The sequence below is a fragment of the Thermoanaerobacter sp. X514 genome (genome assembly GCF_000019065.1).
Lineage (GTDB): Bacteria > Bacillota > Thermoanaerobacteria > Thermoanaerobacterales > Thermoanaerobacteraceae > Thermoanaerobacter > Thermoanaerobacter pseudethanolicus.
Genome location: NC_010320.1, coordinates 1,665,638 through 1,723,308 on the forward strand (window position 1 = coordinate 1,665,638; position 57,671 = coordinate 1,723,308).

Genomic DNA, 57,671 nt, shown 5'->3' on the forward strand with positions numbered 1-57,671 from the left:
CTTCTTTATCTATATAGACTCTCAAATACCAGTGGCTTCCTTCCTTTTTGTATTCTACATCTACCAGTTCAAAATTATTTTTTTCTAAAATAGGCATTACTAAATCCTTTGCAATCTGTTCTATTTTGGACATATCCTTCTCCTCCTAAAACTTTCTATTTTTTCATTATATAAACTAAAGAGTGGGAAAACCCACTCTTTCTGCAAAAAATCTATGTTGACATAACAATTATAGCATACACCTTTTACCAACGCAACACTAAAATAAACTTAATTGATTAGATTCTGGCAAATCAATTAAACAGCCATGTTGTTTTAATATTTCTATAACCGTTTTACTGACCTTTGTCCTGTTTCTAAAATCTTCAACAGATAGAAATTTGCCATTTTCTCTTTCTTGCGCAATTGTTTTGGCTGCTTGTATTCCTACTCCTTCTAACGAATTAAGAGGTGGTAGCAATCCTTCTTCAGTAATCAAAAATTTGACAGCATCAGATTTATATAAGTCTACATTTATAAACTTAAATCCTCTTAAGTACATCTCTAAAGCTACTTCTAATACTGTTAAAAGGCTTTTTTCTTTAGGACTAGCATTATTTCCTTTCGCTTCTATCTCTTTTATAGCATTTTTTATGCTGTCTTTCCCTTTTAATACAATATCCAAATTAAAGTCATCTGCTCTAACGGTAAAGTAAGTAGCATAAAAGGCTTCTGGATAATGAACTTTAAAATAAGCAATTCGAAATGCCATTATTACGTATGCCACAGCATGAGCCTTCGGAAACATATATTTTATTTTTTGGCAAGACTCAATAAACCAATTTGGAACACCGTGTTTTCTCATTTCTTCTATTTCTTCTTGTGTTACACCTTTGCCTTTCCTCACATTTTCCATTATTTTAAAAGACAATTTTTTGTCCATACCTTTGCTTATCAAATAAAGCATTATGTCATCTCTTGTAGATATTACTTCTTTTAATGTAGCTATTCCTTCTCTTATTATATCCTGAGCATTGTTAAGCCATACATCAGTGCCGTGAGAAAGTCCACTTATGCGTACTAGTTCTGCAAAAGTAGTAGGACGAGTGTCAATAAGCATTTGTCTTACAAACTTCGTACCAAACTCAGGTAATCCTAAAGTACCCACAGGAGTATTTAGCTCTTCAGGGTCTATTCCCAATGCTTCTACACTGGTAAATAAACTCATAGTTTTTTTATCATCTAAAGGAATTTCTCTTGCATTAATGCCGGTTAAATCCTCCAGCATTCTTATAACTGTAGGGTCATCATGCCCTAAAATATCCAGTTTTAAAAGCCTTCCGCTTATTGAATGGTAGTCAAAATGAGTTGTTATAACATCGGTGTCTTCTGCATCAGCAGGATGCTGTATTGGAGTAAAGTCATAAATACTCTTGTCCTTTGGAACTACCATTATTCCACCTGGATGTTGCCCTGTGGTTCTTTTCACTCCTGTACAACCAACAGTAAGTCTTTTGATTTCTGATTTATGAACTATTAAATTGCGTTCTTCAAAATATTTTTTGACATATCCATAAGCAGTTTTATCTGCTAAAGTTCCAATAGTACCTGCTCTAAAAACATGGCCTTTTCCGAAAAGTTCTTCTGTATACTTATGAGCAATAGGTTGGTATTCCCCAGAAAAATTAAGGTCTATATCTGGTTCTTTATCCCCTTCAAAACCTAAAAACACTTCAAAGGGTATATCAAAACCATCTTTCCTCATCAAAGTTCCACAGTGAGGACAAGTCTTATCCGGCATGTCCACACCACAACCATAGCTTCCATCAGTTATAAACTCGGAATACTTACAATTTGGACAAACATAATGAGGCGGCAGCGGGTTAACTTCTGTTATTCCGCTCATAGTGGCTACTAAAGAAGAGCCTACAGAACCTCTAGAACCAACCAAATACCCATCTTTTAAAGACTTAGACACTAATTTTTGAGCTATAATATACATAACTGCATATCCATTGTTAATTATAGAATTTAATTCTCTATCTAAGCGATTTTGTACTATTTCTGGTAAAGGGTCACCGTATATTTCATGGGCTTTATCTAAAGTAAGCCTTCTTAATTCTTCTTCAGCTCCCTCTATCACAGGAGGGAATGTTCCATCTGGTATAGGTTTTACTTCTTCTACAAGGTCAGCAATTTTATTAGGATTATCAATTACAATCTCTTTCGCTACTTCTTCTCCTAAATATTCGAATTCTTTTAGCATCTCATCAGTTGTTTTAAAATACAAAGGCGGCTGCCTATCTGCATCCTTATATCCTTTTCCTGCCATTAAAATTTTTCTGTATATATCATCCCATGGATCTAAAAAGTGCACATCTCCTGTTGCCACTATTAATTTGTTGTATTTTTTACCTAAAAGGTAAATTTTTCGATTGATTTCTCTTAATTCTTCTACGCTTTTTACTTCTCCTTTTCCAATTAAAAACTCATTATTTCCAACAGGCTGTACTTCTAAATAATCGTAAAAAGAAATAATATTCTCTAGTTTCTTTTCTTCTAAGTTAGATACAATCGCCCTAAAAACTTCCCCTTGTTCGCAAGCAGAACCAATGATAAGACCTTCTCTCCTACTAATAAGTAAACTTTTGGGAATACGAGGTGTTCTATGAAAATATTCCAAATTGGATTTAGAGATTATTTCGTATAAATTTCTCAATCCTTTTTGGTCTTTTACCAAAATCGTGACATGATAGACAGGAAGTTTCCGTATGTCAACTTCACTTTCTTTTAATATAGCATTTATATCTTTTACTTTTTCTACTCCTAATTCTTTTAACCTATCAATAGTTTTTATAAATATTTCAGCTGTAGCCATAGCATCGTCTACTGCTCTGTGGTGGTGTTCCAATTTTACTTGTAAATGCTCAGCCAGTGTGTCTAGCTTGTAATTTTTCAAGTCCTTATATAAATGTCTACTTAGTTCTAAGGTATCTAAAACTGCATTGTTTACATTTAAATTAAATTTTTTAGCTTTAGATTTTATAAAAGACACATCAAAATTTGCATTATGAGCTACTAAAACACTATTAGAAGCAAACTCCAAGAATTTAGGTAATATTTCTTCTATAGAAGGAGCATCTTTAACCATAGATTCATCAATTCCAGTAAGTTTTGTTATAAAAGAAGAAATAGGGATTTTGGGATTAACAAAGGTTTCAAAAGTATCTATTATTTTGCCTTCTTTTATTTTTACTGCACCAATTTCAATTATTTCATCATTTATATTGGAAAGACCCGTCGTCTCTATATCAAAAACAGTAAATTCATCTTCTAAAGTGGCTTCTGTATCTCCTGTTACAATAGGTACACCATCATCCACTAAATAACCTTCTACACCGTATATGACTTTTACACCGTATTTAGAAGATGCTTCCATCGCTTCAGGAAATGCCTGTACAACTGCATGGTCTGTTATAGCAATGGCTTTATGTCCCCATTTTGCTGCTCTTTTAATCACTTCTGTTGCAGAGGCTACTGCATCCATACTGCTCATTTGAGTGTGTAAGTGAAGTTCCACTCTTTTTTCTTCACTTAAATCTTTTCTTTCTTTCGGAGATATCAACTGCAGGTCTTTTAAACTTATTACTAAGTCTCCTTCATATTTGTCGTAGAAAACTTTCCCTCTTAATTTTACAAAACCGCCTACTTGAATATTTTCTTTTAAAGAATTATACTTTTCCTCAGTTAAAAAGGCTTTTACAAGTATCGATGAAGTATAATCAGTTATATCAAAAGTCATTAAAATTTTAGACTTTAATTCCTTAAATTCGAGAGAAAAGATTTCACCTTCAATTATCGCTTCTTCTGTTTCTGCAGTAATATCTTTGATAGATATTGCTTCAGCTTTTATTTCCTTTCCTAAAAGTACTTGGGAATCTTCTTTATCCTCCATTTTTTCTGTTGTTTTGCCGGTTTCTTGCTTCTGCCCGCTTTTAGTGATTTCTTCAATAACTTTTATATCTTCCTCCATTATCATTCTTTCCATTGTATCTTCAAACTCTTCTAAAAGGACTACATCTATTTCTGTTTTAAGCCCATATTCTTTCTGTAAAAATTCCTTAAGAATAAAGTCCATTTTATTGCTTTTTATAAATTCATATATTACTTCATTTGGAGCTTTAATTATTATCTTTTGATTTTCTGTTACTATATCACAGGTTTTTAAAAAACTAAGAGAAGCAGGGTATTCCTCGCTTAGTTTTAAGATTATTTCCTCAAAATTGTCTATTATGTCTTGAAGACTATTAAATTTTTTCTCCTGTTCTACTACGACTTCTACTTCTTTAATTAAAGGAAATTTATTAAGCAAAAAATCCTGGAATTTTCTTATCTGAGAATTTACGTTATTATTGGAAGATACGCTTACAATTAATTTTCTATCTTTTTTTAACAGTTTTACTTTTTTTATTTCAAATTCCTGCGGAAAAGATGCTGGAATCATCAAATCCCTCTTTCTAAATCCACATTTTTAAAATATCAAAATACATTCTTAATCGCGCATAAAATCCTCTCATTAATCCCAGCTTTTCTTCTTTCATGACATGGCTCAAATTCTCAAGAGGCACATTTACCACCCTTAACTTATTCTTTTTAGCATGTCTATTTAAAGCAATCTCCACTCCGAATCTACTGATTTCCATCTCTTCAATGTTTTCTAAAAATTGCCTTTTTATTGCCCTTTGGCCTGACAAAAAAGGTGCAATTTTTTGTGCAAAATCTGTAGATTTTCTTCCACCAGAAAAAATTCCAATTGTCATATCTGCTTCATTCTTTAATACAGGAGATACGAGATTTACAAAATGTTTTTCAGTAAGTCCAATTAAATCGGCATCTAACATAACGATAATATCACCTTTAGAATTATCTATTCCTGCTTTTAACGCTTTTCCTTTCCCTTGATTTTTTTCTAAATTGATAAGTTTCACATTGTATTTTAGAGCTTGTTCTTTTGTATCATCTGTAGAACCATCATTTACAACTATGATTTCATCAATCAGGTCTATTGTTTCTAAGACTGACAAAACTCTCCCAATATTTTTTCCTTCATTAAAAGCTGGGATTACAACAGAAATCATTAAGAATCCTCCTCAAGTAATTTTTCAATTTCTTTCATCAATTCTTCTACTAACTCTTCTTCTTTAACTTTTTTATAAACTTTTCCTTTTTTAAAAATAACTCCTTCTCCATCTCCTCCTGCTATTCCTATATCTGCTTCTTTTGCTTCCCCTGGTCCATTTACAGCACATCCCATAACAGCAACTTTTAAGGGCTTTTTAATATTCCTCGTCCTTTTTTCTACTTCTTCTGCTAACCTTATCAAGTCAATTTTTGTTCTGCCGCAGGTAGGGCAGGAAATGATTTCGACTCCTTCTTTTAAAAGACCTAAAGAACGTAAAATCTGTCTTCCTACTCTCACCTCATGGACTGGATCACCCGTTAAAGAAACTCGTATTGTGTCTCCTATTCCTAAATAAAGTAATGTTCCTATTCCTATAGCAGATTTTATAGTACCGGCTTCAATAGTACCCGCTTCCGTTATACCCACGTGCAATGGATAATCCACTTTTGAAGAAGCGAGTTTATAAGCCTCTATAGTAAGGGGTACATTTGTAGTTTTAAGCGAAATAACTATATCATAAAAGCCTAACTTTTCTAAAATTAAAACATTTTTTAAAGCGCTTTCCACAACTGCTTCGGCAGTTACTCCCTTGTATTTATGTAATATTTCTTTTTCTAAAGAACCAGAATTTACACCTATTCTAATAGGAATACCTTTTTCTTTTGCTATTTCTACCACTTTTTTGATATTTTCTTCTCTTCCTATGTTTCCGGGATTAATTCTTATCTTGTCTGCTCCATTTTCAATTGATTTTATAGCTAATCGATAATCAAAATGAATATCTGCTACCAAAGGAATATTTATATTTTTCTTTATTTCTTTTATTGCTTCAGCTGCTTCCATATCTGGAACAGCAACTCTTATAATATCACAGCCTTCAGCTTCTAGTCTTTTTATCTGCTCTATTGTTTTTTCAATATCGTGGGTATCCGTGTTAGTCATAGACTGAACTAAAATTGGATTATTTCCTCCAATTTTTTTATTGCCTATTTTGACTTCGCGAGTAATTTTTCTCATTTTTATCACCTTTTAAAAAATGCGTAGAATATCCCTATAGGTTGCAAAAATCAACAAAGCAATCAACAGTAAAAAACCTAAATAATGAATATAGCCTTCTTTTTCAGGTGGCAATGGTTTACCTCTTACTGCCTCTGCTAACACAAACAAAATCCTTCCACCGTCTAAAGCCGGTAGTGGCAATAGATTAAAAAGGCCTAAATTTACGCTTATAAGAGCGGAAAAAGCTAGTAAATTTATAACACCTGTTTTAGCGACTGTTCCAACAGCTTGAACAATTCCCACAGGTCCCATAATATCATTGACAGAGACTTTTCCGGTTACTAACATTACAAGAGACAAAATAATAAGTTTCGAAAAATATATTGTCTGATTGATGGCAGTTTTAAAGGCAAGAGAGATAGAACGCTCATAGTCTGGAACAATTCCTATCATTACCTTTGAAGCGTTTTTATCAAAAATTGGTTTTACTTGTTTTTGTAAAATTTGATTTCCCCTTTGAATTTCAATTGTCAATACTCGCTCTCCATTAGAACTTATGGCTTTCTCTAACTCCTCCCATGTATTTATCTTTGTATTATTTACCATTACAATTTTGTCCCCCGGCACAATTCCTGCTTTTTCAGCGGGATAGCCTTCCATTACGGATTTTACCTGTGGTATCGGACTTCCTATATTAAAAAATACAATAAAAAGCAATAAAAAAGCTAATAATATATTCATTAAAGGACCTGCAGCAAAGACAGCCAACCTTACAGGCCAAGGCTTATTTACTATAGCCCGCGGGTCACTAGATTTTTCATCTTCACCTTCTAAAGCAACATAACCACCGAATAGCAATGCTCTAAAAGAATACTCTGTTTCTCCGTATTTCTTTTTAAAAAGTCGTGGACCAAAGCCAATAGAAAATTCATTTACTCTAGCTCCAGAAAGTTTTGCAACGATAAAATGTCCAAATTCGTGAAACATTACTAAAACGCTTAAAACAATTATACTTATCAAAATTGTCAAAATGTATCACCTCATATATTTTTTTGCTATTTTTTCCTTAACCTCTTCATCCACATTTATTATATCATCTAAAGTTGGATTTTGTATATTATTATGTTCTTTCATGCTCTCCTCTATGATTTCAGCTATTTGCAAAAATTCTATTTTTTTATTTAAAAACAAAGATACAGCTATTTCATCAGCTGCATTTAATACGGTAGTCATAGTTCCTCCAATTTTTAAAGCCTCATATGCTAACGACAAACATCTAAAAGTTTCTAAATCGGGTTTTTCAAAAGTTAGTTGAGTTGTAAGAGAAAAATCTAAAAAATTCATTCCATTTATGTAATTGCGAGTAGGATAATTTAATGCATAGTGAATAGGTATCCTCATATCGGCAGTAGCCAATTGTGCAATTACACTACCATCTATATATTCTACCATTGAGTGAATTATACTCTGGGGATGCACAATCACATCAATTTTATCTTCAGAAATGTCAAAGAGCCATTTTGCTTCTATTACTTCAAACCCTTTATTCATCAAAGTGGCAGAATCTATCGTGATTTTTTTACCCATTTTCCAATTAGGATGATTTAGAGCCTCATTTACAGTTACTTTTCTCAAATCTTCTTTTTTTTTCCCTCTAAAAGGACCTCCAGAGGCTGTTAAAATCAATCGAGATACTTCTTTTTTGTCATTTCCTCTTAAACATTGGAGTATAGCAGAGTGTTCACTATCTACAGGTAAAAGACTTATATCCTTCTTTTTTACCAAATCCATTACAATTTGTCCAGCTGTTACAAGTACTTCTTTATTCGCTAAAGCAATATCTTTTCCCATCTGGATAGCTGTAACTGTTGGAATAAGGCCAGCAATCCCTTCTACAGCTACCACCACTAAATCGGCATCGTACTTTACAATTTCTTGAAGCCCTTTACTGCCAGTTAGAATTTCGACATTTTTCTTTAGATTCTCTCTTAATTGGTTAGCTTTATCTTCATCTTTTACTGCTACAACTTTAGGATTAAATTCTCTAATTTGTTTCGATAAAAGTTCTACATTGTTATAAGCTGTAAGTCCTACTATTTCAAAATTTTCTCTAAAATTTTTTATTACGTCTAATGTTTGTGTACCTATAGAACCAGTTGAGCCGAGAATTATTACCTTTTTCATGAAGTACATCCCTTTCTAAATTAAGTACTGAAAAATAAAGTATATGAAAGGAGAAACAAATAAAATACTATCAAATCTATCTAAAATTCCTCCATGGCCAGGAATTGTATTTCCAAAATCTTTAATGTAACAATTTCTTTTTATAAAGGAAGCAATTAAATCTCCACATTGAGCGATTATACTTCCCAATAAGCCTATAATTACAGAAAGATATATACTGACATTCGATTGAGGAAATAGCCAAGCAAATACAGCACAGCTGATGGTAGAGCCTATGATTCCTCCAATCCCTCCTTCTATCGTCTTTTTGGGACTGATTGTAGGAGCAAGTTTGTGCTTTCCAAAAAATCTACCGGTAAAATAGGCAAAAGTATCCGTCATCCAAGAGACTATAAAAACAAACCATACTATGTACATTCCTTCAGGCATTTCTCTAAGTTTTTGTATGTACAAAAAGAAAAGAGGTATATAAATGATTCCCATCAAAGTCAAAGCGTAATCTTTGAGATTATATTTTTTATTAGTTAAAAACAGCAAAAAAAGCATCATTGCGATTATAACTAATACATCTACTTTTGCGATTTTACTTTCTAAAAAATATAAAAGGATTGCTGACAAATATCCAAAAATTTTTACAGGCCGTACCCCAATATTTTTTATAGCATTATAAAATTCATTAAGTCCTAATATGCTTACTAAAACTAATGCAATTTTAAGCATATTCCCCCCTTTTATTAAAATGAAAAATAAAATTGGCAAGCCTACTATCGCACTTATAACTCTTGTTTTTAGCATATTTATTTACCACTCCTTACTATACTCCCCCAAATCTTCTTTGGCGAGTTTGGTAATACAATATTGCTTCAATAAGATGTTCTTTGCCAAAATCCGGCCACAGTACCTCTGTAAACCAAAGCTCAGAATAAGCAGATTGCCATAATAAGAAATTGCTCAATCTTTTTTCTCCACTTGTTCTTATTATAAGATCTGGATCTGGCTGGTTTTTAGTATACAAATTTTCACTTATAGTTTGTTCTGTAATTTCCTCAATGGACAATTCTTTATTTAAAATCTTTGTGCAAATTTTTTTCACAGCCTTTACTATTTCATCTCTTCCGCCATAATTTAACGCTATATTAAGTACAAGTCCAGAGTTGTTTTTTGTTACATTTTGCGCCCTCTCTATTTCAATTTTACACTTCTGTGGTAAAACGGAAATATCCCCTATAAAGTTAATCAATACATTATTTTTGTTCAATTCGTCTATTTCTTTAGAAAGAAATTCAACGAGTAAATCCATTAAAAAATTTACTTCTTCTTTAGGTCTTTTCCAGTTTTCGGTTGAAAAAGCGTACAAAGTTAAATATTTTATCCCTAATTCTCTAGAGGCTTTTACAACCTCTCTTACAGCATTAACACCAGCTTTATGGCCATAAAATCTCATCATCCCTCTTTTTTGAGCCCATCTTCCATTTCCGTCCATGATAATCCCTATGTGAATAGGCAATTTATTTTTATCAATCTTGTCACTCAAATCTCTATTTTTTTGTCTAAAAAACACCATTTATTTTCCTCCTCATTTTATAAGGGCGCCCCCTCGTCAGAGGGGGATTAAATTCTAATAACAGTAATTTCAAGAATGTTATTTTGTTCTTTTATCCTGGCAACTTTTAAACGAGAACCCTCATATTTAAAAATAGATTTTGTCTCTACAACGTTAAATTTTAAGTCCTTAGGTAATTTTTCTATTATTTTATGTAAATCCATCCCTATAAAATTATTATAATAATCTGTCAAATTTCCATTATCTCCTTTTCTTTAGCTTCCACCACTTTGTCTATCTCTTTAATATATTTGTCAGTTAATTTTTGAATTTCTTCTTCTCTCTTTTTTCTTTCATCTTCCGAAATTTCGCCGTTTTTTTCCATTTTTTTTACAGCATCATTAGCATCTCTTCTTATTTGCCTTACTGCTACTTTTGCCTCTTCTGCTTTTTTATGAACTAACTTTACCAATTCTTTTCTTCTTTCTTCAGTCAATTCAGGAAAAACTAATCTTAACACTTTACCGTCAGAAACTGGATTAATTCCTAAATCTGATTTCTGTATTGCTTTTTCAATATCGCTTATTTTTGAAACATCCCACGGTTGTACAACTAGTACTCTTGGCTCCGGAGCTGTAATGGTGGCTAATCTGTTAAGAGGAGTTGGAGTACCATAATAATCTACCATAATTCGGTCAAGTAGTGCAGGATTTGCTCTACCTGCTCTTATAGCAGCTAATTCGTTTTTTAAAACGCTCAAAGATTTTTGCATTTTTTCTTCGCTAGCTTTTAAATAATCACTCATACTTAAACCTCCTTCACTATTGTACCAATATCTTTTCCTGTTACTACTTTCTTTATATTTCCGTAGGTAGTAAGGTCAAAAACTATGATTGGTATTTTATTGTCCATGCATAAAGAAGTTGCTGTTGAATCCATTACTCCTAAACCTTTGTTTAAAACATCTAAATAAGATAATTCTTTAAATTTTACAGCGTCTTTGTATTTATTTGGGTCTTTGTCATAGACTCCATCTACTTTTTTAGCTAATAGTATGACCTCTGCATCTATTTCCGCTGCTCTTAATGAAGCAGCAGTATCAGTTGAAAAGAAGGGATTCCCTGTCCCAGCAGCAAATATAACAACTCGTCCTTTTTCTAAGTGTCTTATTGCTCTTCTGCGTATATAGGGTTCTGCAATTGCTCTCATCTCAATAGCAGTCTGAACTCTTGTAGGAACTCCCCGTTGCTCTAAAGCATCTTGCAGTGCAAGAGCATTAATTACAGTCGCAAGCATTCCCATGTGGTCTGCAGTAGTTCTGTCCATCCCAATACCTTCTCTTCCACGCCATATATTTCCTCCGCCAACTACAAGACCAATTTGAACTCCCATTTCTTTCACTTCTTTTATTTCGTCTGCTATTCGATTAACTGTGTCAAAATCGATTCCAAATCCTTTATTTCCTGCCAAAGCTTCTCCTGAGATTTTCAGAACTACTCGCTTGTAAACAACTGACGACACAATAACACCCCATTCTTATAAGTTCTATAAAAATTTTGAAAATCCTTCTTAATCTTTTAAGTAATTTATAAAAATGGGACACAACCGTGTCCCTATGTGGTTGCCTATTTAATTTTATTACTCATTTGAGGAAGTTTCAATACCTTCTCCTCTTTCAAATCTAACAAATCTTCTTATTACAATATTTTCTCCTAATTTTGCAATCGTCTCATTTAGCAAATCTTTCACTGTTTTTTCTGGGTCTCTAATGTATTCTTGTTCTAACAAGCAATTCTCTTTGTAAAATTTTTCAATACGTCCTTCAACTATTCTATCTACGACATTTTGGGGTTTCCCTTCATTTAACGCCTGTGCTTTTAAAATTTCTCTTTCTTTTTCCAAAACAGCTTGTGGCACATCTTCACGAGAAATATATTTTGGATTTGCGGCAGCAATTTGCATGCATATTTCTTTAACAAAATTTTTAAATTCATCAGTATTTGCAACAAAATCTGTCTCACAATTTACTTCTACTAAAACCCCTATTCTTCCACCACTGTGTATGTAGGCATCAACTAAGCCTTCATTAGCAACTCTACCTGCTTTTTTAGCAGCAGCAGCCAATCCTTTCTCTCTTAAAATATCTATGGCCTTTTCCATATCTCCATTTGCTTCCATTAAAGCTTTTTTACAATCCATCATTCCAGCGCCAGTTCGTTCTCTTAATTCTTTAACAGCTTGTGCTGATATCATTAGAAAAACCTCCTTAGATAATGATAAATGATATACAATAGTGGTAAGGAGCTTTGCCTTTTTCCTTACCACTAGACAAAAATTTTCACTCTTCTGAAGCAGCAAATTGTTCACCTTGATTGCCTTCAATCACTGCATCTGCAATCTTGGAAGTAATAAGCTTGACAGCTCTTATAGCATCATCATTTCCTGGAATAGGATAATCGATTAGCTCAGGATCGCAATTGGTATCTACAATAGCTACAATTGGTATTTCCAAGCTTCGAGCTTCTGCCACTGCGATAGCTTCTTTTTTGGGGTCAACTATGAATAAAGCGGAAGGCAGAGACTGCATATTCTCTATTCCGCCCAAAAATTTCTGCAATCTTTCCTTTTCTTTCCTAAGTTTTATTACCTCTTTTTTAGGAAGAACATCAAAAGTTCCATCTTCCTCCATTTTTTTGAGTTCTTTTAATCGTTGAATCCTTCCTCTAATTGTTTTAAAATTAGTTAGGGTTCCACCTAACCACCTTTGATTTACATAAAACATACCACATCTTTCTGCTTCTTCCTTAATAGAATCCTGAGCCTGTTTCTTGGTCCCAACAAAAAGAATAGTGCCCCCTTCCATGGCCAACTTTTTGACAAATTCATAAGCTTGTTCCAATTTTTCTACCGTTTGTTGTAAATCAATGATGTAAATTCCATTTCTTTCTGTAAAAATATAAGGAGCCATTTTAGGGTTCCATCTTCTTGTTTGATGACCAAAATGTACCCCTGCCTCTAATAACTGCTTCATTGAAATTACCGACATACATACACCTCCTATGGTTATTCCTCCGCCTAAATCCTCTTGCAAAAAGACCTTTTCAGGCACCCTTTTTGCAATCATTAGGCGTGTGTTATTGACTGACAATGAATACTATATTATATATTTTGCTAAATGTCAATATATTATCACACTTTTATGTCTATATGGCCTATAGTTTTTTTGCTTTTTTTACCTTTATCTTTTTCCTGCTTATTTTTTTGTTCAGAGTTTTGGCGATCTTTTATAAGAGTTTTTTCTGTTTTTTCGAGTTCATTAGGCTTTGTCTTCTTTATTTCATTTTCTCTATTAGAAATGGTTATTATTTGCTGAGAATAAATGACAGGCTTTTGAAGGTCAATTTGTTTCAAATTTCCTGCCTCTACAGTACGAGGTAGAATAGATTTTAAATCAATAGGGGAATTGGAAGACATAAAATTCATCTCCTTATTTTAGAGGAAAAAATTTTATTTCTTCCTCATTTTTTATAAACATAGCATATTTAATAGGTTCTTGTATCTTTAAAGTAACGTCATCAATGACGAGTTTAGTTCCTGGAAATATTGTATCAAAAACTTTTATAATTCCAATACTAGAACTTTTTATTTCCTCCTTTAAAGAATTTAATTCCTCACTTAGACGATGATTTAGAGAAATTAAATCTTGGAAAGATTTTTTAGCTTTATGATAAATCTCCTCTTTATCAGGAGGTAATTTTTCGATTTTTTCTATGTACTTAAGAATTTTTCCTATTTTTTCTAACTGGGCATTGTTTTGTTCTATTTGAGAAGTTAATTCCGCTATTTTCAGCCTCTTTTGAGGCAGTATACCTACTTGTAATTCTGTATACGTTCCTATTTTTGAACCAATATTTGCCGCTGAAATTTCTCTTGCAGCTACAATTTTACTGCCAATAATTTGGCTTTTATTTCCTAAAAGTTTTACACTTCCTCCTGCTTTTACATCGCAATAAATTATCGCTTCACTGTATATATCTTCTCCGGCTTCTACACTGCAGTTTTGTAAATACTTTGCTGTAATATTTCCTTCTGCGATAATTTTTGCCCTTCCAGCGCCCTGTACTCCTTTATGAATACTGATATTTCCTTTTGCTATTATAGTGGCTGCTTCCACTACTCCAAAAATTTCTATATTACCTTCACTTTCAACAGTAAAACCTGATTTAACATTCCCAGTAATTTTTACACTTGCTACCGTTTTTATATTTCCTACAGAAGTGTCGACTTCTTTTACTTCCAAAAGGGTATGCACTTCTATTTTGTTGTTTAAAACCACAATATGACCATCTACAGCAGCTACAAGTTTATCCTCATCAATATAAGTATTTTTCCCAAGAGGAAGTCTCACATCTTTGCCGCCTAAAGCATCAACTTTTTGTCCAAAAACATTAATTCCTGGTTGCCCTTCGGTAGGATTTATTTTTCGAGCTATTATTTGGCCCTTTTTAACGTTTTTAAACAAGTCTAAATTTTTATAGTCTACACTTCCGTCCTCCAAAATTTTTGGGGTTGCAGCCTTTTCTACGTCTATCTCAAAAATTATCTTTCCATCTTCTCCATTTATAGGCTTTTTCCCTTCTGCAATTAATACACCTTTTACCTTTTTCAAATCTTTACAAATATTATCTATAACATCGAATTTTATTCCATATACTATATTATGTTTTGCGATTTCTTGTAATAAAACTTCTTTATTAATACTAATGCCATCGGGGTCTTCAATTAAAGTCAAATAGGCCTGTTGTTTATCTCTCGATACGTCAATAAGTACTTTATACTTTTTTTCATCCATTTTTAAAGCCCCCATTTTAAAAGTATTCACCTAATATCTCCCTTATCCTTTTGATAGCTTTTGTATGAATTTGTGATATTCTAGACTCTGTTAAATTTAAAATTTTGCTTATGTCTTTGTAGTTTAAATCTTCATAATAATACAAGGTTATTACTAATCTTTCTTTATCTGGTAAATTTTCAATAGCATTTGCTAGCTTTCTTTTTAGTTCTTTGTACAATACTTCCTCTTCTGGGTTTTTTAGTTCGACATCTGAAATAGCATGTAATTTAAAGTTATTTTCAATAGCTTCCTCTAAAGAGTTAATGTTAGAAACATTGATATAGCTTAAAGTTTTTAAAACATCTGTTTCATTTAAGCCACAAGCTTCTGTTATTTCTTCAACTGTAGGTTCCCTATTATATTTTTGTTGAAGTGTTTCTACGGTTTCTTCTATTTTTCTGTACTTTTTTTTGAGACTTCGAGGCATCCAATCTTTTTTCCGCAAATAGTCTATTATTTCTCCTCTTATTCTTAAAGTAGCGTAAGTTTCAAATTTTACACCTTTACTAGGCTGATATTTTTCAATTGCATCGATAAGGCCAATTACTCCTTGATTTATCAAGTCTTCATACTCAGATTGAGTAATATCAGAAATGATGAGTTTTTTGACAATATGTTTGACAAGCGGCATATACTTGATTATTATTTCATTTCGTAGATTTGGGTCTTTATTAGAATTATAAGTTTTCCATATATCCTCCTCCACTAATGCCATACAAAATTCCCCCAATTTTTAAATATATTTTATTCCATAACCAATAGTTTTAACTAATAGTCTTCCATCCTCAGAATAAAACTCAATAGTTCTTCCATAATTTCCACCTATATCTTCCGCAACGATTGGTATGCCAAGTTTTCCTAGCACTTCTTTAGTAGCAATAGCGTTTCTTTCTCCTATGTTCATAATGTCAGAATTTATTTTAGAAGAGAACATTTGCGCTCCTCCAGCAATTTTGCTAATCAACCTTTTAGAATTAGCACCTATTTTTACCATTTCTTCAATCAAAATTTGGATACCGGTATCGGCAAACTTAAGTTTGTTAGAATTATCAGATATTTTGTCACTATAAGGTAACATTATATGCACTAACCCTGCTATTTTAGTTAAAGGGTCATAAAGAACAATTCCCACACAAGACCCCAGCCCAATAGTTGTAAGAATTCCTGGGCTTTGTGTGACCTTTGCATCTGCCATTCCAACCCTGTAAATCTTATTTTCCATTCACTTCAACTCCAAGCGCTTTTAGTATTAAATCAAAAGAATTAATATCTGGTATTAAGAAGAAATCACCTTTTATAAGTTTTTCTCCCTCTATAAATTGGGTCTCAATAAACAAAATCTTATCAGAAATTTCTCCGTATTTAATAGCCGGAACACTCAAAATTGCTCCTGCCATGTCTATACTTATTGCGGGAGGTGAAATTTTTATATTTAAAGAAGTAAGAGTAGATAACGAGGCTACATAGCTACCCGCCATAATATTTCCTATTTCTTCTAAAGCGGATTTTTCTAACTCATCAAATTCTTCTTTTACTTCCAATCCCATGAGACTCCAAATAAGAGAAGCAGCGCTTTTTATATCAAGTGCAAAAAGAATATTACCCTTTACATCTCCATCTAGATCGAAATAAATGCCAACAATGATCGTATCAGCAGAGCCAAATATATCTGATACTTCTTTAAAATCTAGAATTTTTACCTTTGGCACTTGCATGTCCATTTTTTTGCCAATCATTGTTGAAAGAGCAGTTATAGCATTTCCTGATCCAATATTTCCTAATTCTTTTAAAATGTCTATGTACATTTCATTTAATCGGTTAATATCCACATTTCTCACACCCTGACATCTAATAATTTTTTTAAATCTAAAATGAGAAATACCTTATCTTTAATTCTTCCTACTTTGCTGACGAATTTTCCAAATTCGTCAGAAGCCTCATTAAAAACCAAGTTATCAATATCTTCTTCTGCAATATCAACCACTTCATTAGCATTATCTACAATCATGCCTACTAACATATCGTAAGCCTTTAAAACCACAATTCTTGTATCTTCATCATACTCTTTTTCTGCTAAACCCAATTTTACTCTTAAAGAAATCACAGGAATTATTTCTCCTCTTAAATTTATAACGCCTTTTACATGACTTTCAGTCTGAGGAACTCTTGTTATAGCCATTACTTTTTCTATAGTCTGCACTTTTTCTATGTTTATTGCATATTCTTCCTCATCAATTTTGGCGATAACATATAGGCTCAAAATTCTCCCTCCTTGTTAAAACAAATTGTTGGCATCGACAATCAAGGCTACCTGGCCATCTCCCAATATTGTAGCTCCTGCAATAACTTTGACATTAGAAAGATACTTCCCTAATGGTTTTATGACTATCTCTTGCTGGCCAATTAATTCATCTACAGTACAGCATGCTAAATTTTCGCCTTTTTTGATAATTACACACACCAAATTTCCATTATTAGAAATCTTTTTGGTTTCTAATACTTCATTTAATCTTATTATTGGAATTACCTTTCCTCTAAAAAGAACTACTTCCTTTCCTTGAACATTGTGTATTTCTTCCTCTTTTTTATGAACTATTTCTGAAATTGAATTAAGGGGAATTGCAAATTTTTCATCTCCTACTTTTACTAATAAAGCTTGTATAATTGCTAAAGTAAGAGGAAGTTTAATTATAAATTTTGTTCCCTTATTTATTTCTGATAATATTTCAATTGAGCCGTTTAAGGATTCGATTTTATTTTTTACTACATCTAATCCTACGCCTCTGCCAGAAATATCTGTAACTTTGTCAGTAGTGCTAAAACCTGGCCTAAATAAAAGGTCTAAAATTTTATCTTTAGAAAGGTCATTTACTTGCTCAGCGGTGTAAATGCCTTTCTCTACTGCTTTTGCTTTGACTTTTTCTATATCAATTCCTCTTCCATCATCACTAACTTCTATTATGACATTATTACCTTCATGATAAGCTCTCAAATTAATAGTACCTTGTTCTGGTTTCCCTTTTTGCAACCTTTCTTGTGGCATTTCGATACCATGATCAATAGAATTTCTTATGAGGTGAATTAAAGGGTCACCGATTTCATCTATAACAGTTCTATCTACTTCTGTATCTTGTCCATACATATTGAGAATAATTTTTTTGCCTAACTCGTAAGATAAATCCCTTACCATTCTTGGGAATCTATTGAATACTCTTTCAACCGGTACCATTCTTACCTTCATAACAGCATCATGTAAATTAGTAGTTATTCTTTCTAAATATTCAATAGCACTTGCAGTTTCAGAGTTCCTGTTATCTGCCTCTAATCCTTCAAGGCGGGTTTTTATGATTATAAGTTCACTTACTAAATTCATTAAATTATCCAATCTGTCGATATCTACTCTTACACTTTTTGAAGTTTTATTATTGCTTTGAGATTTTTTTATGTTCTCAAAACTTTGAGATTGTGAAAAAGATGCCTCCTTGACAAATGTTTCTCCTTCTTTATTTAAATCAATATTTATTAGTTCCACTTCCACCTTGTTGACCTCAGCGATAGACAGTAATCTTTTTTCAATACTTTCTTTATCCTCTTTTGTAATGATGTGAACAGTGAAACTCTCCTCAAATTTTTCATCTTCAATGTCTTCTACAGAGGGAAAAGAATTTATTATGTCTCCTATTTCATCTAAACTATTAAAGATTATAAAAGCACGAGCGGATTTCATAACACATCCTTTGTCAATATGTACTGTTATCTTATAGGCTTTGTAATTATCTTTTACTGCCTCTCTTATTATATCTTCTTCGTATACGTTCAATAATGTATCGCTACTGGAAACATTATTTTCTTTTTCTACAACAGGCTCTTTATTTTTAGATTTAGAACTAACGCCCGAAAGTAAAAACATCAACTCATCAATAGGTACATTATCTTCTCCTGTTTGTGATATTGAATCCAGCATCTCACTTAAGGTATCTACACACTTAAAGAGAATATCCATGATGGGATGAGAAATGTTTAATTCGCCATTTTTTACCTCTTGTAATACATCCTCCATTTTATGAGCTAATTTATTCATGTTTTCAAAGCCCATAGTAGCAGCCATACCCTTTAAAGTATGGGCAGACCTAAAAATCTCATCGATTATTTGCCTATTTTTAGGGTCATTTTCCAAAAGCAATAAATTGCTATTTAAATTTTCTATATGCTCTTGTGATTCTTCAATAAATATATCGATGTATTGATTATTTTCCATAAAATCCCCTCACCTTCTCAATTATTTCTGCTGGAATTTTATCCAAAGGAAGGATTTTATCAACAAATCCTGTTTTTATAGCGTTATAAGGCATTCCTTTTGCCAGAGAAGATTCGATATCCTGACATATAATAAAACTTCCTTTCTCTTTTAAATATTTAAGTCCTTTTGAACCATCACTTCCCATACCTGTCAAAATAACAGCTATTATGCAGGCATTTATTTGGGAAGCACTTATAAAAGTAGCATCAATGGAAGGTTTATAAACAGATTCAAAATTCGTAGAAAGTTTAATTTTTATTTTATCATTTTCTTCAATTAATAATAAATTTTTATCGCCAGGTGCAATATAAGCTACATTTTTCAAAATTACCTCTCCATCTACTGCTTCTTTTACTTTGATCTTGCAACTTTGGTCTAATCTTTCTGCCATCATTCTAGTAAATTTTTCTGGCATATGTTGTACTACAATTACTGAAGCAAAAAGGTCCTTTGGTAAATTTGTCAATATATATTGCAGTGCTTTAGGCCCCCCAGTAGAAGCCCCAATTATAACAAGACAATCATTTTTCATAAATCATTCAATCCCTTTTTGTCTACTTTTTCTCTGTTCTTCAAAGATATAGCTTATAATCTTTTCTCTCACTTTTTCAGAAATGTCCACATAACAGATACCAATTTCATATCCTTTTTCTAATAATTCTTCATATCTCACTACTTTTCCGCTTACTGTTATCTCTTGGTCTAATGTAAAAACACAATTTATGATAGTCCCTACCTCTAATTTTTTATCTACCTTACATCTTAATCCTCCACCGCTTATATCTTGAATAAGGCCTTTATAAACCTTATCTTCTTCTCCACCACTAATAGTATAAGTAAAGGGAATCACTTTTTCTAATCTAAAATACTGTCTCCTTTGCAATCTTTCTACACTGCTTATAGGCATTATTTCTAAAAGAGCAAGTTTTCCAGAAAATCTATTTAAAACCTTGGCATAAAAGGTAAATAAACCTTGTTTTGTAAAATAAATTATTTGAACTATTGAACCTATTCTCACAGGAACTAAATGTCCACTGTATACTGGAGTATCAATTAATATAGTTCCATTTTTAGAAATATCCTGTACTTGAGATGAGTACATGGTCTTGCCATTGTTTAAACCTATCCTCAATTTTTGCCCCGGTAGTAAATTTATCTCATTCATCTAAATCCTCCTCTATTTATAAGTCTAGAAAAAATACCCCACAACCCCTTGTTTTCTATAGGAGGAGGTTGATTAGCTATTTGAGCTGCAATTTGCAATATCCTTTTTGAGGTTTTACTATTTTCATATTTAAGGACAATGGGATGTTGCTCAATTATACATTCCATCATCTTTTCGTCATTTTCCAAATAACCTAAATCAATCAAAGATACACCTAAATAGTTTTTAACTACTGTTTCAAACCTGTCATAAATTTTTTTGTATTCATTAAAATTTTTTACCTTATTTATCAGCACATTAATCTTTTTATCTTCACCTACCAGTGAATACTTAATAAGAGTATATGCATCCATAATAGACGTGGGTTCAGGAGTTACTATGAGTAAAACTTCATCAGCCGCTTTCAAAAAATTGCTAACTACGTTATTGAGCCCTGCACCCGTATCTATAATAATAAAATCGGAATAATAGTCTAAAATTTTAATGTTGTTTAGAAAAAGGCTTAAATCCACTCCTTCATTGATAAGGTTGAAATCTCCACCAGAAGATATGTATTTTATGCCTAAAGGTCCTTCGCTTATAACTTCTGTTATCATTTTGTTGTTGTATAAAACATCTAATAAAGTATACTTAGAAGTAACTCCTAATTCAATTTCGACATTTGAAAATCCCAAATCTGCATCAATAATCGTAACATTATAGCCCAATTTTTTAAGCCCCAAAGAAAGATTTACTGAGATACATGTTTTGCCAATTCCGCCTTTACCACCTGTAATTGTAATAACCCTGCTTCTTTTTATCTTCTTCTTTTGGGAAACCAATTTTCTTAAACTTTCAGCCTGGTCCATCATATACTAATTCCCCTTTACTATGCTTGAGGCGATAATTTCACTTCCTGCTAAAGTTATATCATCAGGAACTATTTGTCCATTTGTAAAATAAGAAATTGGCCGCCCTGAATAATAAACAGCATTTAAAATAGAACTATAATTATCGGTTTCATCTAATTTTGTAAAAATCAATTTATAATTTCCTGCAAATTCATATCTTTTTATCACTTCCTTTAAATCTTCCGATTTAGTCGTAGCACTCAAGCATAAATAAGTTTCATCACAGTTTGCATATTTAATGAAGGTTTTTAATTCATTTATTCGCTTTTCATCTTTATGGCTTCTTCCCGCTGTATCTATCAAAACAACATCGTACTTTTCAAACTCTGGCTGAAGTTTATGAAGGTCAAAAATATTATTTACTACTTTTACTGGCACTCCTAAAATTTCTCCATAAGTTTTCAGCTGGTCTACCGCCGCTATTCTGAAAATGTCTGCTGTAACAAGCATTACATTTTTACCTTCATTCAATATCAAATTAGAAGCAATTTTTGCAATGGTAGTAGTTTTCCCCACTCCAGTAGGTCCAATGAACAAAATTTTTTTGCTTTTTTCAGTATTCAATTTTTGAGGAGGTCCCATAAAAGCATCTATTCGTTCCTTTAAAATTTTTATTCCTTTATTATCAAATTCATCAATTCCCTCCCCCAATAACTGAGACACTTCCCTTTCTATTCCATAATCTATTAATTTAGAAACTAAGGTTTTCTCCTTAGCTTCTGTAACCGTTCCATTTTTATTGGTAGCTATAGTTTTAATCAAATTTTTAAGTTCATTTATATCATTTTTTGTAATACTTTCTTTAGGGATTACCGGTGGGTAATCTTCTACCGCTGCTACTACTTCCACTTTACTCTTCTTAAAAAGTCCTATAATCCCTCTTTCTTTAATTTTGTTTTGATGAAGTATTACAGCGTTACTTCCCATTTCCGCTTTTATCATTCTTAAAGCTTCTTGATAATCGTTAGCAATATATTTTTTAACTTTCATTTAATCTCACCGTCTCCACCGATGCAACTTCAATATTTGGTAAAAGTTCGTTATATGACAAAACAGCAATATCAGGAGAAATTTGTTCTACTAACTTTCTGAGATAAAATCGAGTTACAGGCGCTGTCAGAATTACAGGTTGTCCACCCTTTAAAGTTACCTTTTTTGCTAATTCATGGATACTCTTTAAAATCCTTTGTGCCGAAGAAGGTTCCAATGCTAAATAAGAACCATGTTCTGTCTGAGTTATACTAGAGGATATTAACTGTTCAACACTCGGATCTAACGTTATAACTTCAATCTTACCATATGGAGCATATTTATTGGAAATAGTACGAGCTAAAGCCTGTCTTACATACTCTGTTAAAACATCTGTATCTCGTATAATAGGAGCATAATCAGCTAAAGTCTCTAATATTGTAACTAAATCTCTTATAGATAGCCCCTCTCTTAAAAGGTTAGAAAGCACTTTTTCTATTTCACCTATTGTTAAAAGCTTAGGAACTAATTCTTCTATTAAGGCAGGATTTGTAGTTTTTACATTGTCAATTAAACTCTGTACTTCTTGCCTTCCTAAAAGTTCATGGGCATGCTGTTTTATGACGTGAGTAAGGTGAGTAGCGATGACAGAAGGAACATCTACTACTGTATATCCCCTTGCTTCTGCTTTTGACCTTTCGTTTTCATCTACCCAAATTGCAGGCAATCCAAAAGCTGGTTCTCTTTCTCGAATCCCAGAAATATCTTCATCTATTTCTCCTGCCGTCATAGCCATATATCTATCAACGTATACCTTACCTCTGGCAATTTCATTTCCTCTAATTTTTATAATATATTCATTAGGCTTTAATTGAATATTATCTCTTAAACGAATCATTGGGACCACGATACCCAAATCAAGAGCAATTTGTCTTCTTATCATGACAATCCTATCTAACAATTCTCCACTTGCAAGAGGAATCAATTCATAACCAAATTCCAGTTCAATAGGGTCCACTTGCAATAATTCATATACTTTTTTAGGATCCCTTATATTCTCTAACTCTTTTATATTTTCTTCTTGTTCTTCTTCTTTTATTGTTACTTTTTGAGTTCCTGCAAATCCAAGATATGCAAACAACGAACCTATTAAGATAAGAGGAAGTTTAGGTAAAGAAGGCACCAATACCAGTGCAAAGAGTAACCCAGCTGCCACTTTCAAAATATGAGGCTGATTGAAAAGTTGTTTTATTACATCCCCTCCTAAATTCGACTCAGAAGCTGAACGAGTGACAATCATTCCAGTAGCAGTTGATATTAAAAGTGCTGGTATTTGACTTACCAAACCATCGCCTACTGTTAAAACAATATAAGTATTTAAAGCTCTATTTATATCCATTCCCTTCATCACCATTCCAATAATGAGACCTGCCACAATGTTTATGATGATAATAATTATAGAAGCAATTGCATCGCCCTTGACAAATTTACTAGCACCATCCATTGCTCCATAAAATTTTGCCTCTTGCTGTATTTCTTTTCTCCTCTCCCGCGCTTCTTTTTCTGTTATGAGGCCTGCATTTAAATCAGCATCTATTGCCATTTGCTTTCCCGGCATTGCATCCAAGGTAAATCTTGCTGACACTTCAGATACTCTCTCTGCTCCTCTGGTTATGACGATAAATTGTACAATTGCAATTATCAAGAAAATAATAAATCCGACAATTGGATTTCCACCTATTACAAAACTTCCGAAGGCCTGTATTACGTTACCTGCGTAGGTATTGCTTAAAATAAGTCTTGTACTCGAAATGTTAAGAGCCAGTCTCAGAAGAGTAGTTATTAATAATATAGAAGGAAATATAGAAAAATCCAAAGCATCTTTTACATACATGGTAGTTAAAAGTATTATTATAGACAAAGTTATGTTAGATATTAATAAAAAGTCCATGATAACAGGTGGTACAGGAATCATTATGAGTAAGACTATTCCTACTACAAAAAGAGCCACAGTAAGCTCAGAGGCTTTCAAATTATCCCTCCTATTCTCCCTTGAGGCTATAGACATAAGCCAAAACTTCAGCTACAGCTTGATAAAGCTCTGGTGGAATCATGTCTCCTATTTCAGTAGACCTATACAGTGCCTGAGCCAATGGCTTATTCTCTACTATAGGGATATTTAATTTCTTAGCTTCTTCTTTCATTCTGAGGGCAATCATGTCCTGCCCTTTAGCTATCACTACAGGTGCGTCATTGACATTACTATCGTACATAAGAGCAACAGCAAGATGAGTTGGGTTTGTTATTACGACATCCGCCTTTTTTAAGTCTTGCATCATTCTTCTCATAGAAACTTGTCGCTGTTTTCTTCTTATCTCTGCTTTTATCTGTGGGTTCCCTTCTGTTTCTTTAAACTCTTCCTTTATGTCCTCTTTACTCATTTTAAGACTTGTTTCATATTCTCTCCACTGGAAAAAATAATCTAACGCTCCAAGAACAATAAGTACAATTCCTATTCTAATAGTAATTCCCAAAAGTATATTTAAAGCGTATTTTAATATATCTTGAACTGACATATCAAGAAGCATTGGTATACCTTTATATTGAGAAGCTAAAAAAGAGTACATTATATAGAAAAGAACTGCCACTTTAGCAATAGATTTAACCAATTCTACTAATGCTCTTTTTGAAAAAATTCTCTTAAAGCCCTCCACAGGGTTTAATCTTTCAAATTTAAAGGCAAGGGGCTCAGCTGTAAATACAAAACCCACTTGAAGATAAGTTGACGCAAGAGAAACGACAAAAATTAATAAAATTATAGGCATAGCTATTGATATTGCTTGTTGCAAAACGTATGTAAACAGATTTCGTATACCTACTACATTAAAAACATCGTCATTAGCTCCAGAATAGGTATAAAGCAAATATTTTGTTAAAGCCATCATTTTTTCTAAAGAAGGCATTGTAAGTATATTTACTGCCAAAAAACCTGCTACAATTACTAAAGCAGAAGTTATTTCCCTGCTTTGGAAGACTTGCCCTTTTTTTCTTGCATCTTGTCGCCTTTTAGGAGTAGCTGGTTCAGTTTTTTCTTGGGCAAATAACTGCAAATTTATTTTACTCAAAACTATCACCTTGTCATAAATTTCATCAATCTAAAAATGTCAGCATTCATTCTGTTAAACAGAAAATCTATAATTGTCAGGTACACTGGCAACATAATAAGCAAAGTAAAGATTCCAACAAAAATCTTCGCTGGCATTCCTATCATAAAGACGTTAAGCTGAGGTATAGTACGGGAGATTATTCCCAAAGTTAAATCTGTCAAAAGAGTTGTTAAAATTATAGGAACACTTATCCTAAAACCCAATAAAAACATATCAGATACCATTTTTGTTAAGACCTGAGACATACCAGAAAAATCAAAAGCAACTTTGCCAATAGCAATTATATCAACACTTTTAGCCAACATTGTAAATAAGGTATAATGGCCATTCATAAGCATGAAGATAAGGATTGTCAAAATATATATGAAATTTCCCATTAAAGGAACTTGGGTTTCACTATGAATGTCTAAAATGTTTACTAGTCCAAAACCCAACTGATAATCAATTAGCTGACCGGCTAAATGTATAGCACTGAAGGATATCATAGATGCCAGCCCTATTACCAGTCCCACAATGAACTCAGAGATTACAACGATAAAGTAATCTAAAACATTATTTATTTGCAAATCCACTGGTCCCATGGTATCAAAAACAATTACTGCAGCAAAAAAACCTAAACCTATTTTTAAAATAGTAGGAACATTTTTTGTACCAAAAAAAGGTGTAAGTATAAAAATGCCAAGCATTCTGACGAAAAGTAATATAAAAACTTGAACATTTTGAAGTAAATACTGAATTATATCCATTTTACATCACTTTATAAAATTATTAATATTTAAAAACAACCTTTGAGTGTAGTTGACCAGAGTAGTAAGCATCCAAGGTCCAAATAAAATTAGACTTATAAGTATAGCGACAATTTTAGGAACAAAAGATAAAGTTTGTTCCTGAATTTGTGTGGTAGCTTGAAAAATGCTAATTAAAAGTCCTACCCCTAATGCTACTGCTAACAAAGGAGAAGCAACTTTTAAGGCAACAGTTAAAGCTTCTCTTCCTATATCTATAACCACTCCCGTATTCAACTTGTTTTGCCTCCTATCTAAAACCTAAAATCAAAGATTTTACAACCAGATTCCATCCATCCACCAAAATAAAAAGTAACACTTTAAAAGGAAGAGATATCAAAACAGGTGGCAACATAAACATACCCATTGACATTAAAACACTCGCTACAACTATGTCAATTATTAAAAAGGGAATGTAAAGTATAAAGCCAATTTGAAAAGCAGTTTTTAATTCACTGATGATAAAAGCAGGAATGACTACCCTCATAGGTAATTCTTCTACATTGTTTATATTGATTTTAGCCAAACTCACAAAAAGATTTAAATCATTTTGCCTTGTTTGCTTCAACATGAAATTTTTCAATGGTTTGATAGTATTTTGATACGCTTCCTCTTGAGTTATTTTTCCTTCTGTATAAGGTTTAATAGCATTATTGTTGATATCTTGCCCAATTGGTGCCATTATGAATAAAGTGAGAAACAAAGCCAAACCAATTAGTACTTGATTAGGAGGCATTTGCTGTAGCCCCAATGCATTTCTTAAAAAAGATAATACAATCACTATCCGAGTAAAAGAAGTCATCATTATTAAAATAGATGGAGCTAATGTCAAAACTGTTAATAGAAGAACTATTTGTAAACTTGTTGCCATATTTGAAGGAGCTGTCACTGATGAAACCAAATCTCCTAAATTCATTTTTGCTCACCATCTTTTTTAGACAAATATCTGTTTTTTAGCCGTTTTAATCGTTCTATTGAAATATTCAAATTTGTCACAAAATCTTTATCATTAGTTGGAACTTTCATATCTTCTTTATTTATTTCTGTAAGATAAGTTATATTGTTATTACTCACACCTATTAGAAAAAATTTGTCTCCGACCTTCACTATATATAAACCTTTATCTCTACCCAAAATGATGTAATCTATCACCTGTAAATTAGTAGATCGAGTATATCTTAAAGTGCTTTGTCCTATAAATCGAGTTATGTAGAAAGCCACTCCAATTACTAAAAGAAAGGCAATTAAATACCATATCAATTGAAAAACATACTCTGCGCCATTAGACACTTTAAGCGCCTCACTTCAACAATTTTTTGATAGCTTCCACTACTCTATCAGGTTGGAAAGGCTTTACGATAAAATCTTTTGCTCCTGCTTGAATTGCCTCGATAACCATAGCTTGTTGCCCCATAGCAGAGCACATTATTATTTTTGCATTAGGATCCTTTGCACGAATTGCTTTTACTGCTTGTATTCCATCCATTTCCGGCATAGTAATATCCATAATGACCAGATCTGGGTTTTCTTGAAAATATTTTTCTACTGCTACAGCACCATTTTCAGCTTCTACTACACTCCCCAAATTGTTTTTTGATATAATATCTTTAATCATCATCCTCATAAAAGCAGCATCATCAACTATCATTATTTTGCTCACAAATGATTCCTCCTTATCTTTATTCTATATTGCTAATTCTTTTGCTTTGGTGAACAATATCTGTAATTCTAACCCCAAAATTTTCATCAATTACCACTACTTCTCCTTTAGCTATATACTTTCCATTTGCTAAGATATCCACTGGTTCACCCGCCAATTTATCTAATTCTATAATAGAACCTTCACTTAATTCTAGAATATCTTTTATAAGTTTTTTAGTCTTGCCTAATTCGACAGTAATCGTAAGAGGAACATCCAATATTAACTCTAAATTTTCTTTATCTTCTTTGCTTTTAGATGTAGGTTCTTCATCAAAACTTTGAAAAACTACAGGACTTACATTGACTTTCTGTTTCTTTTTGGTAACTTTATCCCTCGTTGATATATTGCTACCTGTCTCGACATTTTTTTCATCACTTTCTATTATAGCACTGGAACTCTCTTCTTGGGAAGTCGCCTGTGGCGATTTTTCTTCATTTTTCGACAAAACACTGTGCACTAGTTCTTTAGCAAAGTCAAAAGGTAAAAGCTGCATAATTTCACTATCAATTATTTCTCCTACCTCCATTTTAAAGGCGATTTTTACTACATCGCCTTCCGGAAATGAAATATCTGTTGGCATAGAGGCAGTAAAATCGACAATAAAAGCTTTAGGGGGTGAAATGTTTATAGTTTTATTGAGAAGGGTAGAAAGGGAAGTAGCAGCAGAACCTATCATTTGGTTCATAGCTTCCCCTATTGCACTTAAATGCAATTCAGTAATTTCTCCTTCTTCTATTTTTCCTTCTCCCCCCATCATCAAATCTGTCATTTTAAGTACATCTTCTTTTTTTAAAATAAGAAGGTTATGACCTTTTAGTCCTTCCGTATACTCTACTTCAACCCCAACGTAAGGAATATTAAATTCCTTTTTTAACTCTTCCCAAGATAGTACTGAAACTTTTGGAGTAGTAATAGTAACTTTATTTCTCAATAAAGTATATAAAGTAGTGGCTGAAGTGCCAAAACTTATATTTCCAATTTCCCCTAGTATATCCTGTTCTTCTTCTGTTAACTCTTTTCCACTTTGGGACTGATTTTCTTTAGATTCTTCGGTTAAGCCTTTTAATAATGCATTTATTTCTTCTTGTGATAAAAAGTCATTCACTTTCTTCATCTCCTTTGTAAATAACTTCTGTTATTCTTACACTGTATTTGTTATTTTTGATTCCAGGTATACCTCTAAATTTGACTTTTTTATCGATTATTATGTCTACAGGTTCTTTGAAATGTTTATCTAACATGATTATATCTCCTATCTCAAAATCCAAAAATTCTTTTACAGTAATAGTTGTAGAACCAAGTTGAGCAGTAAGAGGTATATAAGTTTTGCTTATTTTACTCTTTATAAGCTCAGGATTTACTTTCTCTTCTTTTTTCATGCTAGAAAACCAAAATTTTGTCGTTAATTTGGGTACAATAGGTTCTAATGTCAAATGAGGCATGCAAAAATTCATTATTCCTTCTGTTTCATTAATTTTTATAGATAAAGTACATAAAGCTACTGTCTCATTAGGAGATATTATTTGAGCAAACTGCGAATTAGTTTCCACTCTTATTAAAGAGGGATTAATATCTAATATATTACTCCATGGTTCTTTAAAAAGTGAAAGCATTTGTTTTACTATCTTAGTCAAAAGGCTAATCTCGATCTCAGTGTAATCCCTATCCAAAAGCTCGCCTTTTCCCATTCCTCCCAAAATTCTATCAAGTATTGCATAAGTAGTATTATTATTGAATTCCAAGAGAAAAAGGCCTTCTAAAGGGGCTGCATCAATAATAGCAATGAAAACCGGATTATTTAAAGAATTACTAAACTCATAATAAGTCAGCTGGTCAACAGAGACCACTGTAACATTCACTATTGTTCTCAAATATCCTGACAAAAAGGAAGTTAGAGACCTTGACAAATTTTCAAAAATCATTTGAAGAGTTCGCAGTTGTTCTTTTGAAAATTTATTAGGCCTTCTAAAATCGTAATTTCTTATCTTTTTACTTTTAGTTTCTTCTACTTCTTCAATTTCTTGGACATCTAACCCACCAGAACTAAAAGCTTTTAATAGTTCATCTATCTCGCTCTGTGATAATATTTCAGCCAAAAAACCCCCTCCTCCCTATTGAACAATAAATTCCTCAAAATATACATTTACAATTTTCCTTTCACCTATTATTTTATTTATCTGATTTTTTATATCGTTTTTTAACTTCTCTTGTCCTTCAGGCCCTTCCACATCTTGATCTGTTTTTCCTCTTAAAATTTGAATTATCAAATCTCTAATCTGGGGGGTCCGCTCTTCTAAGATTTTTAAAGTATTTTTATCTGCAACTTGCAACTTTATTGTTGCCTTGACAAATTTTCTGTCTCCCTTTAAATTAGTTATAAATTCTCCGCCAGGAGAATAATTATAATATGTGATTTCTTTAGGTTTGTTACTAGATGCAAAATTATTAAAATATACGAAAGCAATACTAAACGATAAAATCATAATAAGAATAACAATCAAAATTGTTTTACTCTTCATTCTAACACCTCTTTATCCTTTTCTATTGTGAAAATTCTTTGTTTGTATTCGATAACTCTTTGTATAATCTCCTCCGGTGTTTCTTTTACAACTATTTTTTTACCAGTAGTAAGGCTTATGACAGTATCGGGAGTTTTCTCTATGAATTCAATTAACTCAGCGTTGATAATAAATTCTTCATTATTAAGACGCGTAACATAAATCATAATTTTCCTCCATTACATCTGCTGGGCTTTGTGCCCAGCAGACTATAATTATCTCTTTATATTAACAAGGTCTTGCAATATTTCATCAGAGGCAGTTATAACTCTCGCATTAGCTTGAAAACCTCTTTGAGTTACGATCATATCGGTAAATTCGTTGGCTAAATCTACATTAGACATCTCTAAAGTTCCAGGATTTATAGAACCCCTTGTATCTGTACCAGCTGCTCCTATCATTGGTTCTCCTGAGTTTACTGTGTTAATAAACATAGTATTCCCTACTTTTTCTAAGCCCATGGGATTCTGAAAATCCGCAATAGCAATTTGACCAATTACCTGCCTACGTCCATTAGAATATATGCCAGACACCACGCCATATTTATCTATATTGATACTCTCTAAAGAACCCGCCTCATTTCCATCTTTGCTAAGTTCCCTTAAATCTGTTTCACTCGAAAACATTGTAAGACGTGAAAGGTCAAGTGAAACAGGACCAATAGTCGCACTTGTCACGGCAGTATTCATATTAAAGTTGAGTGTGCCATTTGCTATTCTTACACCATTTGCATCTGGTAAAATCCTTCCATCAGCACCAAAAGTAAGTGTACCCGAACCATCTACAGAAGAAATAGCAGGATCAGAAGAAGACACACTCCAGTTCCAAGTAGTAGCATCATTTTTTGTAAAAGTAATTGTAGCTATGTGGCTTCCTCCTTGTGAATCATACACTAATATGTTATAACTTATAGCGCCATTAATTTCTGTGGAAGCATTTATGTTTCCTCCTATTTCCAATTGTGTAGTCGCTGCCGGGTCTATACTTGACCAATTTTTAAGGCTTATTGGAACTAAATTTCCTGTATCAGTGTTTACTGTTTTACCATCAGTTGACATCCAACCTAAAACTTTATATCCATCAGGTGTTACTAAATCACCTTGAGAGTCAAAACTAAAGTTTCCTGCCCTTGTGTACAAATTTGCTCCTCCCTTGGAGACTATGAAAAATCCATTCCCATCAATTGAAAGGTCTGTAGGATTATCTGTCCTTTGTGCACCGCCTCTTGTGAACAATGTATCAATTGAAGCTATAGCTACTCCAAGACCAATCTGTTGGGGATTGGTTCCGCCACCATTTCCTTGCGGTGCAGAAGCGCCTTTTATCGTCTGGCTAAATATCTCTTTAAAAGTCATCCTGCTGGCTTTGTATCCGACAGTATTGACATTCGCTATATTATTTCCTATTACATCCATTCTTGCTTGATGAGCTTTCAACCCTGAAACTGCAGAATACATTGACCTTAACATATTTTCTCCTCCCTTTATTTTCGGTGCTGCTCGCTTTCTCAGTCTTTCAAAAGCGATAAGCCCCCTGTTAAGGTCCGGCTTAGATTATCACAGCACCGTCTATATTTGTAAAAACACTGTTTTTCAACATTTCCCCATCCATCGCCGTTATGACGGTTTTAGACTTTAAATTTACCACAAAAGCTTTGTTGCTCATAATGATGAGAGAATCTTTTATTCCCTTTTCACTAGCTTTATTCACTGCTTCTAATAGTTTTTGATATTCACTTTGAGTAATTTTAACATTTCTCATTTCCATCCTCATAAGTGAATGCTTTGAAAATTTCAGGTCATCAATTTTCACATTTAAAACTTCTTTGAAAGATGTAGAAGCCGTGGTATTAGTTGATGCCCTCTGGGCTAAGTAATTAACATTTATGTTTTGTGGAATTCTTACAATTTCAGACATTTTATCACCTCATTCTAAAACAGCTGTAACAGCATCCAATGGTATATCTATACCGTTCACTTCTAAAAAGTATTCTCCATTTTGCTTATAAACAACATCTACTTTTCCTATCACAGTTCGAGAATTCCCATTATTGTCAGTAATAGTAGCATATATATTTTTGCCTATCAAATTTATAGCTCTTATTGCATTAATACTGCTATTCATGTTTTGCATTTGCTCCAATGTAGAAAACTGTGCTAACTGTGCAATAAATTCCCTATCATCCATAGGATTTAAAGGATCTTGATTTTTTAATTGAGTAACCAAAAGTTTTAAAAAATCATCTTTTCCTAATTGAGAATTTAGAGTTGATACTCTGTTGTTGTAAATACTTGTAACATTGTAATTAGTATTTATATCCATAATATCCCTCCTTTCTACGCCCTCACATCTATATGGTCTTGTGAGATATTGTAAATTTGTTGTAAAGTTTCTGTTTCTTCTGCTTCCGCCAAATCATAGTGTAAATACCCACTATATACTCTGTGCAAATTCTGTTCTTGTGAGTTGTCATTGTAACTTTGCTGTTGTCCATTGTATTGAGAAGTAAACTGCATATTTTTATCCACTGTCACATTAAAACTGTCTATTTTAATTCCTTTTAAATCTAATTGAGCACTTAAAATCCCTATATTAGATTCAATTTGATGCTTCACTTTCTCGCTATCAGTTATTATAGTAGCGATGATATTTCCATCTACAGATTTAAGATTTATCTGGAGTTTTCCTAAAAATTCTGGTTTTAATTGTATACTTATAGTAGAGAACATGTCGTTTTTTAAAAAATTTATGCTCTTTACTATTTGGTCAAAAATTTGTGATTCTGGAGCCTCTTTTAATTTCGAACTTTGATGGTTAATCAGTTGGTTTTCAAAAGTCTTCCCATCATTTTTTAAAAACGCAAAATCATTTTGTTGTAATTGCTGATTTTCTCCAAGATTTTTTTCATTTTTAATTGTCAAAATCTTGCTATTTGAGTCAGGTTGTGAATCCTTTGTTTTTGGTATGATTTCTTTATTTTCCTCAAGGATACGCTGATTGTCTATCAAAGATAAATTTTCATTTAATAGAGTTAAATTATCTGTCCCATCTTTTTTAATGGCTTGTTGTGAAAATACAATTGAGTCTGTTGTCTGAATGTTCGTGTTGTTTATATCTACATTTTTATCGCTATAGACTTTTAAAACTTCCTTAAAGTTGTCACTTTTAATTGCCGTAGCTATTGCATCTGGTTGTAACTTAACACCAAGTTTTTCTTCTAACAACTGGCTTATTTTTTGCGATAGTTTATCAACATTCAAAACCCCATTATTTAAAAAATCTTGTATCAGTTTTTGTACTTCTTTTTGCAATTCCACATAAAAATTTTGTTTTTCACTTAACTCCTTGCCATCATCCTTTTGAATTGCCACGTTTAATCCATTTATTAACTGCTGCAACCAATTGAAAACATCTGCTAACGATAAATCCTCTGTTTGGAAAGATTTTAAATTTTTTTCTTTTTTCAGTGATTGTGTAGTTGAAAAAAGACTATTTAACTCAACATTGCCATCAGATACCACTTTGTCCGTTGAATTTTCTTTATTTTCATTAATTGCCATCTGTTGCTGTAACATTTCTGAAAATTTATTTGCCTTATTATCTTTTGGGGAAGGGAATTTTTTGTAATCTACAACTGGTTTGGTTTTATCAGCCCTTGGCTGCTGTATCTTAAATGGTAATAAATCAGTATCCGGCACCACTCCTATCACTCTTTTCACCTCCTTTCTAAGGAATCATAGTAGCATTTTTCAATAAAATATTTGTTATTTTTGCTGCCTTTTCAGCTTTTAATGATTCTAATATCTTTGAAGCACTATCTTTATCCATGTACCTCAATATTTTTATTATATCTTCATCTGACATGTTATTGAGTATTTGCGCTGCATTTTGCGGATCCATATTTTGATAATAACTAGCTATGTCTTTCAAGTTAGTCTGCTTATTTTCTAACTGTTGCTTGAGTGAATCGCTCTCCTTTTGAACTTTTTCCAATTCGGCTTTTAAACTATTGATTTGGTCTTCTTTTTCTTTCAATTGAGTTTCGTACTCAGCAATCTTTTCATCTTTTGCTTTTAATTCGTCAGTTAATTTATTTATCTGTGTATTTTTGTCTTCTACTGGCACTGGAGAAATTAAACTACCTAAAACCGGAACATTAGCTAATTGCTTTTTCAAAAAAGTTTGACTTCCGAATAGATTAAAGTAAACAGCTGAGACTATTCCACCTACGAGTATCAAAAAAATTATTAAAATTATCAGCCAAATTTTGGAGTTTCTTTTTGTTTGTATATCTTGATTTTGCATATATATCCTCCTAATAGGATTTAGCAACTCTAAAACTTATTTGTTCATCTACAAATTTATTTTGTTCTATAGCCATTAAGTATTGGTACTCAGAAAACCTCTTTTCCTTGAGATTCTCTAATGCCTTTTTCTCTTTTGAAACTTTTAAAAGATTTTCTCTTATCAAATCAGCATCTTTTTCTAGCTTTTTTATTAAAAGTTTTTTGTCTTCAATCATCTGTTGAATTTTTTTTACATACACATCTGATTCAAGAATTTTATGTATAGTAGTTCCTTCTTTCATCTCCACTTTTGTTTTTTCTAAGATTTCATTTAAATGTTTAGTTAATTTATGTAATTCTTCTTTTTGAATATTTATCTCTGCCATGACCTTTGCTAATTTCTCTTTTTCAATCTTTTCTGACTGTTCTTTTAAATTTAATACTGGCTGCAAATTAAATTCGAATTTTTTCATATTTTATCACCTTTTAATAGATTCATATAGCAGTTGTTTTGTAGTTTCAAAGTCATAAGACTCGTCTATTCTCTGCCTAAGAAAATTGTTCATTTTGTCGTTTAGCTCAATGGCCTCATCAATTTTAGGATTACTGCCAAAATTATATGCTCCTATATTTATTAAATCCTCCGCTTCTGTGTAAGTCGCCAAAATATCTTTAAACCTCGCTATTAGTTCTTTATGTTCTTCTGTAATTATGTCATTTATCACCCTGCTAACACTTGCTAATACATCAATAGCAGGATAATGGTTTTTATTAGCCAGTTTCCTTGACAAAACTATGTGCCCATCGAGTATACCCCTTACTGCGTCAGCAATTGGCTCATTCAAATCATCCCCATCTACTAGCACAGTGTAAAGAGCTGTAATAGAGCCTTTTTTAGAACATCCAGATCGTTCTAAAAGCTTAGGTAAAACTGAAAAGACAGAAGGAGTATAACCTCGTGAAACAGGAGCTTCCCCTATAGAAAGCCCTACTTCTCTTTGAGCCATGGCAAAACGAGTGACTGAATCCATCATCAAAAGAACATCTAACCCTTGGTCTCTAAAATATTCAGCTATAGCAGTTGCAGTCATAGCGCCTTTTACTCTTATAAGAGCTGGGGTATCAGAAGTAGCTACTACAACTACAGATTTTTTTAAGCCTTCTTCCCCCAAATCTTTTTCTAAAAATTCATTTACTTCTCTTCCCCTTTCTCCTATGAGAGCTATTACATTTAAATCAGCTTTCGCGTTTCTTGCCATCATGCCTAACAGCGTGCTTTTTCCTACACCACTTCCTGCAAAAATACCAATTCTCTGCCCTTTGCCGCAGGTAAGTAGTCCATCTATCGCTTTTATACCAAGAGACATAACTTCTCTAATTCGCTTCCTTTCCAAAGGGTCAGGTGGCACATTATTAATAGGAATAGATTTTTCAAATTTTATCGGTCCTTTGCCATCTATAGGATTGCCTAAACCGTCTAATACCCTTCCGAGGAGTTCATTTCCTACGTTAACTCTAAGGGTTTGACCTGTAGCTATAACTTTGCTGCCAGCTCCTATTCCCTCCATATTTCCTAAGGGCATGAGATACACTTTTTCTTCTTTAAAACCTACAACTTCTGCCAAAATTGTATTTCCGTTAATAGTCTTGATATTACATATTTCTCCTATGTTGGAAAGAGGCCCTGTACTTTCGATTGTTAATCCTATTACTTGAGAAACTTTCCCATAATATTGAATTAGCCTTTTTTCTTGAAGAGCCTTTTTATATTTATTCAAAACAATATTACTCATTTAGCACACCCGCAAATAAGTTTTTTAAAGCTTTAAGTTGTGTACTAACGCCAGAGTTTATCACTCCAGAATTTGTTTCAATTACACAATCTCCTTTTTTTAATGATAAATCTTTTAAGATATTTACATCATCTAAAAACTCTATGTCTTTAAGAATTTTGTCTTTGTTTTTAATACAGTGTTCATAATCCTCTTCACTAACCCTTACCGTTACTTTGTCAAAAGCATTGTAGTTTTCCATTCCTTTTTTGATAAGGTTCAATATTATGTCTTTATCCTCTTCCACATATTTACCTACAATTTTTTCTACCGCCAGCAAAATTACATTTACAATATCACTTTCTGCTTCTTTATACATTCGTTGTTTTTCTTTAATAATCTCTTCTTTAATAGTCTTTGCTTCTTCTATTATAGCTTTAGCATCTTCTTCTCCTTTTTTGTATCCTTCTTGATATCCTGCAGTATATCCATCTTGATAGCCCTTTTCTTTATACTCTTCTTCAATCTTCTTAGCTTTTTTCTCTGCTTCTATTAAGATTTTTTCTACATCTTCCTTAGTCTTCCTAAGTATCTCTTGCTGGACTTGTCTCGCCCTTTCTATTATTTGCTTTGCTAAATCCGCACTTTCTTTTTTTATATCCTCTCTTTGTTCACTCAATTCAATTACTTTCTCCACTTTTTCTTTGTAATTGCCATTTTCCACAATTCTTAAAATCACGGGAGAGGAAAAGTTTATTTCTCCTTGTTTATATATCCTATACAATAATTTCGTCCCCTCCTCCTCGTGATATTACAATTTCCCCAGCATCTTCTAATTTTCTTATGATATTTACAATTCTTTGTTGTGCTTCTTCTACATCTTTTAATCTTACAGGTCCCATATACTGTATGTCTTCTTTTATCATATCAGCAAGTCTCTTAGACATATTACTATAAATAACCCTTTGCACTTCTTCACTAGAACCTTTAAGTGCAAGAGCAATATCGTGATTGTCTACTTCTCTCAATACTCTCTGTATAGACCTAGAATCCAATGTGACAATATCTTCAAATATAAACATCCTCTTCTTTATTTCTTCTACTAACTCAATGTTTATAGACTCAAGAGTATCCAAGATATTTTTCTCTGTACTTCTATCTACAGAATTTAGTATATCTACAATTGTCTGAATACCACCTGAAGAAGTATAATCTTGTGTGACTAAGGAAGACAATTTTCTCTCTAAAATTCTCTCAACTTCTTTTACTACTTCAGGAGAAGTGCTCTCCATTGTTGCTATTCGCATAGCTACTTCTGCCTGTAAGTTTTCAGGCAGTGATGATAAAATTGCTCCTGCTTGTTGAGGCTTTAAATAAGACAAAATCATTGCAATAGTCTGAGGATGTTCGTTTTGTATAAAATTTAAAACTTGAGAGGGATCCGCTCTTCTTATAAAGTCAAAAGGCCTTACTTTTAAAGAAGAAGTCAATTTATTGATAACTTCAAAAGCTTCTTGAGCACCTAAAGCTTTTTCTAAAACTGCTTTTGCATATTCTATTCCACCTTCTATTATGTACTCTTGCGCTACGCACATGTTATAAAATTCATCTATAACTTTTTGTTTTTCTTCAGGAGTAAGATTTCTTATACTGGCTATTTCTAAAGTTAATTGTTCAATTTCATCTTCCCTTAAATGTTTATATATTTGAGCTGAAAGCTCGGGCCCTAACGCAATGAGAAGCATTGCACTTTTTTGCCTGCCTGTGAGTGCACCTCTCGCCATAACAACACCACCTACTCTTCATTAAGCCATGTCCTAATAATCTGAACAACAATATCCGGCTTTTCTTTTATAAGTTTTTCTATCTGTTTTTTCTTTTCGTCCTTATCAGAGAAATCTATCACATAAGTAGGCTCTACAGTAGCTAAGACCTCCTGTTCAGCTGTAGTTAAAGAGGTTTCTTTTTTCTTCCTTCTCATCATAATAAGGAACAGTCCGCCTCCTAACACTAAAGCCGCTAATATAGCCCACACATATACTGGTACTCCTTTTGAAGCTTTTGCCTGCTGCTGCATTGTTTTTAACAGGTCTTGGTTAAACTGCATTCCTTGAACCGATACTTGTACAAGAGAATCCCCTCCTGCAGCTTTTGTAACCAAGTCAGCAATTTGTTGTTTCATTGAATTATTTAAATTTTGATTTACAACGACGGCTATTGAAATATTTTCAATCTTGCCTTGTGCTTGAACAAGACTTGTCTTAATTTGATTTATTTCATAATTTATAGTAGTTTCTGTTCTACTGTAATCAGAAGTACCATTACCAGTCGTTGAAGCTACAGGAGGATTATTTGACGCAGTACCTGGTGAGCTTCCACCTTGTGTACCTGTGGCTTTTTCTTTAAGCTCTTGTATACTCCTTACAATTCCTTTATTGTCATTCCCTTGAACAGGCAAATACTCTATAGTATCCTGCGTCTTTTTATCAAAATTTAAAGTAACATTTGCTCTTACAACTACATTACCTGGTCCAAACACTTGTTCTAACAATGTTTGAAGGCTGTTTTGTAAGTCTTCTTGAACTTTTTTTTGAAGAGTAAACTGAGTATTAGCATTTTCAGCAGTAGTATCACTTTCTGCAGTAAGAATTTTACCATTATTATCAATTACAGTAACATTTTCAGGTTTTAAACCTTCTACGCTCTTAGATACAAAATCTATGATTCCCTTGACTTGCGAAGAGGATAAAGTCACACCTGGCTTTAAAGTTAGCATCACAGCCGCTGTAGCTTGATTAGTAGTATTTGAAAGTACAAAGGCATTTTGATCAGGTACTACGATATTGACAATAGCATCTTGCACTCCATCTATAGTTTTTAGAGAATTTTGTATTTCATTTTGTAGAAAATACAAATACTTTTGTCTTCTCTCTTGGTCTGTTGTAGCAAGGGAGTTATTCATAGCGTCTTGAAAGCTAAATCCCCCTTGTGGGATTCCTTCTGTCGCAAGTTTCATCCTCACCTCATCTTTGTATTGTGCAGGAACTAAAATTGTCGTCCCATCGTTCGATATTTTATATGGAATCTTGAATTCGGTTTTTAATTTTTCAACTACCGCTCCTGCATCTTTTATACTTAGATCTGAATATAAAACTACATAATTAGGCCTATTAACTATGTAAACTAATAAAGAAATGCCTATAAAAAGTAAAATAGCAATAATTCCTAACTGTATCTTTTGTTTCTTATCAAACTTATTCCAAAAGTTTGTCAGTTGTTCTCTAAAATTGGCAATGAAGTCTGGCATTAATTCACCTCATTTCAATTAAAGACATTACAATGGCATTCTCATTATTTCCTGATAGGCCTCCAGCACTTTATTTTTTATTTGAATTGTAAGCTGCAGTGCAATGTCAGCCTTCGCAGCATCTATCATCACTTGATTTATATCGTCAATTTCACCAGTTACAAGTTTTTGGTCATTTTTCATTGCCGTTAACTGTAAATCATTTACCTTGTTAAAGGCTTCTTTTAAAAAGTCGCTAAAAGTATCTATTTTACTGCTATTCTGTGTTGCTTCTAAAGTGCTATCCAAAGTTACTGGATTAACCGGTGTTATTTGATTAACCATTTATGTCTACCCCCTACCGATTTCTAAAGACTTTTGAAACATAGCTTTTGAAGCATTAAAGGCTGTTACATTGGCTTCATAAGCACGAGTAGCAGAAATCATATCTACCATTTCAGAAACAATGTTTACATTTGGGTACTCTACATATCCATTTTGGTCAGCATCAGGATGTCCAGGGTCATAAACTTCTCTAAGAGGAGTTTGGTCATCCTCAGCTATTTGTACAACTTCTACTCCTTTGCCACTGTATTTACCTTTAACTTTATCTAGAATGCTTTCGAAACTGTCAGGTTGTATTTCTTTTAAAACCACTAATTTTCTCCTATAAGGCCCTCCTTGAACTGTTCTTGTAGTATTTACATTAGCTATATTTTGGGCAATTATGTCCATTCTAAGTCTTTCCGCCGTCAAACCCGAAGCACTTATATCCATAGAACTAAATAAGTTCATTGTAAATTACCTCCCATCTTTTACAGCAGTCATGATAGAATTAAGCTCTCCACTTACCCTTTGCACAAGGGCATAGTAATACAACTGATTCTTAGCTAAATTTGCCATTTCGGCATCTATGTCTACATTATTTCCATCTAACCTCATGGAAGTGTCATTTACTTGAACAATTTCTGGTTGTATGGAATCAATAGCAGGTGGGCCAATAGGAATATGCTTAGGGTTTGTAACATAACCTCTTAACTTTGTACCATTTATAGCATCTTTTAAAATATCCTCAAATTTGACTTCAGACCTTTTGAAATTAGGAGTATCCACATTAGCGATGTTATTGGCAATCACATTGTTTCTTACAGTGGCTGCGTACAATCCCTTTTGTAATAAATCTATATTTTCAATTCCTAAATCCAGCATTTTCTCGCCTCCTCTTATTCGACCACAATATACTTAATTCGATAAACAAACCAAAAATCCTGCTAAAATAAGCCAAAAAATAAATATTTAACTTTGTTTTAATACTGCCTTTTTTGTAAAATAATATCAATTTTTATCGAATAATATTATATCATGCCGTAATAGTTTACACCATAAGAAAAAAGTCCTATTTTTATAAGACTCTTTTACATAAAATTAAGTCTCCTGCTTTCATGCTAAAGTACAACCTCATGCATAAAAGCGGAGACTTCTTCTTTTTTAATAAGGATTTAAGTTTATCTTTTCATTTTCTCTAACTCTTCTAATAATTTATCGTTTAGTACCCTTATATGGGTACCTTTCATTCCTAAAGACCTTGACTCAATTATGCCAGCACTTTCAAACTTTCTAAGTGCATTTACAATTACAGACCTTGTAATACCTACTTTATCTGCTATTTTACTTGCAACTAATAATCCTTCTTTTCCATTTAGCTCTTCAAAAATATTTTTTATAGCTTCTAATTCGGAGTAAGAAAGTGTTCCTAGTGCCATTTGAACAACTGCTCTTTTTCTCGCTTCATCTTCTATTTCTTCATTTTTCGACCTTAAAATTTCAAGACCAACTACTGTAGCACCGTATTCCGCTAATATCAAGTCATCATCAGTAAATTCTTTTACCCCTCTTGATAAGACTAAAGTTCCTAATCTGTCCCCACCGCCATTGACAGGTACTATAGTCAAAATTAAATCTGATAAAATTTTATCCTCTTTAAAAAGATTACCTTTATCATTAGCCAGCGTCTCCGTCACTCGCAAAAGTTTGTCATTATATTCTTCAGGTATTATTTTACTTTGAGCAAAAATGTCATTTCCATAATCCTTTAATATACTGTAACCTAATACTTTACCCTTTCTACTCAAAATATATACGTTGGCCTCAATGACATCTTTTAGGATACTAGCCATTTCGTTAAAATCAACTGGTTGAATTCCTGTTTTTTGCAAAATCCGATTTACTTTTCTAGTTTTTTCTAATAGTGTGCTCATATTTTTAATCCTCCTATGTTTTTTTATTATCATAAAATGTATTTATTAACTTCGTATTTATTGAGACTATCCTTTAATTGCTCTTTTACATACTCTTCAGTTATCACTATTTGCTGTCCTTTCAGGTCTGGCGCATTAAAAGATAATTCTTCAAACAACTTCTCCATGACAGTGTGCAATCTTCTTGCGCCAATGTCCTCCGATTGTTGATTTATAAGATATGCTACTTCTGCAATAGCCTCAATTGCTTCATCAGTGTATTTAACTTCTATTCCTTCCGTTCTTAAAAGCTCTTGATACTGTTTTGTAAGAGCATTTTTAGGCTCCTTTAATATTCTTATAAAGTCCTCTTTTGTGAGAGGTTTTAAACTAACTCTTACAGGAAATCTTCCTTGTAGCTCCGGGATTAAATCAGACACTTTTGCAATGTTAAAAGCACCAGCTGCTATAAACAATATATGGTCTGTCTTAACAGGACCGTATTTTGTCATTACTGTACAACCTTCAATTATAGGAAGAATATCCCTTTGAACTCCTTCCCTTGATACATCTGGTCCTGCTGTATAACCACTGCTGGCAATTTTGTCAATTTCATCTATGAAAATTATTCCATCGTTTTCTGCTCTTTTAATAGCCTCTTCAATTACTTCATCCATATCTATAAGGTTTTGAGCTTCTTCAGACTCTAGAATTCTTTTTGCTTCATAAACAGGAACTTTTTTAATTTTTTTCTTTTTAGGTAAAATGTCAGCAAATATATCTTGCAAATTTATGTTCATTTCTTCGGACCCTAAATTAGTATACATCTCCATCATTGGTGTAGATGTATCTGTTACTTCTATTTCCACTACATAGTTATCTAGCTCGCCATTTCTTAACTTTTGCCTTATTTCTTCTCTTTTATATTGCATACTTTCTTCTTCTGTCTCTTCACTTTTCTCGGCTGCAGGATAATTAAACAACATTTCAAAAGGATTTTTAGCCTGTTTTTTTCTTTTTCCGACTATGTAATCAATTAGTCTATCTTCTGCAATTTTTTTCGCTTTTTCAGTAACTTTTTTTAATTTTTCCTCTTTTACCATTCTTACAGCAGCCTCTACAAGGTCTCTAACCATGGAATCCACATCTCGTCCTACGTATCCTACCTCAGTAAACTTAGTAGCCTCCACTTTAACAAAAGGAGCTTCTACTAATTTCGCAATTCTTCGAGCAATCTCTGTCTTTCCTACTCCAGTAGGGCCTACCATAATTATATTTTTGGGGGTCACTTCTTCTTTAAAATCGTCAGATAAAAGATTTCTCCTATATCTATTTCTTAAAGCCACTGCTACTGACTTTTTAGCTTCCTTTTGTCCTACAATATACTTATCTAATTCCTCTACAATCTCCTTGGGAGTATAATTCTTCACTTAAAGCACCCCCTATAAAGTCTCAACTGTTATGTTGTTATTAGTGTAAACGCAAATCTTTGAAGCTATCTCTAAAGCTTTTTTTGCTATATCTTCTGTATCTAAATCAGTATTATACCGTAGCGCTAAGGCTGCAGCCATAGCATAATTTCCTCCAGATCCTATCCCGATCACATCCTCATCTGGTTCAATAACTTCCCCAGTGCCAGAAATTAGTAAGGTATCCTTTTTATCTACCGCAATCAAAAGAGCCTCTAACTTTCTTAAAATCTTGTCTTTTCTCCATTCCTGTGCCAGCTCTACTGCAGCCCGCTTTAAATTCCCACCATATTGTTCCAGTTTTTCTTCAAATTTTTGCGAAAGAGTCAAAGCATCAGCTACCGAACCAGCAAATCCCACTATTACTTCTCCATTGTATAATCTTCTAATTTTTTTCGCGCCATGTTTTAAGATTGTATTTTCTCCAAAGGTAATCTGCCCATCACCAGCCACTGACACTTTAGCGCCTTTTCTCACAGCAATTATGGTAGTACCCTTAAACATGTTTACACCCCTTTAGATAGTTTAATATTAACACATTTTTCACAATGCTTCAAGAATTAATTCAAAATTTTTGTTAAATTCATTTAACTTCTTTTTGATAATCACATTCTGGATTAGAGCATTTTAGTATATGACCATTTTTTGTATTTTTTTCTACTAACAAGCTACCACAAACAGGACATTTTTCATCAACGGGCTTATCCCACAATATGAAATCGCAATTAGGTGCATTTTCGCAAGCGTAATACGTTCGCCCTTTTTTGCTCTTTTTCTTTACAATTTCTCCACCACATTTAGGGCATTTCACACCAACCTTTTCGTACAAAGGTTTTGTATTTTTACATTCAGGAAAACCAGAACAAGCAAGAAATTTTCCATACCTGCCTTTCTTTACAACCATATTTCTCCCGCAAAGTTCACATTTAATGTCAGTTACTTCTACTTCTTCCTTTACGTCTATCTCTTCCATTTGTTCTTCAGCAATTTTCAAAGTATTATAAAAGTCTTCATAAAACTCTTGCACCACTTCATACCACTTCACTTGACCTTCTTCAATCTTATCCAGCTGCTCTTCCATCTCAGCAGTAAATTTTACATCTACAATTTTGGAAAAGAACTCCTTTAATGCGTCTGTCACAATAAAACCTAATTCTGTAGGTTTTAAATTCTTTTTATCTTTTACCACATATCCTCTTTCTAACAAAGTAGAGATAGTAGGAGCATAAGTACTGGGACGGCCTATTCCTTTTTCTTCTAATTCTTTAATCAAAGAAGCTTCTGTATATCGAGGCGGAGGCTGGGTAAAATGTTGCATTGGCTTTAATTCCTCTAAAAACAATTTGGTTCCTTCTTGAAGCACAGGTACAGTTTTTTCTTCCTCTTCTTGCATATCTGTTCCTTCTACATACACTGTCATAAAACCTAAAAATTTAATGCTAGAACCGGAGGCTTTAAAAACATATCCATTATTTACTATATCCATAGAAACAGTATCGTAAATCGCAGGTGCCATTTGACTTGCTAGGAATCTACTCCAAACTAGTTTGTACAATTTATATTGGTCTGGCGTTAGAGAATCTTTTATACTTTCCGGATCCCTATAAATAGAAGTAGGTCTTATAGCCTCGTGAGCATCCTGTACATTGGCTCTTTTAGAAGCATAATTTGCTTCAGGATTGGTATACTCTTTTCCAAACTTTTCAACTATGTATTTATAGACTTCAGCCTTAGCTTCATTTGCGACTCTTGTAGAATCAGTCCTTATATAAGTAATAAGACCTACACTGCCTTCTCCTTTGATTTCTACGCCTTCATATAATTGTTGTGCGATTAACATAGTTTTTTTTGCAGTAAATCCCAATTTTCTCGAAGCTTCTTGTTGCAAAGTACTAGTGATAAAAGGTGGAGAAGGATTCCTCTTTTTTACACCTGTTTTTACTTTATCTATAATGTATTCTTCAGACAATGCTGCTAATATTTTGTCTACATCTTCTTTTGTCTTTAACTCAACTTTATCCTCTCTGGTACCGTAGAATTTTGCCTCAAACTTGCCAGAGTTTTTCTCATCAGAGAGAATCGCGGTAATACTCCAATATTCTTCTGGCACAAAGGCTTCTATTTCTCTTTCTCTGTCGCAGATAAGCCTAGCTGCTACTGATTGAACTCTGCCTGCACTTAGTCCCCTCTTTATTTTTTTCCAAAGAAGGGGACTTATTTTATATCCTACCAATCTATCAAGAATTCTCCTGGCTTGTTGCGCATCTACCAAATTTAAATCTATAGAGCGAGGGCTTTTAAGAGCAGTTTGCACTGCATTTTTTGTAATCTCGTGAAATTCTATGCGACAAGGCTCCTCAATATTCAAATTTAACAATTGGGCAATATGCCAGGAAATTGCTTCTCCTTCTCTGTCAGGGTCAGTGGCCAAAAAAATTTTATCTGCATCCTTTGCTTCTTTTTTTAAATTCTCTATAATAGCCCCTTTTCCCCTGATAGTTATGTACTTAGGAGCAAAATTATTTTCAATATCGATACCTAATTGACTTTTAGGCAAATCCCTAACATGTCCCATGGAGGCTGCTACTTTAAAATTTTTGCCTAAAAATTTAGAGATGGTCTTAGCTTTAGCTGGAGATTCCACAATAACGAGAGATTTTGCCATTTCGACACCTCCAAAACAATTTATAATTATATCAAAGTTTTTGACAATTATCAAAATATTTTTTTCTCATATTTATTGCCAGGAAGTTTTTCAATCATACCTTTTAACATTAAAGAAGATAAAATTGCATTAACTTTTGAGATTTTTATTTTCACATAGCCTGCTATTTCTTCTATATCTCTTGGAGCTTCACAAATAAAATCGTACACTTCTTTCTCTTCCTCCGTAAGAGGAAATATAAGATTTTCTTCAATCTTTTGTTGTACATCCTCTCTTAAATTAAATTCTTCTAAAATATCCTCAACACCAATTACAATTTTCGCACCTTGTTTTATGAGCTCATTTGTTCCTCTGCTATAAGCACTCGTTATATTCCCAGGTACTGCAAAAACCTCTCTTCCTTGTTCTAAGGCAAATTGAGCCGTCAATAAAGATCCACTTTTTATTCCTGCTTCCACTACCACTACTCCAAGAGATAACCCGCTTATGATTCTATTTCTCAGAGGAAAATTTTGTGGCAGCGGAGGAGCATCAAGAGGAAACTCAGAAACCAGTAATCCCTTCTCACTAATCTGCTCCATCAGCTTTTTATTTTCTCTTGGATAAACTATATTTATACCATTTCCTAAAACAGCAATAGTTTTTCCTCTTTCCTTCAAAGCTCCTATATGAGAAAAACTATCGATTCCTCTTGCCATGCCACTTACAACTGTTATGCCTCTTTCTGATAGCTCATATGCCAATTTTTGTGCCACTTGTTTCCCATAAAAAGTAGCATTTCTTGAGCCCACCATGGCAATGCACAAATTATCTTTTAAATTTATATTCCCCTTCAAATATAAAACAGGAGGTGGATCATAAATATTTTTTAATTCTTTCGGATATTCCTCCTCATCTAATGTATATACACTTATTTTTAAATTTTGCAATCTTTCTATATAATCAAAAGGGTTCAACTTCTGAGCTTCTATTATATTTTGTACTAATTTTCTATTTCCTATTGCTTTAAAAATATCAATTTCTTTCGCTTTATACACCTCTTCCGCAGTTTTGAAAAATTCCATCAATTGAACAAAACTTTTATACCCTATTCCTTTGACAGTACTTAGCCATATTTTAAAAATCTTTTCTCTTCCCATAATTACTCCCCTTTAACATCGTTTTCCCTAATTATCTTTATTATAATACATAACCTGTGATAAAATAAAGAAAAAAGAAAGGTGATACAATGTCAAACTTATATAACCTACGCCAACTCAAAAACTATTTATACCAAAATCCCTTTTGTGACTTTCAATCTCTCAGCTTAAATGAAGCAGCTAAAAAGTGGCTTGAAAAAGAAATAGAAAGAATAAATAACCTAAAATACTATGAAAATCAATTATATCAATTAAATTTAAATTTCATTGCTGGAGTAGACGAGGCGGGAAGAGGTCCTTTAGTAGGACCAGTAGTTGCCGCCTGTGTAATACTTCCTAAAGAAGTTTTCATCCCTGAGATAAATGACTCGAAAAAACTATCTGAAGAAAAAAGAGAAGTATTGTCGGAGGTAATAAAAAAAGTAGCTATCTCGTATGCCATTGGAATAGTTGATTGCGAAGAAATTGATAAAATAAATATATTAAATGCTACCTACAAAGCCATGCAGATTGCTATTTCAAAAATACAACAAAAAATTGATTACCTTTTAGTAGATGCTATTACCATTCCTCAAATAGAGATAAATCAAAAAGCTATAGTAAAAGGAGATTCAAAAAGTATTTCTATAGCTGCTGCCTCTATACTGGCAAAGGTTGAAAGAGATAAAATAATGAAAGAATACCACAAAATCTATCCTCAGTATAATTTTGAAAAAAACAAAGGTTATGGTACAAAAGAACATATTGAAGCTTTAAAAAAATACGGTCCCTGTCCTATCCACAGAAAGACTTTTATTGAAAAAATTCTGAAAGGATGAAAAACATTGAACAAAAAAACAATAGGCAGCTTAGGAGAAAAAATAGCTGCCCAATATCTATTAAAATCAGGTTATAAAATTTTAGAGAAAAATTTTAAATGCAAAATTGGGGAAATAGATATAATAGCTCTATTCAAAAAAGAAATAGTTTTTGTAGAGGTAAAAACAAGAACCTCTACCTCTTTTGGAACTGGAAGTGAAGCTGTAAATTTTCGTAAACAACAAAGAATATTGAAAATTGCCCAATTGTACTTAGCTACAACAGAAAAATTTCGAAATTTTCAGCCTCGCTTTGACGTGATTGAGATTTATTTAAATCCTGATACATTAGCCTTTGAAAAACTAAGTCATTTCCCCAACGCCTTTTTAATCTTTTAATATCAATCCCACCTTTTCTTTTACTTCTTTCAAAGTTTTTTCAGCAACAGCTTGGGCTCTTTCCGCCCCTTCCTTTAAAACCTTCAAAACATAATCTCTACTGAGGTCTTTATAATTTTTTTGTATAACAGTCAATTTATCTATTACGACCTCTGCTAATTCCTTCTTTAAAGTGCCATAACCCTGTCCGTTAAATTTATTTATAACTTCTTCTATTTCCATGCCTGTAAACAAACTATAAATAGTCAAAAGGTTGCTGACTCCTGGCTTATTATCCCAATCCAATCTTATTTCACTCTCAGAATCAGTTACTGCTTTCATTATCTTTTTCTTAATTGAAGAAGGCTCGTCCAAAAGATTGATTCTGTTATTTGGATCACTGTCACTTTTACTCATCTTTTTAGTAGGGTCAGTAAGACTCATTATTCTCGCACCAAGTTTTAAAATCATAGGCTCAGGAACTACAAAAGTTTCACCAAATCTGTTGTTAAAACGCTGCGCAATGTCTCTTGTCAGTTCTAAGTGCTGCTTTTGGTCTTCTCCTACAGGAACATAATGGGTATTGTATAAAAGTATATCTGCTGCCATCAAGTCCGGATATGTAAAAAGTCCAACTGAAACAGATTCCTTTCCTTTGCTTTTATCCTTAAATTGTGTCATCCTGCTCAATTCACCAAAATAGGTTATACATTGTAGCAACCATGCCAATTCTGCATGGGCAGGAACGTGAGACTGAATAAAAATGGTAACTTTTTTAGGATCTAAGCCTATTGCAAGGTAAAGTGCTGCCAATTCAATAGTTTTTTCCTTTAAAACTTTAGGGTCTTGAGGAACTGTTAAAGCATGTAAATCAACGGCACAAAAAAAGCATTCATAATCATCTTGTAGCGCAACAAATTGTCTCATTGCACCCAAGTAATTACCTATGTGAATATCTCCCGAGGGTTGTACTCCTGAAAAAACTTTTTTCAAGCTATCAACTCCTTTTCAATTGAGTATTTTATGTCGTTTAAAAAAAATTATAAGAGAAAATTTCAAAATTTGCAATGAAATTTAAAATAATTCCCTCATAAATCCTTTTCCATGGACTTCGGCTACATCTAATATAGAGATAAAAGCATTTTCATCTATTTGGTGTACAATAAGTTTAAGTTGTGGAAGCTGTGTTAAAGACACAATGGAATATAAAACCTTTTTGTTCTCTTTGGTATAAGCACCCTCTCCATGAAGCAAAGTAACCCCTCTTTTTAATGTAGTCATTATTTCTTTGCTCACTTCTTCTACTTTATCAGTAACCACCAGCACCATTTTTTGTCTATTAAAACCTTTTATAGTTTTATCCACCATATAGGAAGTAATGTACATTGAGACAAGAGTGTAAAGAGCACTGGTTAAACCAAAAAATACTGCTCCGATAGCTACAATGAAAAAGTTAACGATAAAAGAAATATGCCCAATTTCAAAATTATCATATTTCTTTTTTACAATTACAGAAATTATATCTAACCCGCCAGTTGACCCGTGATTACTAAAAACTATTCCCATACCTAAACCATTTAACACTCCGCCGTATAAACTCAAAAGTAATGGATCATTTATATGTAAGATATTTTTTATTGAATAAGTAAGCACCAAAAACAAAGAAAGTGATACAGTACCTATAATAGTAAAAATTGTAAACCTTAAATTTACTTTTTTATAGCTCAAAATTAAAAGTGGGATGTTTAGCAAAAAAATAATGTATCCTGCAGGAAACTTTGTTAAATACTGTATAATAAGTGCAATGCCAGAGACTCCTCCACTTAAAAGTTTAGCATGAACAATAAACATGTTAATACCAATAGCAGACATTAAAGTCCCTATAAGAATAAAGAAAATATTTTTTATACTTTCTCTATTAAAAAAACTTGTTATCTCCAAGCTAACACCTTCTTATCACAATTGAGACTTAATTACTTTACATAAAATTTTTATTGTAATTTTTATTTATACCAATATTTGCTATCAACAATTCTATACTGTAATGCTTCTGCTACATGCTCAAACTTAATATTTTCTGCACCTTCTAAATCAGCAATTGTACGAGCTATTTTTAAAATTTTATTATATCCTCTTGCACTTAAATAAAACTTTTCGAAAGCCTCATTTAAAAATTTTTTAGTATCTTCATCAAGTTTGCAATATTTTTTCAGCATATTTCCTTTTAATTGAGAATTAAAGTATATACCAGTACCTTTATACCTTTTAAGTTGCATTTCTCGTGCTTTTATGACTCGTTCGCGAATTTCTTTGGAACTTTCCGATGGCGTTTCTTCTTCGAAATATTTATCTTTTTTAAGAGGTTTTACCTCCACATGTAAATCAATTCTATCTAACAAAGGTCCTGAAATCTTATTTTGGTATCTTCTTATTTCATTTACACTACAATGGCATTCGCGAGTATCATCGCCATAATAGCCACAAGGACAAGGATTCATAGCTAAAATCAAAATAAATTTGCACGGATAACTAAAACTACCATTTACACGAGTAATTGTAACCACTTCATCTTCTAATGGCTGCCTTAAAACTTCTATTGCATCTTTTTTAAATTCAGGAATCTCATCTAAAAATAACACTCCATAGTGGGCAAGGGATACTTCCCCAGGCTTAGGATATTTTCCTCCCCCAACTAAAGCAACTGTAGAGATAGTATGATGAGGAGCTCTAAAAGGTCGAGTAGTGATAAGAGGTGTACCTTTTGGAAGCAATCCTGCTATACTGTATATCTTGGTAACTTCTAAAGCCTCTTCAAAACTTAACTGAGGAAGAATAGTAGGAAAACGCCTTGCCAACATAGTTTTACCCGCTCCAGGAGGGCCAATCATTAGCACATTGTGGCCTCCGGCAGCGGCAATCTCAAGTACCCTTTTTGCATTTTCTTGTCCTTTTACTTCAGCAAAATCTACGTCGTATTCTACATTATCAAAAAAACTATTAATATCTAAAGTAAAAGATTCTATTTCCCTATCTCCATTTAAAAATTCAACCACTTCTTTTAAATTTTTCATAGGATATACTTTTATCCCCTCAACAACTGCCGCTTCATAAGCATTTTCATAAGGAACAACAATAGAGGATATACCTTTTTCCTTTGCCCCGATTACCATTGGCAGTATACCATTTACGCCTCTTAGGCTTCCGTCCAAAGAAAGTTCACCTACAAAGGCTATATCTTCCTTTTCCTCTTTTATCTCCTCTGTGCATTTTAAAATTCCTATTGCCAAAGGCAAATCAAAAGCAGTACCTTCTTTTTTAGTATCCGCTGGTGCTAAATTTACAGTAATTTTTTTGAGAGGAAATTCAAAGCCACTGTTTTTGATAGCAGACCTTACTCTGTCTCTTGCTTCCTTAACTTCTGTATCGCCCAAGCCCACAATATCAAAAGAAGGAATTCCTGTAGATAAATCTACCTCCACCTCTACCACATAGGCATTTATCCCTAAGACTGCCATACTTTTTACTTTAGAAAGCATAAAAATCAAATCCCCCTTATGGTCTTTCCAGAGAAATCCTCCCCAATTTCCCCTTTCGAAAATCCTCCAACAAAATATGAGAAGTTTTTAATGTATCTACTTCTCCCCTTGCAAGTAAACAACCTCTTTTTTTACCTATTTCTTTTAAAAGTTCAAAATCCTCATTTACTATTTTATCAATTTTATAGCGGGACATCAAATAATTGGGATAATACTTTTTTAAGATTGCTACTAAGTTTAATGCTATTTCTTCTATGTCCAATATTTCATCTTTTATAGCTCCAGTAATTGCTAACATAATTCCTACTTTTTTATCGTCAAATTTTGGCCAGAGTATGCCAGGAGTGTCCAAAAGGTCGAAATAAGGAGTTTTTATCCAATGCAAAGCCCTTGTCACCCCCGGCTTATCGCCAGTCTTTGCCCTTTTACTGCCGATTAATTTATTAATAAAAGTAGATTTACCAACATTTGGAACACCTACAATCATTCCTCTCAGCCTTGGAATCATTCCTTTTTGCTTTTTCTTCTCCAAAATATCTTGACAAACTTTGTTAGTTGCTTCATTTATCTCTTTAAGGCCAAATCCTGTAATTGAATTAACTTTTACCGCTTCTATTCCCTTTCCCTTGAAATATTCTATCCATAAATCCGTAATTACATCATCTGCTAAATCAGCTTTATTTAGGAGTATAAGTCTTTTTTTATTTTTTACAATATCATCAATATCTGGGTTTCTACTACTTTTAGGTATTCTCGCATCTACTATTTCGTATACTACATCTACTAACTTAAGGTTAGAAACTATCTCCTTTTTAGATTTTGCCATATGTCCAGGATACCACTGTATCATATCAATTCCTCCACATATTTAAAAAAGGGGTTTATAACCCCTTTTTACATTAATTCCTTTATCTTTGTAGCAGCTTTTCCTACTCTCTTTCTCAAATAATACAATTTTGCTCTTCTGACTTTACCTCTCCTTATAACCTCTATCTTTTCAATTCTTGGAGAGTGAAGTGGAAAAGTCCTTTCAACTCCAACGCCATAAGATACACGTCTTACAGTGAAAGTCTCTCTTAAACCTGATCCACTCTTTTTAATTACTATCCCTTCAAAAGGCTGAATTCTTTCCCTATCTCCTTCAATAACCTTATAATGTACCCTTATAGTATCTCCTACATTAAAAGGAGTTAAGTCTTTTCTCATCTGCTGACTTTCAACTGCTTTTATTAAGTCCATTATTTTTCCCTCCTTCCACCTTCTAAATGTCAAACCCTTTTTCTCTTAAAAACTTTTTATCTTCTTCAGTCAAAACAGCCTTTTTAAGCAAATCAGGCCGTTTTAAAAGAGTTATCTCTAAAGACTTTTGCCTTCGCCATTTAGCTATTTCGGCATGATTACCACTTAGTAAAATTTCTGGCACCTTCATACCTCTAAAAACTTCTGGCCTTGTATACTGTGGATATTCCAATAAATTATTAGCAAAGGATTCTTCTATAGCACTTTGAGAGTGTGAAAGTACTCCTTCAATAAGTCTTGTTACAGCGTCAATGATAGCCATGGCGGCTATCTCTCCGCCTGTCAATATAAAATCTCCTAAAGAAATTTCTTCATCAATGACAGAATAGACTCTTTCATCTATTCCTTCATAGTGGCCACACAAAAGGGCTATTCTTTCTAATTTAGACATCTTAACCGCCATTTCCTGATTAAAAATTTTACCTTTAGGACCAAGGTAATATACAGGGATATTTCCTTGACTTTTTACAAATTCAATTGCATCAAAGAGAGGCTGAGGCATCATCACCATTCCTGGCCCGCCTCCATAAGGATAATCATCTACTCTTTTGTGTTTATCCTTTGAAAAATCTCTTATATTTATCAAATTAACTTTTATTTTTCCTTTTTCAATAGCCCTTTTCAATATACTATAGGATAAAACACTATCAAACATTTCAGGAAATAGGGTTAAAACGTCAAAAATCATCATAGCCCCTCCAGAAGGTGGACCACCATTACTTTATTGTCAACATCAACTTTTTTAACCACTTCTTTTATAGCAGGAATTAGTATTTCCCTCTCCTCAGTTTTTATTACATACACATCATTTGCACCTGTCTTAAGTACCTCTACCAATGTACCCAGAAAACTTCCTTCTTCTGTATACACCTTCATCCCGACTAAATCTTTGATGAAATATTCATTTTCTTCTAACTCCAAAGCATTTTGAGAGTCAACTTTTAAAAAGGCCCCTTTTAATTTTTCTGCATCGCCTCTAGTATCAATTCCTTTTAATTTTACACAAACTCCTTTAGATATAATCTTGACATATTCAATGTCATATTTGTGGGGCCTTTGTTGGTCATCAAAAATCCATACATACTCAAGGTCATAAAACCTTTCGGGAACATTGGTAAGAGGATATACTTTAACTTCGCCCTTAATGCCATGGGCAGAAGTAACTTTTCCTACATTATAATAATCAGCCATACCACCACCTAAATTATCTCAACAATCACACGTTTCTTTTCTTTTAAGGCAGCAGCTTTAACCAACGTGCGAATTGCTTGAGCAATCCTTCCCTGTTTCCCAATTACTTTTCCCATATCTTCGGGAGCAACTTTAAGCTCTATGATAACAGATTGCTGTCCTTCAATTTCATTGACTTCTACAGCATCAGGATTGTCAACTAACGCCTTGGCTATAGTTTTAACCAATTCTCCCATTATTACACCTCCTCACAAGAGAGGATTATTGAGATACACTATTGCCAATTATACCTTCTTTTTTAAACAGTGACTTTACAGTATCTGAAGGTTGGGCACCAACACTAAGCCACTTTTTAGCCTTTTCAACATCTATTTTTATTTCAGCAGGCTGGGCTATAGGATTGTAATATCCTATCTCATCAATAAACCTTCCATCTCTTGGTGATCTTGAATCTGCTACTACTATCCTGTAAAAAGGTCTTTTCTTAGCCCCAAACCTTTTTAATCTTATTCTGACTGCCACTTTCTCACCTCCTTCAAAAGTTGCCCACCTTCCGATATCATCTAAAGAAAGGCAGCCTCATTTTACCTTTCTTTAGGTCTTTGTCAATATCAGCAAATTTCTTCATCATCTTTTTAGTTTCTTCAAACTGTTTTAAGAGGCTATTTACCTGTTGGATGGTGGTACCGCTGCCTTTGGCAATTCTTTTCTTTCTACTGCCATTTATAATAGAAGGGTTTTGCCTTTCTTCTTTAGTCATAGATTGAATAATGGCTTCTATCCTCTTTAAGTCTTTTTCTGAAAAGTCCACATTTTTAAGCATGTTTTTGTTCATTCCAGGGATCATACTGAGAAGTTGGTCTAAAGGCCCCATATTTTTAAGACTCTGCAATTGTTCTAAGAAATCTTCCAGTGTAAACTGTTTTGTTAAAAGCTTTTGCCCTAGCTCTTGTGCCTTTTTCTCATCAATTGCTGCTTGGGCCTTTTCAATTAAAGTCAAAACATCTCCCATTCCCAAAATACGAGAGGCCATTCTATCAGGATAAAAGGGCTCTAAGTCTGTTAGTTTTTCACCTGTTCCAATGTATTTTATAGGTTTTTGTGTAACAGCCTTAATAGAAAGAGCTGCTCCACCCCTCGTATCTCCATCCAATTTTGTCAATATAACTCCTGTTATATCTAACCTTGCATTAAAGGAAGACGCTACGTTTACTGCGTCTTGACCTGTCATCGCATCTACTACTAACAAAATCTCATCTGGTTGTACAGCTTTTTTTATATTTACAAGTTCCTCCATTAATTCTTCATCTACGTGAAGCCTACCCGCAGTATCTATGATAATTACGTCAGAGTTATGAGACTTTGCATAATCAATAGAAGCTTTTGCAATATCAACAGGGTTTACTTTGTCCCCCATTGTAAAAACTGGTACATTTACATTAGCTCCTACAACCTGTAACTGCTTTATCGCAGCCGGTCTGACGACGTCACAGGCTACTAGTAGGGGATTTTTTCCCTGCTTCTTTAACAAGTTTGCCAATTTCCCACAAGCAGTGGTCTTTCCAGAACCTTGAAGTCCAACCATCATTATAACTGCAGGAACTTTATTCCCTATATTTAACCGGCTTTGAGTAGACCCCATAAGGGCTATAAGCTCATCATTGACTATCTTTATCACCTGTTGCCCCGGGGTCAGGCTTTCCATCACTTCTTGTCCTAAAGCTTTTTCTGTAACAGAGTTTATAAAGTCTTTTACTACCTTAAAGTTGACATCCGCTTCTAAGAGGGCAACTTTTACTTCCCTCATAGCTTCTTTTATATCTTTTTCTGTGAGTTTTCCTTTTCCTCTTAACTTTTTAAAGATTTCCTGCAGCCTTTCAGATAGGCTTTCAAAAGCCATTAAAATTTACCTCCTACAGATTTAGCTCTTCTATTTCACGAGCTATCTCCTCAATAATTTTTAAAATTTCTGGGTCTCTTTCTCTTTCCCGTATTATTTCAATGCCCTTTTTTATCTTATCCAGTTTATTCATTATTTCTTGATGTCTTTTTACCAACCCTAACTTTTCCTCAAAAAACTCTAACGAGCTTTCTGCTCTTTTTAAAGTGTCATAAACTCCCTGCCGTGAGATATCCAAAAGTTCGGAAATTTCTCCAAGAGAATAATCATTTAAATAGTACATCTCAAAAATTTCTCTTTGCTTATCTGTAAGCAAAGCACCATAAAAATCATACAAAAGAGTCATAAATAAAAAATCATCATCCACAAAAATCCCACCCGTTAAGGTCCTAACCTTTACATTAAGATTTTATATGAAGGGCTGCTTTTTGTCAAGCTGTGTTTTTTCATTTTTTTGCGATTTAATTTACTGAAAAATAGCAGAAACGAAAGATTTTGCATCAAAAGCTTGCAAATCCTCTATTCCTTCCCCAATTCCTATATATCTTATAGGTACATTTAATTCTGATTTTATAGCTACAACAATTCCACCTTTTGCCGTTCCATCTAATTTGGTAAGTACAATACCGGTTATATCAGAAACTTCTTTAAATATTTTCGCCTGTTGAAGAGCATTTTGACCAGTTGTAGCATCTAAAACTAAAAAGGTTTCAACCCTCGCTTCAGGATATTCCCTATCTATAACTTTGCGAATTTTCCTCAATTCCTCCATCAGATTCTTTTTATTGTGGAGTCTACCTGCAGTATCACAAATAAGTATATCTATTCCCCTTGCTTTTGAGGCTTGAATGCCATCAAAAATAACAGAAGCTGGATCTGAGCCTTCTTGGTGTTTGATAATTGGACAGTTAACTCTCTCTGCCCATATTTCTAACTGGTCAATAGCTGCAGCTCTAAAAGTATCACCTGCTGCTAGCATAACTTTTTTGCCTTCTTTTTTGTACAAATAAGCTAATTTTCCAATTGTAGTAGTCTTTCCTACTCCATTTACCCCAACGTTCAATATCACCATAGGAGAAGTCAAGGTAAAAGGTTCTACATCCTTTTGCAAAATTTCATAAACTTCTTCAGCTAAAAGTTCTTTTATTTGAGATGCATCATAAATCTTTCTTTCTTTTGCCTTTTGACGTATTCCTTCTATAATCTTAGAAGTAGTACTAATACCTATATCAGCTAAAATTAAAATCTCTTCTAATTCTTCCAAAAGTTCTTCGTCAATTTTTCTACCTATTGTAACAATACTATCTATTTTAGAAGTCAAATTTTCTCTTGTTTTTAAAAGTCCTTCTTTAATCTTTTGAAAAAAACCTTTTTTTTCTTCAGCAGTTTCGGATTCTTT

General features: G+C 33.1%; 67 protein-coding genes (2 of these 67 running past the window's edge). 2 read left to right on the plus strand and 65 right to left on the minus strand.

The window, feature by feature from the left end:
• The 53 genes from rimP to dprA form a co-directional block, all read right to left on the minus strand.
• A protein-coding gene (gene rimP / locus TETH514_RS08305; RefSeq protein ID WP_009052393.1) for a ribosome maturation factor RimP crosses the window boundary here: on the minus strand, positions 1 to 133 show its 5' portion. Its footprint begins 323 nt before the window's first position; only the first 133 of its 456 coding nucleotides appear in the window; its start codon is at positions 131 to 133; the stop codon falls past the left edge of the window.
• A 126-nt stretch (positions 134 to 259) separates the two neighbouring features.
• Positions 260 to 4,483 carry a PolC-type DNA polymerase III gene (locus tag TETH514_RS08310; RefSeq protein WP_009052394.1) on the minus strand — a complete coding sequence of 1,408 codons (4,224 nt, stop codon included), beginning with the start codon at positions 4,481 to 4,483 and terminating at the stop codon, positions 260 to 262.
• A gap of 13 nt (positions 4,484 to 4,496) precedes the next feature.
• Positions 4,497 to 5,117, minus strand: a complete 621-nt coding sequence (locus tag TETH514_RS08315) for a glycosyltransferase family 2 protein (RefSeq protein ID WP_009052395.1) — start codon at positions 5,115 to 5,117, stop codon at positions 4,497 to 4,499.
• Entirely contained in the window at positions 5,117 to 6,178 is a 1,062-nt protein-coding gene (gene ispG, locus TETH514_RS08320; RefSeq protein WP_004396210.1) for a flavodoxin-dependent (E)-4-hydroxy-3-methylbut-2-enyl-diphosphate synthase, read from the minus strand. The genes TETH514_RS08315 and ispG overlap by 1 nt, the downstream gene beginning before the upstream one ends.
• A 12-nt stretch (positions 6,179 to 6,190) precedes the next feature.
• On the minus strand, positions 6,191 to 7,189 hold the full coding sequence (gene rseP, locus TETH514_RS08325; RefSeq protein ID WP_009052396.1) for an RIP metalloprotease RseP: 999 nt from the start codon (positions 7,187 to 7,189) through the stop codon (positions 6,191 to 6,193).
• Between the two features lie 6 nt (positions 7,190 to 7,195).
• The gene (locus TETH514_RS08330; protein WP_009052397.1) at positions 7,196 to 8,344 is read right to left on the minus strand and encodes a 1-deoxy-D-xylulose-5-phosphate reductoisomerase; all 1,149 of its coding nucleotides are present in this window, start codon (positions 8,342 to 8,344) and stop codon (positions 7,196 to 7,198) included.
• 15 nt (positions 8,345 to 8,359) lie between these two features.
• Complete coding sequence (locus TETH514_RS08335; protein WP_003866739.1) at positions 8,360 to 9,139, minus strand: phosphatidate cytidylyltransferase; 780 nt, start codon at positions 9,137 to 9,139, stop codon at positions 8,360 to 8,362.
• A 19-nt stretch (positions 9,140 to 9,158) separates the two neighbouring features.
• Positions 9,159 to 9,908 (minus strand): isoprenyl transferase, encoded by a 750-nt coding sequence (locus tag TETH514_RS08340; RefSeq protein WP_003866738.1) that lies wholly within the window; start codon positions 9,906 to 9,908, stop codon positions 9,159 to 9,161.
• A 47-nt stretch (positions 9,909 to 9,955) separates the two neighbouring features.
• A complete protein-coding gene (locus tag TETH514_RS08345; RefSeq protein ID WP_003866737.1) occupies positions 9,956 to 10,141 on the minus strand; it encodes a hypothetical protein in 186 nt (61 codons plus the stop codon).
• On the minus strand, positions 10,138 to 10,692 hold the full coding sequence (gene frr, locus TETH514_RS08350; protein WP_003866736.1) for a ribosome recycling factor: 555 nt from the start codon (positions 10,690 to 10,692) through the stop codon (positions 10,138 to 10,140). Before frr ends, TETH514_RS08345 begins: the two co-directional genes overlap by 4 nt.
• A gap of 2 nt (positions 10,693 to 10,694) precedes the next feature.
• Positions 10,695 to 11,408 carry a UMP kinase gene (gene pyrH, locus TETH514_RS08355; protein ID WP_004396202.1) on the minus strand — a complete coding sequence of 238 codons (714 nt, stop codon included), beginning with the start codon at positions 11,406 to 11,408 and terminating at the stop codon, positions 10,695 to 10,697.
• A 117-nt stretch (positions 11,409 to 11,525) separates the two neighbouring features.
• Positions 11,526 to 12,140 carry a translation elongation factor Ts gene (tsf, locus tag TETH514_RS08360; RefSeq protein WP_003866734.1) on the minus strand — a complete coding sequence of 205 codons (615 nt, stop codon included), beginning with the start codon at positions 12,138 to 12,140 and terminating at the stop codon, positions 11,526 to 11,528.
• Positions 12,141 to 12,225: 85 nt separating this feature from the next.
• Complete coding sequence (rpsB, locus tag TETH514_RS08365) at positions 12,226 to 12,933, minus strand: 30S ribosomal protein S2 (protein WP_003869145.1); 708 nt, start codon at positions 12,931 to 12,933, stop codon at positions 12,226 to 12,228.
• A gap of 143 nt (positions 12,934 to 13,076) precedes the next feature.
• A complete protein-coding gene (locus tag TETH514_RS08370; protein ID WP_009052398.1) occupies positions 13,077 to 13,361 on the minus strand; it encodes a hypothetical protein in 285 nt (94 codons plus the stop codon).
• Between the two features lie 13 nt (positions 13,362 to 13,374).
• On the minus strand, positions 13,375 to 14,739 hold the full coding sequence (locus TETH514_RS08375; RefSeq protein WP_038016639.1) for a DUF342 domain-containing protein: 1,365 nt from the start codon (positions 14,737 to 14,739) through the stop codon (positions 13,375 to 13,377).
• A gap of 16 nt (positions 14,740 to 14,755) precedes the next feature.
• Positions 14,756 to 15,496: a FliA/WhiG family RNA polymerase sigma factor gene (locus tag TETH514_RS08380; RefSeq protein WP_003866730.1), complete on the minus strand. Its 741-nt coding sequence runs from the start codon at positions 15,494 to 15,496 to the stop codon at positions 14,756 to 14,758.
• A gap of 18 nt (positions 15,497 to 15,514) precedes the next feature.
• Positions 15,515 to 16,003, minus strand: coding sequence for a chemotaxis protein CheD (locus tag TETH514_RS08385; RefSeq protein WP_003866729.1), 489 nt, complete (start codon positions 16,001 to 16,003; stop codon positions 15,515 to 15,517).
• Positions 15,993 to 16,610: a chemotaxis protein CheC gene (locus TETH514_RS08390; protein WP_012268723.1), complete on the minus strand. Its 618-nt coding sequence runs from the start codon at positions 16,608 to 16,610 to the stop codon at positions 15,993 to 15,995. The genes TETH514_RS08385 and TETH514_RS08390 overlap by 11 nt, the downstream gene beginning before the upstream one ends.
• Positions 16,611 to 16,615: 5 nt before the next feature.
• The gene (locus TETH514_RS08395) at positions 16,616 to 17,041 is read right to left on the minus strand and encodes a chemotaxis protein CheW (RefSeq protein ID WP_009052400.1); all 426 of its coding nucleotides are present in this window, start codon (positions 17,039 to 17,041) and stop codon (positions 16,616 to 16,618) included.
• Between the two features lie 15 nt (positions 17,042 to 17,056).
• Positions 17,057 to 19,039: a chemotaxis protein CheA gene (locus TETH514_RS08400; protein WP_009052401.1), complete on the minus strand. Its 1,983-nt coding sequence runs from the start codon at positions 19,037 to 19,039 to the stop codon at positions 17,057 to 17,059.
• Complete coding sequence (locus tag TETH514_RS08405; protein ID WP_009052402.1) at positions 19,029 to 19,613, minus strand: CheB methylesterase domain-containing protein; 585 nt, start codon at positions 19,611 to 19,613, stop codon at positions 19,029 to 19,031. The genes TETH514_RS08400 and TETH514_RS08405 overlap by 11 nt, the downstream gene beginning before the upstream one ends.
• A 3-nt stretch (positions 19,614 to 19,616) precedes the next feature.
• Positions 19,617 to 20,246, minus strand: coding sequence for a flagellar brake protein (locus TETH514_RS08410; RefSeq protein ID WP_009052403.1), 630 nt, complete (start codon positions 20,244 to 20,246; stop codon positions 19,617 to 19,619).
• Positions 20,243 to 21,097, minus strand: coding sequence for an AAA family ATPase (locus TETH514_RS08415; protein ID WP_009052404.1), 855 nt, complete (start codon positions 21,095 to 21,097; stop codon positions 20,243 to 20,245). The genes TETH514_RS08410 and TETH514_RS08415 overlap by 4 nt, the downstream gene beginning before the upstream one ends.
• Before the next feature lie 3 nt (positions 21,098 to 21,100).
• Entirely contained in the window at positions 21,101 to 22,126 is a 1,026-nt protein-coding gene (locus tag TETH514_RS08420; RefSeq protein WP_003866722.1) for an AAA family ATPase, read from the minus strand.
• Complete coding sequence (gene flhA / locus TETH514_RS08425; protein ID WP_009052405.1) at positions 22,116 to 24,137, minus strand: flagellar biosynthesis protein FlhA; 2,022 nt, start codon at positions 24,135 to 24,137, stop codon at positions 22,116 to 22,118. Before flhA ends, TETH514_RS08420 begins: the two co-directional genes overlap by 11 nt.
• Before the next feature lie 10 nt (positions 24,138 to 24,147).
• Positions 24,148 to 25,239 (minus strand): flagellar biosynthesis protein FlhB, encoded by a 1,092-nt coding sequence (flhB, locus tag TETH514_RS08430; RefSeq protein ID WP_009052406.1) that lies wholly within the window; start codon positions 25,237 to 25,239, stop codon positions 24,148 to 24,150.
• Entirely contained in the window at positions 25,236 to 26,018 is a 783-nt protein-coding gene (fliR, locus tag TETH514_RS08435; protein WP_009052407.1) for a flagellar biosynthetic protein FliR, read from the minus strand. Before fliR ends, flhB begins: the two co-directional genes overlap by 4 nt.
• A 6-nt stretch (positions 26,019 to 26,024) precedes the next feature.
• Positions 26,025 to 26,294, minus strand: coding sequence for a flagellar biosynthesis protein FliQ (fliQ, locus tag TETH514_RS08440; protein ID WP_003866718.1), 270 nt, complete (start codon positions 26,292 to 26,294; stop codon positions 26,025 to 26,027).
• A gap of 13 nt (positions 26,295 to 26,307) precedes the next feature.
• Entirely contained in the window at positions 26,308 to 26,973 is a 666-nt protein-coding gene (gene fliP, locus TETH514_RS08445) for a flagellar type III secretion system pore protein FliP (protein ID WP_003866717.1), read from the minus strand.
• Positions 26,970 to 27,347, minus strand: coding sequence for a flagellar biosynthetic protein FliO (gene fliO, locus TETH514_RS08450; RefSeq protein ID WP_003866716.1), 378 nt, complete (start codon positions 27,345 to 27,347; stop codon positions 26,970 to 26,972). Before fliO ends, fliP begins: the two co-directional genes overlap by 4 nt.
• A 10-nt stretch (positions 27,348 to 27,357) precedes the next feature.
• Positions 27,358 to 27,717 (minus strand): response regulator, encoded by a 360-nt coding sequence (locus TETH514_RS08455; RefSeq protein ID WP_003866715.1) that lies wholly within the window; start codon positions 27,715 to 27,717, stop codon positions 27,358 to 27,360.
• Positions 27,718 to 27,736: 19 nt separating this feature from the next.
• A complete protein-coding gene (gene fliY, locus TETH514_RS08460) occupies positions 27,737 to 28,864 on the minus strand; it encodes a flagellar motor switch phosphatase FliY (RefSeq protein WP_003866714.1) in 1,128 nt (375 codons plus the stop codon).
• Entirely contained in the window at positions 28,857 to 29,855 is a 999-nt protein-coding gene (fliM, locus tag TETH514_RS08465; RefSeq protein ID WP_003866713.1) for a flagellar motor switch protein FliM, read from the minus strand. The genes fliY and fliM overlap by 8 nt, the downstream gene beginning before the upstream one ends.
• 15 nt (positions 29,856 to 29,870) lie before the next feature.
• Positions 29,871 to 30,278 (minus strand): flagellar basal body-associated protein FliL, encoded by a 408-nt coding sequence (gene fliL, locus TETH514_RS08470; protein WP_003866712.1) that lies wholly within the window; start codon positions 30,276 to 30,278, stop codon positions 29,871 to 29,873.
• The gene (locus tag TETH514_RS08475) at positions 30,275 to 30,484 is read right to left on the minus strand and encodes a flagellar FlbD family protein (RefSeq protein WP_009052408.1); all 210 of its coding nucleotides are present in this window, start codon (positions 30,482 to 30,484) and stop codon (positions 30,275 to 30,277) included. The genes fliL and TETH514_RS08475 overlap by 4 nt, the downstream gene beginning before the upstream one ends.
• A gap of 48 nt (positions 30,485 to 30,532) precedes the next feature.
• A complete protein-coding gene (locus tag TETH514_RS08480; protein ID WP_009052409.1) occupies positions 30,533 to 31,786 on the minus strand; it encodes a flagellar hook protein FlgE in 1,254 nt (417 codons plus the stop codon).
• 79 nt (positions 31,787 to 31,865) lie between these two features.
• On the minus strand, positions 31,866 to 32,234 hold the full coding sequence (locus TETH514_RS08485) for a TIGR02530 family flagellar biosynthesis protein (RefSeq protein WP_003866709.1): 369 nt from the start codon (positions 32,232 to 32,234) through the stop codon (positions 31,866 to 31,868).
• 9 nt (positions 32,235 to 32,243) lie between these two features.
• A complete protein-coding gene (locus TETH514_RS08490; protein WP_009052410.1) occupies positions 32,244 to 32,639 on the minus strand; it encodes a flagellar hook capping FlgD N-terminal domain-containing protein in 396 nt (131 codons plus the stop codon).
• A gap of 14 nt (positions 32,640 to 32,653) precedes the next feature.
• Positions 32,654 to 34,027 carry a flagellar hook-length control protein FliK gene (locus TETH514_RS08495; protein WP_009052411.1) on the minus strand — a complete coding sequence of 458 codons (1,374 nt, stop codon included), beginning with the start codon at positions 34,025 to 34,027 and terminating at the stop codon, positions 32,654 to 32,656.
• A gap of 16 nt (positions 34,028 to 34,043) precedes the next feature.
• Positions 34,044 to 34,622 carry a MotE family protein gene (locus TETH514_RS08500; RefSeq protein WP_009052412.1) on the minus strand — a complete coding sequence of 193 codons (579 nt, stop codon included), beginning with the start codon at positions 34,620 to 34,622 and terminating at the stop codon, positions 34,044 to 34,046.
• 10 nt (positions 34,623 to 34,632) lie between these two features.
• Complete coding sequence (gene fliJ, locus TETH514_RS08505; RefSeq protein ID WP_009052413.1) at positions 34,633 to 35,076, minus strand: flagellar export protein FliJ; 444 nt, start codon at positions 35,074 to 35,076, stop codon at positions 34,633 to 34,635.
• Between the two features lie 6 nt (positions 35,077 to 35,082).
• Positions 35,083 to 36,396 carry a flagellar protein export ATPase FliI gene (fliI, locus tag TETH514_RS08510; RefSeq protein WP_012268725.1) on the minus strand — a complete coding sequence of 438 codons (1,314 nt, stop codon included), beginning with the start codon at positions 36,394 to 36,396 and terminating at the stop codon, positions 35,083 to 35,085.
• A complete protein-coding gene (locus tag TETH514_RS08515) occupies positions 36,389 to 37,159 on the minus strand; it encodes a FliH/SctL family protein (protein ID WP_003866703.1) in 771 nt (256 codons plus the stop codon). The genes fliI and TETH514_RS08515 overlap by 8 nt, the downstream gene beginning before the upstream one ends.
• Positions 37,152 to 38,159, minus strand: coding sequence for a flagellar motor switch protein FliG (fliG, locus tag TETH514_RS08520; protein WP_009052414.1), 1,008 nt, complete (start codon positions 38,157 to 38,159; stop codon positions 37,152 to 37,154). Before fliG ends, TETH514_RS08515 begins: the two co-directional genes overlap by 8 nt.
• A gap of 11 nt (positions 38,160 to 38,170) precedes the next feature.
• Positions 38,171 to 39,682, minus strand: coding sequence for a flagellar basal-body MS-ring/collar protein FliF (gene fliF, locus TETH514_RS08525; protein WP_009052415.1), 1,512 nt, complete (start codon positions 39,680 to 39,682; stop codon positions 38,171 to 38,173).
• A gap of 27 nt (positions 39,683 to 39,709) precedes the next feature.
• The gene (fliE, locus tag TETH514_RS08530) at positions 39,710 to 40,006 is read right to left on the minus strand and encodes a flagellar hook-basal body complex protein FliE (RefSeq protein ID WP_009052416.1); all 297 of its coding nucleotides are present in this window, start codon (positions 40,004 to 40,006) and stop codon (positions 39,710 to 39,712) included.
• A gap of 6 nt (positions 40,007 to 40,012) precedes the next feature.
• The gene (gene flgC / locus TETH514_RS08535; protein WP_003866699.1) at positions 40,013 to 40,456 is read right to left on the minus strand and encodes a flagellar basal body rod protein FlgC; all 444 of its coding nucleotides are present in this window, start codon (positions 40,454 to 40,456) and stop codon (positions 40,013 to 40,015) included.
• A 6-nt stretch (positions 40,457 to 40,462) separates the two neighbouring features.
• Complete coding sequence (gene flgB / locus TETH514_RS08540; protein WP_009052417.1) at positions 40,463 to 40,870, minus strand: flagellar basal body rod protein FlgB; 408 nt, start codon at positions 40,868 to 40,870, stop codon at positions 40,463 to 40,465.
• 296 nt (positions 40,871 to 41,166) lie between these two features.
• Complete coding sequence (gene codY / locus TETH514_RS08545) at positions 41,167 to 41,919, minus strand: GTP-sensing pleiotropic transcriptional regulator CodY (protein ID WP_009052418.1); 753 nt, start codon at positions 41,917 to 41,919, stop codon at positions 41,167 to 41,169.
• Positions 41,920 to 41,948: 29 nt separating this feature from the next.
• Positions 41,949 to 43,328: an ATP-dependent protease ATPase subunit HslU gene (hslU, locus tag TETH514_RS08550; RefSeq protein ID WP_009052419.1), complete on the minus strand. Its 1,380-nt coding sequence runs from the start codon at positions 43,326 to 43,328 to the stop codon at positions 41,949 to 41,951.
• Between the two features lie 12 nt (positions 43,329 to 43,340).
• Complete coding sequence (hslV, locus tag TETH514_RS08555) at positions 43,341 to 43,871, minus strand: ATP-dependent protease subunit HslV (RefSeq protein ID WP_003866693.1); 531 nt, start codon at positions 43,869 to 43,871, stop codon at positions 43,341 to 43,343.
• A 79-nt stretch (positions 43,872 to 43,950) separates the two neighbouring features.
• The gene (topA, locus tag TETH514_RS08560; RefSeq protein WP_009052420.1) at positions 43,951 to 46,032 is read right to left on the minus strand and encodes a type I DNA topoisomerase; all 2,082 of its coding nucleotides are present in this window, start codon (positions 46,030 to 46,032) and stop codon (positions 43,951 to 43,953) included.
• 50 nt (positions 46,033 to 46,082) lie between these two features.
• Complete coding sequence (gene dprA / locus TETH514_RS08565) at positions 46,083 to 47,171, minus strand: DNA-processing protein DprA (protein ID WP_009052421.1); 1,089 nt, start codon at positions 47,169 to 47,171, stop codon at positions 46,083 to 46,085.
• Positions 47,172 to 47,260: 89 nt separating this feature from the next.
• Between dprA and TETH514_RS08570 the strand changes: the two genes are divergently transcribed.
• Both TETH514_RS08570 and TETH514_RS08575 read left to right on the plus strand, forming a co-directional pair.
• The gene (locus TETH514_RS08570) at positions 47,261 to 47,989 is read left to right on the plus strand and encodes a ribonuclease HII (RefSeq protein ID WP_009052422.1); all 729 of its coding nucleotides are present in this window, start codon (positions 47,261 to 47,263) and stop codon (positions 47,987 to 47,989) included.
• A 6-nt stretch (positions 47,990 to 47,995) separates the two neighbouring features.
• Positions 47,996 to 48,367 (plus strand): YraN family protein, encoded by a 372-nt coding sequence (locus tag TETH514_RS08575; RefSeq protein ID WP_009052423.1) that lies wholly within the window; start codon positions 47,996 to 47,998, stop codon positions 48,365 to 48,367.
• Here TETH514_RS08575 and trpS read toward each other — a convergent pair.
• The 12 genes from trpS to ftsY all read right to left on the minus strand — a co-directional run.
• Positions 48,356 to 49,339 carry a tryptophan--tRNA ligase gene (trpS, locus tag TETH514_RS08580; RefSeq protein ID WP_003866687.1) on the minus strand — a complete coding sequence of 328 codons (984 nt, stop codon included), beginning with the start codon at positions 49,337 to 49,339 and terminating at the stop codon, positions 48,356 to 48,358. The genes TETH514_RS08575 and trpS overlap by 12 nt on opposite strands.
• Positions 49,340 to 49,420: 81 nt before the next feature.
• Positions 49,421 to 50,287, minus strand: a complete 867-nt coding sequence (locus TETH514_RS08585; RefSeq protein ID WP_003866686.1) for a YitT family protein — start codon at positions 50,285 to 50,287, stop codon at positions 49,421 to 49,423.
• A 62-nt stretch (positions 50,288 to 50,349) separates the two neighbouring features.
• Positions 50,350 to 51,882, minus strand: coding sequence for a YifB family Mg chelatase-like AAA ATPase (locus TETH514_RS08590; protein WP_009052424.1), 1,533 nt, complete (start codon positions 51,880 to 51,882; stop codon positions 50,350 to 50,352).
• A gap of 16 nt (positions 51,883 to 51,898) precedes the next feature.
• Entirely contained in the window at positions 51,899 to 52,732 is an 834-nt protein-coding gene (ylqF, locus tag TETH514_RS08595) for a ribosome biogenesis GTPase YlqF (protein ID WP_009052425.1), read from the minus strand.
• A gap of 44 nt (positions 52,733 to 52,776) precedes the next feature.
• Positions 52,777 to 53,121: a 50S ribosomal protein L19 gene (gene rplS, locus TETH514_RS08600; protein ID WP_003866683.1), complete on the minus strand. Its 345-nt coding sequence runs from the start codon at positions 53,119 to 53,121 to the stop codon at positions 52,777 to 52,779.
• Between the two features lie 22 nt (positions 53,122 to 53,143).
• The gene (gene trmD / locus TETH514_RS08605; RefSeq protein WP_009052426.1) at positions 53,144 to 53,869 is read right to left on the minus strand and encodes a tRNA (guanosine(37)-N1)-methyltransferase TrmD; all 726 of its coding nucleotides are present in this window, start codon (positions 53,867 to 53,869) and stop codon (positions 53,144 to 53,146) included.
• Complete coding sequence (gene rimM / locus TETH514_RS08610) at positions 53,869 to 54,372, minus strand: ribosome maturation factor RimM (protein WP_003866681.1); 504 nt, start codon at positions 54,370 to 54,372, stop codon at positions 53,869 to 53,871. Before rimM ends, trmD begins: the two co-directional genes overlap by 1 nt.
• 8 nt (positions 54,373 to 54,380) lie before the next feature.
• Positions 54,381 to 54,608, minus strand: a complete 228-nt coding sequence (locus TETH514_RS08615) for a KH domain-containing protein (RefSeq protein ID WP_003866680.1) — start codon at positions 54,606 to 54,608, stop codon at positions 54,381 to 54,383.
• 25 nt (positions 54,609 to 54,633) lie between these two features.
• Complete coding sequence (rpsP, locus tag TETH514_RS08620; protein ID WP_009052427.1) at positions 54,634 to 54,894, minus strand: 30S ribosomal protein S16; 261 nt, start codon at positions 54,892 to 54,894, stop codon at positions 54,634 to 54,636.
• 37 nt (positions 54,895 to 54,931) lie between these two features.
• Positions 54,932 to 56,272, minus strand: a complete 1,341-nt coding sequence (gene ffh, locus TETH514_RS08625) for a signal recognition particle protein (RefSeq protein WP_003866678.1) — start codon at positions 56,270 to 56,272, stop codon at positions 54,932 to 54,934.
• Between the two features lie 13 nt (positions 56,273 to 56,285).
• Positions 56,286 to 56,639 carry a putative DNA-binding protein gene (locus TETH514_RS08630; RefSeq protein ID WP_003866677.1) on the minus strand — a complete coding sequence of 118 codons (354 nt, stop codon included), beginning with the start codon at positions 56,637 to 56,639 and terminating at the stop codon, positions 56,286 to 56,288.
• Positions 56,640 to 56,738: 99 nt separating this feature from the next.
• On the minus strand, positions 56,739 to 57,671 hold the 3' portion of the coding sequence (gene ftsY / locus TETH514_RS08635; protein WP_009052428.1) for a signal recognition particle-docking protein FtsY. 27 nt of this gene lie beyond the right edge of the window; the window shows 933 of its 960 coding nt (coding positions 28–960); its start codon lies off the right edge, out of view — the gene reads right to left on this strand; its stop codon occupies positions 56,739 to 56,741.

What these genes read in the sequence shown, in the direction of transcription:
- TETH514_RS08375 (WP_038016639.1), bottom strand. Translation starts at nt 14,739, where the DNA reads ATGGATGAAAAAAAGTATAAAGTACTTATTGACGTATCGAGAGATAAA.
- TETH514_RS08615 (WP_003866680.1), bottom strand. Translation starts at nt 54,608, where the DNA reads ATGGGAGAATTGGTTAAAACTATAGCCAAGGCGTTAGTTGACAATCCT.
- topA (WP_009052420.1), bottom strand. Translation starts at nt 46,032, where the DNA reads ATGGCAAAATCTCTCGTTATTGTGGAATCTCCAGCTAAAGCTAAGACC.
- fliR (WP_009052407.1), bottom strand. Translation starts at nt 26,018, where the DNA reads ATGGATATAATTCAGTATTTACTTCAAAATGTTCAAGTTTTTATATTA.
- trmD (WP_009052426.1), bottom strand. Translation starts at nt 53,869, where the DNA reads ATGATTTTTGACGTTTTAACCCTATTTCCTGAAATGTTTGATAGTGTT.
- tsf (WP_003866734.1), bottom strand. Translation starts at nt 12,140, where the DNA reads ATGATATCAGCACAAGCTGTTAAAGAATTAAGAGAACGAACTGGCGCT.
- TETH514_RS08400 (WP_009052401.1), bottom strand. Translation starts at nt 19,039, where the DNA reads ATGGAAAATAATCAATACATCGATATATTTATTGAAGAATCACAAGAG.
- TETH514_RS08310 (WP_009052394.1), bottom strand. Translation starts at nt 4,483, where the DNA reads ATGATTCCAGCATCTTTTCCGCAGGAATTTGAAATAAAAAAAGTAAAA.
- dprA (WP_009052421.1), bottom strand. Translation starts at nt 47,171, where the DNA reads ATGGGAAGAGAAAAGATTTTTAAAATATGGCTAAGTACTGTCAAAGGA.
- rplS (WP_003866683.1), bottom strand. Translation starts at nt 53,121, where the DNA reads ATGGACTTAATAAAAGCAGTTGAAAGTCAGCAGATGAGAAAAGACTTA.
- TETH514_RS08370 (WP_009052398.1), bottom strand. Translation starts at nt 13,361, where the DNA reads ATGTCTTCCAATTCCCCTATTGATTTAAAATCTATTCTACCTCGTACT.
- TETH514_RS08570 (WP_009052422.1), top strand. Translation starts at nt 47,261, where the DNA reads ATGTCAAACTTATATAACCTACGCCAACTCAAAAACTATTTATACCAA.
- TETH514_RS08500 (WP_009052412.1), bottom strand. Translation starts at nt 34,622, where the DNA reads ATGCAAAATCAAGATATACAAACAAAAAGAAACTCCAAAATTTGGCTG.
- fliF (WP_009052415.1), bottom strand. Translation starts at nt 39,682, where the DNA reads ATGCCAGACTTCATTGCCAATTTTAGAGAACAACTGACAAACTTTTGG.
- fliL (WP_003866712.1), bottom strand. Translation starts at nt 30,278, where the DNA reads ATGAAGAGTAAAACAATTTTGATTGTTATTCTTATTATGATTTTATCG.
- TETH514_RS08340 (WP_003866738.1), bottom strand. Translation starts at nt 9,908, where the DNA reads ATGGTGTTTTTTAGACAAAAAAATAGAGATTTGAGTGACAAGATTGAT.
- ispG (WP_004396210.1), bottom strand. Translation starts at nt 6,178, where the DNA reads ATGAGAAAAATTACTCGCGAAGTCAAAATAGGCAATAAAAAAATTGGA.
- TETH514_RS08420 (WP_003866722.1), bottom strand. Translation starts at nt 22,126, where the DNA reads ATGAAAGTTAAAAAATATATTGCTAACGATTATCAAGAAGCTTTAAGA.
- hslV (WP_003866693.1), bottom strand. Translation starts at nt 43,871, where the DNA reads ATGTTTAAGGGTACTACCATAATTGCTGTGAGAAAAGGCGCTAAAGTG.
- flgC (WP_003866699.1), bottom strand. Translation starts at nt 40,456, where the DNA reads ATGAACTTATTTAGTTCTATGGATATAAGTGCTTCGGGTTTGACGGCG.
- TETH514_RS08330 (WP_009052397.1), bottom strand. Translation starts at nt 8,344, where the DNA reads ATGAAAAAGGTAATAATTCTCGGCTCAACTGGTTCTATAGGTACACAA.
- TETH514_RS08385 (WP_003866729.1), bottom strand. Translation starts at nt 16,003, where the DNA reads ATGGAAAATAAGATTTACAGGGTTGGAATGGCAGATGCAAAGGTCACA.
- rpsB (WP_003869145.1), bottom strand. Translation starts at nt 12,933, where the DNA reads ATGTCGGTAATTTCAATGAAGCAGTTATTAGAGGCAGGGGTACATTTT.
- TETH514_RS08335 (WP_003866739.1), bottom strand. Translation starts at nt 9,139, where the DNA reads ATGCTAAAAACAAGAGTTATAAGTGCGATAGTAGGCTTGCCAATTTTA.
- TETH514_RS08490 (WP_009052410.1), bottom strand. Translation starts at nt 32,639, where the DNA reads ATGGATATAAATACTAATTACAATGTTACAAGTATTTACAACAACAGA.
- fliG (WP_009052414.1), bottom strand. Translation starts at nt 38,159, where the DNA reads ATGGCGAGAGGTGCACTCACAGGCAGGCAAAAAAGTGCAATGCTTCTC.
- TETH514_RS08475 (WP_009052408.1), bottom strand. Translation starts at nt 30,484, where the DNA reads ATGATTTATGTTACGCGTCTTAATAATGAAGAATTTATTATCAACGCT.
- fliJ (WP_009052413.1), bottom strand. Translation starts at nt 35,076, where the DNA reads ATGAAAAAATTCGAATTTAATTTGCAGCCAGTATTAAATTTAAAAGAA.
- TETH514_RS08315 (WP_009052395.1), bottom strand. Translation starts at nt 5,117, where the DNA reads ATGATTTCTGTTGTAATCCCAGCTTTTAATGAAGGAAAAAATATTGGG.
- TETH514_RS08480 (WP_009052409.1), bottom strand. Translation starts at nt 31,786, where the DNA reads ATGTTAAGGTCAATGTATTCTGCAGTTTCAGGGTTGAAAGCTCATCAA.
- TETH514_RS08590 (WP_009052424.1), bottom strand. Translation starts at nt 51,882, where the DNA reads ATGCTTTCTAAAGTAAAAAGTATGGCAGTCTTAGGGATAAATGCCTAT.
- fliI (WP_012268725.1), bottom strand. Translation starts at nt 36,396, where the DNA reads ATGAGTAATATTGTTTTGAATAAATATAAAAAGGCTCTTCAAGAAAAA.
- codY (WP_009052418.1), bottom strand. Translation starts at nt 41,919, where the DNA reads ATGAGCACACTATTAGAAAAAACTAGAAAAGTAAATCGGATTTTGCAA.
- fliP (WP_003866717.1), bottom strand. Translation starts at nt 26,973, where the DNA reads ATGAATTTAGGAGATTTGGTTTCATCAGTGACAGCTCCTTCAAATATG.
- TETH514_RS08415 (WP_009052404.1), bottom strand. Translation starts at nt 21,097, where the DNA reads ATGATGGACCAGGCTGAAAGTTTAAGAAAATTGGTTTCCCAAAAGAAG.
- fliE (WP_009052416.1), bottom strand. Translation starts at nt 40,006, where the DNA reads ATGGTTAATCAAATAACACCGGTTAATCCAGTAACTTTGGATAGCACT.
- TETH514_RS08405 (WP_009052402.1), bottom strand. Translation starts at nt 19,613, where the DNA reads ATGAAAAATGATTGTCTTGTTATAATTGGGGCTTCTACTGGGGGGCCT.
- rimM (WP_003866681.1), bottom strand. Translation starts at nt 54,372, where the DNA reads ATGGCTGATTATTATAATGTAGGAAAAGTTACTTCTGCCCATGGCATT.
- TETH514_RS08380 (WP_003866730.1), bottom strand. Translation starts at nt 15,496, where the DNA reads ATGGCATTAGTGGAGGAGGATATATGGAAAACTTATAATTCTAATAAA.
- frr (WP_003866736.1), bottom strand. Translation starts at nt 10,692, where the DNA reads ATGAGTGATTATTTAAAAGCTAGCGAAGAAAAAATGCAAAAATCTTTG.
- TETH514_RS08485 (WP_003866709.1), bottom strand. Translation starts at nt 32,234, where the DNA reads ATGTCTGAAATTGTAAGAATTCCACAAAACATAAATGTTAATTACTTA.
- TETH514_RS08410 (WP_009052403.1), bottom strand. Translation starts at nt 20,246, where the DNA reads ATGAATGAGATAAATTTACTACCGGGGCAAAAATTGAGGATAGGTTTA.
- ffh (WP_003866678.1), bottom strand. Translation starts at nt 56,272, where the DNA reads ATGGCTTTTGAAAGCCTATCTGAAAGGCTGCAGGAAATCTTTAAAAAG.
- flgB (WP_009052417.1), bottom strand. Translation starts at nt 40,870, where the DNA reads ATGCTGGATTTAGGAATTGAAAATATAGATTTATTACAAAAGGGATTG.
- ylqF (WP_009052425.1), bottom strand. Translation starts at nt 52,732, where the DNA reads ATGATACAGTGGTATCCTGGACATATGGCAAAATCTAAAAAGGAGATA.